Here is a 57,671-nt window from a genome sequence, read left to right as displayed (position 1 = left end):
TTTAGAAATTCCTTGCTGTTTCAGAGCCAGAGCAGTAGCACAACCCGCAGGTCCTCCACCGACAATGGCAACATCATATTCACTAGAAAGTTTCATTTTTATGCGCTCAAAAAATGTCCCTAGGGTATAGATAATCACTCCGGAACTACTCCCTGCTCCCTGCTCCCTGCTCCCTACCACAAGACTTATTCAGCAAGCCCTACCTATTCAGTCGAACCCTCCGAAATGCCTCCAATTGCTCGACACTAGCCCAGCCAGCACGTCGGATATTTAGGGGCAGGGCTAACCGAGCCGTTTCCGAAGCTGCCAATAGAGTTCGCGACTCTACAAAGATTTTTGATGGGATATTAGGATCACTATCCAAGCCGTCGCGGAGTTCGATAATCCCCAGTTGGGCAAAATGCTCAACCATATATAACATCGCCTCCACCGTGTCTGATGGCAACGCACGCAGCCAGGGCTCTCGGGTGTAAAAAGCTTTGAGCTTTTCGTCTTCCCCTGTGTCGCTGACGACAATTTCATAATTTTTTTCTGTGAGAACCTGGTTGGGGACATTAGCTGGCCAGAATGTAGGCAGGTAAGGGTCGTATTCATACTCGTAGCCCGAGCGACAGAAACCTGTATCCGCTTGCCAAGGAATACCCATCCATCGAGTTAAGTCTCCCGGTCCTTGAGTGTAGAGTGGTCCTCCAGGTCGCAGAACAATATCCTGAGTCAGTACCTTACCGTAATCTTGTTTGGTAGGATTTGCAGCATGACGAATTCGGAACGGTGCTGAGTAAATGGTACTGTGACGCATAGGCCATGTCAGCTCGCAGCCCGGATGAAAAGCATCTGCTAAGCAGAAATGGAGAGCCGCTTTGTCCAACATTGCTGGCTGTTCTTGGAGTTCAACATTATCTAGGCAGCTCGGTGGTGTATAGCTATTCCAGTCATTTTCAAACTTGCCCTCAACCCACAACCTCATCAACTCCATCCGCACTTTTGATAAAGCCAGATTGTTCCGGGGTGAGCTGTCAGGGGCACTACCAAAGGCATCACCGTAAATCCATGGCCAGGAACTGCGAGTAGTACTCTCGGTCTCACTTGGACGAAACGTGTTAAATACAATCTGCCGTAGCTCGTGATATAGATCGTCTTCTTCTGATACCGGTTTGTCAGCCAATTTCTGAATCAATTCAGGATCGCTAAAATCCATAGGACACCCTTTACCAAACAAGGTGGCAAACCCTTTATTGACCCACTGTAAATTTGACAGGCGCGACAACACAGGCAAGATATCCTTGGTAAAAGATGCTGTTGTCGGCATGGGCATCCAGCCACATTCTACATAGGTATCGACAAGTAAGTCGTAGAGAGTGCGCCAGCTAACGATACCAGGAGCATAGTTAGGCGGAGCAACAGCCACCCAACTGGACTCCACTGGAATAGGATCCCCATTAATTTTTACCGTGGCTGTGACAGGCCCATCTGAAATATCATCGTACCATTCATTAGGATTGAGAAAGCCAGCAGGATCATCTAGATTGTAGATAGGTGCGCCTGTTGGCGAACCGGAATTACCAAAACCCCCTAAGACCAACAAACGTCCAGCATCATCCGTTCGTAACTCACCTAAGGGCACTGTCCTAGTGACCATAAATTTGCCACTGTCAAACTTGTACTCATCTCCTGATATATCATTGCCCTGAATCGTGCGAGAGCCCGGATCAATCACGAATTGTTCTCGATCTGTTCCTTTTATGTCTGGGTTGCGATGCTCGGAAGGTACATTGTTCCACTCGGGAATATCGAGGGCAACGACAAATTTATACCATTGGGCTTTGCGATTCGCCAGATGTACAGTCCACTTGATCTCTGTATTTGTATCAGTGCATTTAAGTTCTTTAACAACTTCACCGGCAGCATTGTAACCATAAATTCGGAATCGAGCAGCTTGACGTTTAATAGCTCCGCTGTCATCACGGTTATTTACACCCTTTAGATCCGGATCGGTAACTTCTGGTCCAATATAATAGCCTTCTTCACCTTCAGCGGTACTGTTTCCCACGCGGGCAATTCCAATTCCAGGATAAATGGCAGCGCGAACGATTGTTTGATCTGTTACCATACTTAGTTACTCCTTTAGTTTTAGTATTGTTTGTTTCACTGATTAGGTTGACACCCTTGTGACGCTGGCGGCCAAACGGTGTCAGGGCGCACTACTTGTGGTTCTCCAATCGGTTCGCCATTGACATTGCGTCGAAGCTCTGCTGAAGCTTGATAGGCAACCTTCCGAGCCTCTGCAATAGAACCAACAGGTTCGTGTGCTTTCAGGGTGCGCCACGGGTGAAAGGATAGTGTTTCACCATATTCTGCTTGTCCTCGGGCGGTGATATCTTGCTGGGGAAGAACCAGTGTAGCAACGTGAATGGGGGACGATTGTGATTCCTCCCAGCGAACGGTTGCGCGATCAATGGGCATTGTTCCAGGGTTAGTGCGCAACTGAACGAAAAACTTCAGCTTTGCTTCCCCATTCTGAAGTCGCTGCACTAGATCCGCATGTAAATAATTGGAGTCGCCGTAATCGGGATCGGGCCCAGTTGGAACGACCTCTGGCACTAATTTGTACTTGCAAAAATCATTCTCTCCAAAATGAAAGGGCATCGCGCTCCACAAATTGGTTTCGAGGACAGAAGGCACTTCCTTTGCCATTTCTTCAAGAATTTCTGCTGTTTCGGGGTGCTCTTTCAACCATTGTTCGCTTTCACCACTAAAACTAGCTTGTGTAAATTCACACATATCTTTAGCATTATCTACAAAAAAGATATCTATGTTTTGCAACAGCAAGTCCATGGTAGGAGCATGTTCGTCGGGAGTAAGTATTTTTTCTCCCTCAACGTCAAAAACTTTAATCCCGATCCCCACTGTACTTTTCAGGTCGGGTACGCCATCGGGTATATCGCTGGCATAACGAACCCAAACTGGATAGCTTTTTCCGGGGTTGTTAAATAGACCAACCTGCAAGTTTTCGGGTAAGTCAGAAACAACTTCTAAGCTTCCGTGAGCAACGCCATGCAAGCGCAGAAAAACAGGGCGACGGGCGGGACATTGGCCCTCTTCAATCCGTCCCATTTGCACCATGTCAACAAACATCATTTTGAGACATTCGATTGGATTTTCTTCGCAATTGCACGTCGGTGCAGTCTTCACACTATCATAACTAGGGGGTTTACGCATAATGAAACCTCGTTTTGTAACATTACAAGATTATAATCGAGATGCTTATATTTTATGTAACCTAAGTTACGGGTTGCCAATAAAAAAAATAATATTTTAGTAGGTAAAACGCATTTTTTTTATTTTTAACATCTTTTTATTTTGTAAATATAGTGTTTTGTTAATATGCAAATACTATATTTACAAAGTGCATTATCAATAAGCATACTAAGTCTATTTTATTAAGAACTACGCCAGTTTTATTGACAAGATGTCTTACCCATAACTATCTTAGGTGATCTCCTACAATGGTCTTTTTGTTTTACAACTCGTAATTGTCTTCAATAAAGGAAATTTTACTTCCTTTAATATAAAGATTAACTCTAATCACAAGTGTTTGTAAACTTATAAAACTCATATAAAACCTCATATGAAACCTCATATGAAACCTCATATCAAACCTCATATCAAACCTCATAAACCTCATAAACCTCATATCAAACCTCATAAACCTCATATCAAACCTCATAAACCTCATATCAAACCTCATAAACCTCATATCAAACCTCATAAACCTCATATCAAACCTCATATCGGGAGCATGTCACTTTTGCCGAACATTTGTACTAAATCTGGGTAATGGGTAATGGGTAATGGGTAATGGGTAATGGGTAATGGGCATTGGTGACAAGTTAAGCAAAAGAGTAATTTGTCAAGTACTTTCCAGAAATTGCTGTATCCTTTACTAGGTAAATTATTCAGTGCGTACGCTAACCCCAAACTGTGCGTACGCTAACCCCAAACTGTGCGTACGCTAACCCCAAACTGTGCGTACGCTTCGAGCACCAGCATATGCGGCTCGCGAACCCTAGACTAACTGAAGTATCCGTGGTTAAAATTGATAAGACCTACTGATATCTCGATGCCCCATTCCAATAGCTGCTCATGAATCAGCGGTTGCGTGACTCGATTGTGATATTACTCGTGCAAGATATATCCCACCAGTTCTGGCCCATAATGCCCTGTCTTGCGTTACTGTGGTGGTAATTGAGCGCTGATCACCCCACTATCGGGCAACACATATTCGGCTAAATAGAAGCGGATGTTGTTGCGTTCATGGCATTGCTCTTGAACATCATATTCTCGGTATCCATTAAATCTTGCCCCGTCTGGCACTAAATACGGTTCTATTTTCCATTCGGTGTCCACCACGAAGCGAGCTTTCTTACGACCTTTAGCTGAGGCGCGGACGTTTTCGATCTCCGTGCTGTTGCTCCTGCTGCTTGCCTACGCCCACGCTTACTCGCACTTAGTTGGGGCTTTTTATTCAGCTTTTTTTTCCCTCGTAACTCTTCCTCCAATTCACCGATGCGCTTGGTCAACTCTTTATTTTTATTGTCCAGAGCTGCGATCATTTCAGCCTGTTGCCCGACAAGCACACGCAGCTTCTCGACCTCATGAAGGTCGCTGAGTTGGTCATCTTTCACTTGCACGGGGTTTTCAATCATATCTTTTTTGAACCAGATTTATGCACTCTTGACAAGGGGGGCAAGCTCAATACCCATCTGTTTGAACCCACAGCGGTTATTGAGAAGTTACCTCCCCACCAAGCACATTTGAGTCCGACTTTGAAACAGCCCTGGTTAACCAGGGTGTCATTCAGCCCTGGTTTGCGCTATATAAATTTAGGCTATTTAGAATGTCTTTGATTGGTTGTTTGACCAAATCAAATGGCTTCTTAATAAAATAAACGTGAAGTATTGAAGCTACTACTCCAGCAATAGTTTTGCCTTGGCAAAATAAATAGGCTTTACCATTTTCTATTTTGCTATCAAGAGCGTTTACTATTTTTGGTTCGGCATTAACGTCTTTCGCCAGCTTCAAAATTGCTACAGCATGACTTAGATCATGAGTATCTTGAATTTGCAATATTCTGTTCCAATTACTGGGTAATTTATCTGGAAAAGTTATAGCTTTTTCTAAATTTCCAGAAATCAGTAAAGGCAGCTTCTCACGCATTTAGGGCAGGTTCCACAGTTGGTTTCACCACCTTCATTATTAGTACATACCCTCAAATATTTCATAGCGAAAGGGTCTTTGGCTAAAAATTTAGCAATTTTTTCAACCCTTTGGGTCTCTGAGCCGTCATGAACTATATTAGTTTTTTCCGTTGACCATAGGTGGTCGAGTAATGGGCTAGTTCCCCAAGGAAAAACATCTTTATAAGAATCTGTTGAAGGAATTAAAACAGATTCTAAACCTGCTGAAAGAGAAAGTGACACTGAAGCCAAGCCAGCCCCATGATAATAAGGTCCCCATTGTAAGTTAAAATGATTGCGGATATTTGTTTCACCGACAATACAATCTATACTGGCTGCATGGGCAACTTCCATAATCCTTGAGATTACCTTTTTTTCTTGACCATGTTTATAAATGCGTAAAGGTCGCTCAATGCCTTTCATGTAAATTAAATGAGAAAGGGGAAGTGCAAGGTCGCTACGGGTCTTCGTATGTTTAATAAAGGTATAAAACGAATCCACTCCCAAGGAGAAAAATGCCCCAACTTTGCTAAGGGATTTTTGATCATAGTTTGTTGGGGATTCTGCGGTAACTAAAACTTTTTTAAGCTGGGATGGATACCACTGATGAAAGATATCTTGTATGGTAGGTAAATTTCGGAAAAGTTTCGCGGACATCAGCGGTTTTATCTCCAGATTTTCACCTTTCTCCATTGCCGGTAAAAGTAAGGCAGGAACAAAAGCATCGGCGCTTTCACTGACAAAATCAGCGAATCGTTGAGGATATTCAAAATAAATCTCTATTTCTTGGTCAAGGCTATCAACCTGCACGAGACCAACAAGTCTCACTGTGTCATTAGCAATGATTTTTTCAACATGCAGTAGTTTCATAAGATTTATTAGTGTAGTTGAATAAAGGGAAAACTATCTATTGGCAAAAACTTTATCAAGACATTCTTTCGCAGTTTTTGATTCTTGGCAGATAAACTCTTCTGGTCTTTTGTAATTTTTGAAAATGGTTTCTATCCGCTCTAGAGACAAGGGCTCCATAAAATTTACCACTCTTGCTGTCGGTAGCATTTCTGACTTATCAATGTAATGCTTAATTTTTGATTCGGAATTAACAATTCCAATATTGGCAATGCCAAGAAGATCGGCTAGTATAATTGAGTGCAGGCGATTACCTATGTGAAAATCCATATGCCTCAGGATTGCTAGAAACTCTTCCGGATTTTTCCATGAGTTGATTTGGCAATTAGAAGCGGGTAAATATTTCTTCAGTCGTTCGTGGAAGCGATTATCATTTCTTTCATTTCCTAAATGTCCTGGTAGCAAATGAATCATACAATTATACTTCTCAATGAGTGGCATTAACTGTTTGGCATAAAACTCAGCCCTGCCTTCACCCCACCAAAATTTTCCAGAGAAGGATATGTTGGAAATATCACTAGCTTGCTGGGCTGGTTTGACAAACTTTTCATAAATAGTCAAATCTAAGAAAGCCAAATCACCTCCTAAGTCAGGTGATTTAGCAAGTTGAAGCTGTTGCAATGCCATTTCATAGGAATGGTTATCTCTAAGGTATAGCAGATCGGCTTTTTCAAAGATATCAGCTATCTTTTTTTTCTTCTCAGATTTCACGCTTTCTAATCCAACACCGAGGAAGCAGAAACGCTTACCCATTAATTTTGACAAGGCTTGCATCCTTGATAAATTCCTTGGCCTGTCTTGTAGGTTTAAGGTTCCCCCACCCCAGGCTATGCAGTCACTTTTAAAGAGTAATAAAGTTCTTTTTAGTTTTGATAGTTGTGCATTCCTAAAGAACACAACTTTGTGACTCAAACCTTGGTAATAATTAGTTTGGCAACAGATAAATATTTTTTTGACATTTTTTTTTCTAGCAAAATAATCAGTTAACTGCTTCACAAATAAATCGTCGCCAATATTACCATAGCCGTAATAACCAATCAGGAAAATATTCACACTCTGTCCTTAAGATTCTCTCAATTTTATAGTCATTAATTAACAAGCAAAATGGCCTAAAAAACAAGTGAATTCAGCCAATTAGTTAGACAATAAGGGAGCATCTTAATCAGCGAGTACCATCAAGGTAAACATCCAAGCCAAATGTCGTAAGCATGGACGTAAGTACTCAGGATTTAATGAACTAGTTGAATTGGATGGCTGAATTTTATTTTAAAAGCAATTATAGATATAACTTCAGTAAAATTTTCACAATTCCGCAAAACTTGATGAAAACATTAACTAAACCAGTAACTAGATGAAGCTTTGATGAAAAAGACTTGAATAAAATGCCATTAACACCAAGTTAGAACCAACTGCTTGCTTGGCCTGGGAGTGGATCGACCTTGATGACACTAAACAGCTCATGGATTCGGTGAGCAAGGATGAATCCATGGCTACTGACGATCTAGCGTCTTATGATCTTAATAAGTTACATTTCCATCATCGGCTAATAACTCTATTCCGTTATTGGTGTACCACCCAGCAAGCTTCATGAATTCAAAACTTGAGCTATTTGTAGATTGCGACTGGACCATTCGCCAGCCGAGTGGTCAAGGTCGATTTATCGACCACCCTGACCAGCAAAAAGTGATTGAAGGAGCTGATAAAGCTCTGCAATCTTTCAAAAATGAGGGTTATATTATTTTTGGGGTGACCAATCAGGCTGGAGTTGCAGCCCGACATAAAACCCTGAAAAATTGTATTAAAGAGCAACAGAAAACTCTTAAATTACTTCCCCAGCTCAAAGGAATTATTTTTTGTCCTGACTATGGGGCAACCTGTTATTATTGCGAGCGACACTACTGTTCTGAAGTAACCAGTAAAGCATACGCTGGAGAATACCGAAAACCAAAGCCGGGAATGATTTTGCAGTTTAAAACGAACGGCTCTTCAGCTTTGATGGTTGGCGATCGCAACGAAGATGCTGAGGCAGCCGTTGCCGCTGGAATTCCGTTTATGTGGACCTCGGATTGGCTAGCCAAATATGGAAGCTGACAAAACTCTGTTCAGGAACTCAAGCATAGGGAAAGCGTTCGCGTTCGCGCAGCGTCGGCTTTGCCGAAAGCGTGACCGTTCGCGTAGCGTGGCCTTTTGGCCAAGGTCAATCGCATAAGCGCGGAAGCTGAGGCCTTTGGCCACGCTTTGCGAACGCTTCATCGCATCTGTTTCGGGTTGCCAGTTACTCTCCTGCCACTTGTAGAATATCCGCCTAGAGGCGAGGGCTGATTCGGAAACCAGCGATCGCGATCAGATCGTCAATAATGGGCTTAACATCGGTGATAAAATTACTATTTTTTGCTTCCAAAAGAACACCGAGAATGCCAATATACTTGAGGCCCATACTGGCTGCTATTTTTCTACCTCTACGTTCATCTATTATTAGGCGATCTGCATGTAATTCTATCGCTAGCGCAATCGCTTCGGCTTCACCAGGATCCACTTTTTGCCGCAGTGCCTGTACCAAAGCTTGGTTTCTTACCTGCCGCGTTTCTATCCACCCGAATGTCTGGACTTCTTTAGCTCCTGGTACTGCTGGGCCTGCACCAGTCAATTCCAAGGTTACAGCTTGCGGGATTACTATATGCCGGTACAGTTGTTGCAGAAGTTCTAACTGTCTTACAGCAGCCAGACTGGTAATGGGAGAGGTATTGCTGACAATCTTCACAGGCTCTTTAATTCTTCGAGAGTATGCAGGTCTTCTCGAAAATCCTCTACATCATAATGCAGACAAATATTGCGACTGGCAAGGAGTTGTTGAAAATTAATTTGATTCATGCCAGCAAGACGACTAGCATTGCCGAGGGTAAGTTTTTCCTTTTGATACAGCATCACGGCTATCTCCAGCTCTAGCTCGGCTTCTGTCATGCCTGTGGATTGGAAGATATCGTTGGGAATCGTAACGCTCATCGTGCCTCCTCCTAACTTTTGCCTCAATGGTAACACCTACCGATTGACTAGATGGATACCAGGGTATGGTACAAAATCTTTAACCCCATTAAAACCATAGGGGTTAAGCTCAACTATACCGTTGATCATACGTATTGATCATACTTATGAGGTAAAGTCAATTTTATTCCCCCTATTCCCTATTCCCTACTCCCTACTCCCTACTCCCTACTCCCTACTCCCTAAAAACTAGGACGTTTTACCTAACCCAATTTAAAACTGCTAGATGAATCCAACTATTTCTACTATTCCAATTCAGCAACTAACCTCAGGCGATCGCATTTCGCTCCAAGTCTATAAATTCGTTGGCTCCCAACCAGGAAAGAAGGCATATTTACAAGGCAATCTCCATGGTTGTGAAATTGTTGGTAATGCGGTCATTCACCAGTTGATTGACTTTTTGAGCACTCTGGATGACACTCAGCTGACTGGGGAAATCTGGCTGGTTCCTGTTTGTAATCCAGCTAGCACTAATCAGCGTAGTCATTTCTTTGCCACAGGAGGATTCAATCCTTACGATGGTCAAGACTGGAATCGGATCTTTTGGGACTATGAAAAAGAGTGTGATGATTTAGAGGATTTCGCCCAATCTCAACTTAATTTGAACCCTGATGAAATCAGAAATAACTATTTAGCACGGATCCAGTCTAGCTTGAAACAACACTTAGAGGATTGCTACTCCCCTAGGGGATTACCGTTTCGTCACCTTTACCGCTATCAACTGCAATCTTTATGTGTAGATGCTAACTATGTGATTGATATCCATAGTTCTACTAATCAAGGACTTGATTTCTTGTATGGCTTCTACTCTCGGGAAAAAAGCGCCAAAGACTTTCTTCTCGATTATGGAATTGTGATGCATGAGGATGAGTATGATGGGGATGCTTTCGATGAAGCATTTATTAAGCCTTGGCAAGGGTTAGAGAAAGCCTTGGCTAAGTTAGGCAGAACCCTTCAGTTTGATATTGAATCATGGACCCTAGAATTGGGTTCTGGGATGCAAATGAATCCAGAGTCGGTGAAAAGGGGAGTATACGGTATCAAAAACTATTTGTCGAAAAAAGGAATGTTACAGTTGCCGGATTTTCCGATAACTGATCCAGACTCCTACCAAATGAAATTAGCATCTAAAGATAACATCGAGAGATACTATGCTCCGGCTGGAGGAATGATTCAATCGAGAGTTGAGTTAGGGAGTGTTGTCAAAGTAGGAGATAGACTTTATCAGCTACTGAGCTTTAATAAAGAAGGAAATCTACCGAATGTAATTGATATCAAGGCTGAGACAGATGGTTTAGTGTTTGATGTTTCAACAAATTATAGTGCAAATCAAGGGGAATATGTGCTATCAATACGGCAATTTGATAGTAAGCATTCAGCCGTCAGCCGTCAGCCATCAGGCTTGGCCTATGGCTGAGAGCTGATAGCTGAGAGCTGATAGCTGAATGTTGACATTTGATAATTCTGTAGGGGTGGGAAACAGTTAATTCAAACTTGGATTGTAATTAGGACTTGGGTTACTCAACATTTTGGCTTTAATTTTACTAACCTAAACTGTTGTGAATTTAAACTGTATAAGCCCGTGAAATCAACTAAAAAATATATATTCCAGTCCCCTTTATCATGCAGGCCTTTTGCCTTTTGCCTTGCTAAAACGCATTTTAAATTCGTTTTAGCTTACTGACTTTCTAAAGCCAAGTATCTTGTCCTTCTGGGGAATCTGAATTAAACCAACTAGCATCTAAATAATTAATTCGAGCAAAAGGACTCAAGGCTGATAACACATGGCGTCCATAACTGCGGCGGTTTACACGATTATCCAAGATGGCAACACAGCCTTGAGTAGCTCTAACTGGTGCCACTGCTCGTTGTAATTCTCTCAATGCTGTTGGTAACAAATACAAACGAAACCAATCCTGACGTTGCTGCTTGTAGTAAGCGACTCGACCAGCAACTAATGGATTTTCCAAAGAGGGAATTGGTAAGGTAGCAATCATCAACAGTTGGGGAGAAGGGATTTGAGCTTGATACCTATGCCAAAATTCCCAGCCACAAATCAAAATACTTCTGTGACTGAGACTGGTGGTTTCTACCTGCACTCGGGAACCACATTCTGCTGCTAAGACTGCCCCTAGCTGGGCTTTGAGGGGGACATCTCCGACTAAAATAACTACTGGTCTGGTGATGTCAGTACTTAGGTTTAGTAGGGTGCGAATTTCTTGAGTCAGAGCGTTTTGAAATCGCTCTGTATTGGGCATGGGTAGACGATCGGGCAAATACAGTTGAATCTGTCGGTGAGGGGAAAACTTCAAACAGGTTAACTCGCCTAATCCGATCTGCTGACGGTACACAGAGGCAGTTTTCTCTAAATCTAGAGCCCCACCGATTAGCACTACTGGCTGTCTCGACCAAATGGGATTTAAGGCTGTAGCCACTTCTACTGGTGCGCTATATAAGGAAAACTGACCTTGCGATCGCGCAACGGTTGCCCACATTAGCTGACCTGACTGCTGCCAGAAGTGGCAAAACTTTTCCCAGGGTTTTAGCCGATACAGAGATTGTGCTTCAGTGCTGAGGGAACTTAGTCGATCAAATAGCTGTTCCAAGCCATCTTGCTGATCTGCTTCAATCAGGTAGCACTCATAGGGGTTAGCAGGGCGCTGAAATAAGGCTTTGGTTAGCTTTACCCGCACATCCCGAATCAAATCAGCCTGTTGTGGATGGGCTTGCATCAGTGCGTCCCAGTCTTGGGGCTGGATGCAGCCTTTAAGTTGGTTACTGGTCCAAGATTCTAGGTCATCCACACCATCAATCACAGTAGGGATGTGATTAGGAAACCAGCCCTTGTGCTTCAAGCGGTCTGTTAGCCACGATTCTGGTGAAGTAATCAACAGTCCTTGGAAGGGTTGATCGGGAAACCTATCACTGGTATGAATTACCTTATCGCTACCAAACCACTGTTGTAAAAGGGGAATTTCCTTTTGCAGCAACCATTCTTGTATCCATAAGGGTGCTACTACGATCACAGGTCCAGACCAAACCAGGGCTGGTGCCAGGTAACTCAGGCGATAGGAAGACTGTAGAGAGGTTTCCTGCAAGGGTTCTAAACCGGTCTGAATCAAAGCAGAACGCCCTAACCGCAAGGCTCGTGCCACTAGCCTCGCCATAGTCAATTGGTGAGGCCAATTGGGTTGACCCTGCGATCGCAAAAAATCCCGTAACGAGGAATGAACTTTGACTTCAATCAAACTAGCATTCAACGGCTTTGCCTCGTTAAACTGAGCAATGAGCACTAATACTGTGATCTTAAATCATGTGTTGGGCAAAAATCGTGAAAGACTAGACGACTATAAATGGGATTAGGCTGCATCGAAGCCAGGGGTAGTAGCTCAGAATTTTCCTGATTTCCCAGTAACTATTGACATGAGGCGATTACCCTTGCTAGGGTAGTACCAGTAAAAAGAAATTGCCAAACTTTTATAGCTAACGCCCCAAAAAGACATGTTCAGCCCCAGCTATTACTTTTATTTTTGGTTTAGGAAGGTTCACCGGAGGTGAGGATAGTTCCATATGGAACCCCCCGGTGGACCGCAGCAATATAATCTGCGGTCCTTTGTTTTTTTAGGTAAAGCAGCGACAAGAGCAAGACATGACCACCTACCTTTACAACATTTACGGCTTTTACTTTTTTTGGCCCAGAAATCGTTCCGGGTAGTTAGGTCGTGCCAACCTTTCACAGCAACCCGGTTCCTTGAAGGTTCCGGGTTTTTTTTATGTCCATATCTGTAACTAAATCTGTAACTAAGGAGTCCATAACCATGTTGAACGCTAAATTAGCATTAGCTACTAACCCCAATCACCAAACCATCGTTAGACTCTCAGAACAAGTTGTCTTCGGTGGTTCAGAACTGGTGATTATTGGTGGTCCATGTACCGTAGAAAGTCACGCCCAGATGGAAACAGTGGCTACTAAACTTAAAGCTGCCCCGGTACAAGCATTGCGGGGAGGTGCCTTCAAACCGCGCACCTCCCCGTACTCTTTCCAAGGGCTAGGACTAGCAGGACTAGAAATTTTGTCTGATATCGGCAGGCGTCACCAAATCCCAGTAGTGACGGAGGTGATGTCGATTGGGCAAATTGAATCTATTGCTAACCACGCTGATCTGCTTCAGGTAGGTAGTCGCAATATGCAAAACTTTGACTTACTCAAAGCCTTGGGTAAGCAAGACTTGCCGATACTGCTAAAGCGGGGACTAGCTGCTACTGTTGAGGAATTCGTCATGGCAGCGGAATATATCCTCAGTCACGGTAACTCTCAGGTGGTGTTGTGTGAACGAGGTATTCGCAGTTTCGATAACTATACCCGCAATATCTTAGATTTAGGAGCAGTAGTAGCACTCAAGCAGTTGACTCACTTGCCAGTGATTGTAGACCCTTCCCATGCTGTGGGTAAGCGGGAATTAGTGGCACCTCTGGCAAAAGCTGCAGTGGCCGCTGGTGCAGATGGACTGATTATTGAATGTCATCCGGAACCAGAAAAATCTGTTTCTGATGCTAGACAGGCGCTTTCTATCGAAGCAATGGTGGATTTGGTTCATAGCTTAAAGCCGGTGGCAGCAGCAGTGGGACGACAGATTGTAGAACCTGTCACTCTTCCGGAGTTAGCGATTGACCTTGGCCAAAAGGCCACGCTACGCGAACGGTCACGCTACGCGAACGCATCTTAAGCAGAAACGACAATTTTTATTTATAGCGCTACTTGAGGTGGAATAGGGAACTTCGGACAAGGGAACAGGGAATGATTTAGCGTGGTCTTATAGCGCTGCATCGCTCTTTCCTACTGTTACCTGTTCCCTATTCCCTGTTACCTATTCCCATCAATGGTAGTTTCACATCTTAAATGAAAATGCTAGATTAGCCATCATTCTCCTAGCATCTGCAATTTGTATAAACTAGCGTACAATCCGTTTTGCCCTAACAATTCCTCATGGCTTCCCGACTCTACTAACTCTCCTCGCTTTAGTACCAGAATCCGGTCTACATTACGGATAGTGGAGAGTCGGTGGGCAATAATAATTGCAGTCCGCTGTTCTAACAGCCGTTCCAAAGCTTCTTGAATCAGAGCCTCGGTAGCCACATCTAAACTGGCTGTTGCCTCATCCAGCACCAAGATTTGGGGGTTACGAATTGCAGCACGAGCAAATGCTAACAATTGTTTTTGGCCAGCAGACAGATTAGTGCCTCGCTCTCGCAGCTGGGTATCGTAGCTTTGGGGCAGTTTTTCGATAAAGCTAGCCACGTTCGTCACCTCCGCTGAGGTTTTAATTGCCTCAATGGAGTAGGTTTCTCCTAAGGAAATATTACTTTTAACATCACCAGCAAAAAGAAATCCCTCCTGAAGGATGACCCCGATGTGGCGTCGTAGTTCTGCTTGGGGTAAATCCCGAATATCAATCCCATCTACGAGAATTCGCCCTTGGCTTGGTTCATAGAGGCGGCAAAGCAACCGAATAATGGAACTTTTACCTGCACCGGTCGGACCTACTAAAGCAACTTTTTCCCCTGGATGAATGGTAAAGTGCAAGTCTTTGAGAACATATTCATCTTCCTTGTAAGCAAACCAAACGTGTTCAAAGCAAATCTCTCCGTTTAGGGTTGTTCCCGTAGCGTGACCGTTGGTCAAAGGTTGTTCCCGTAGCGTGGCCTTTTGGCCAAGGTTAGACGGTTGTTCGGTATAACCATTGCCCAAGGATAAGTTAGAAGAGTGATGGGCTAGATCACCATTCAAGCTGCTTGGAGGCTTTATCGGTAAATCCCCAGATTGTTTCCGGTCTTGTTTCCCTCCCTCAAACTCTGGAGAACTTGCCACCTGCAACCGTCTGACCTGCAACCCTTCGGGGTCACGAATTTCAATGGTTTCATTCATAATGTCACTGATGCGCTCAATTGCAGTGAAACCAGCTTGGAGCATAGTGAATTTTTCTGAAAACCGACGCAAGGGGTCAAATAGCCGCTGAGCATAGAGGATAAAGGCAGACAAATCACCAAAACTCAGGTGATCTTTGAGGATAAAATGACCACCGCTCCACAACACTGCTGCGATCGCTACCAGGGAAATCCACTCTAGGGTTGCTGAAATCGCTGAATCGTGAAAGATGGTTTTGTCTACTTCAGTGACGTATTTTTGGTTAACCGTGCGAAACATCTCGGCATTGTATTGTTCACGGCGAAACAGTTGCACAATATTAATGCCAGAGATGTTTTCTTGCAGCATAGCGTTTAGGGAGGAAAGTTCTTCCCTAGATTTGTAGTTAGCTTTGCGATATTGTTTCTGGAAGTAAATAATAATAGTAGTCACTGGCAGGAGCATTAGCACTAAGATCGATGCCAGTTGCCATTGCACCAAAAACATGGTGCCAGCAATGACTATCATGGATAGTAAATCACCCACGATGCCAATGGCACCGGTGGAAAAGACATCGCCTAGGGCTTCCACATCGCTAGTGAGCCTGGTAATCAATTTGCCCACTGGTGTGCGGTCAAAAAATCTTACCGCTAGGGAGGTGACGTGCTCAAATAGGTCTTCCCGGATAGCAGCAGTGATTTTCTGACCTATCTTTACCACCACGAATCCCTGAATCCCAACAAAGACTAACCGGATTAGTATGGTTAATAGTAGTATAGAGATCAGAATATTGATGCTCTGTGAGAGAGAGCGCTCTAATAGGAAAGACCAAGTTCGCTCTTCTTGACGAATTAAAGAGATTACCTGACCGACAATTAAGGGTTGAATGGCACTTGCTACGGACAGGGGTATCAATAAAGTAATTGCAATAAATAGCGGGCCTTTACTGCGACGGGCGTAGGGGACTAGGCGTAGGAAAAGTCTCCAGTCGTTCTCTTGCGTTCGCATTTTTGGAGCTCCCTGTTTACCTGGTGATCTGCTGGTCATCTAACACTAAGGGTGTTGATTTAGTTGACAATTTGGTAGGAAAAATAGAATTGAGAGTAGTTTTAGTTAACCACGAAGACCGAAAGAACGGTAACGACTCGGGGGTTAAACGATAGGAGGATTGTCTCGATTGCTCAATTCTGAGGGTGGGCGATCACTACTCCAAGCCCACCATACATAGCCACACTGACATTGATAAAACTCTTGCCACTTCCGGCGGTGGTCTTCACATATCACTGGTGAAGACCGATTAATCCAAACCTTCTCAGCTTCTAGAACAGATGCTCGACAACTAGGACAGCAGAATTCCAAGGCATGGGTGGCTGATTTGGTCCACTGAGGCGGTAAGGGGGCAAAAGCATCCATATATATAGCAATCCTCTGGGGGTCTCGGGGGGTAATAGTTAGCAATAGTTACGTTAATTTGGGATTCTTTATTTCCCTGAAACTATTTTAGGGATTGTACCATCGAGAAATTCCCCTGAATCGGATATTGTTTTAGTTAGCTTGAGGCAGTACCTCTGGCATAGGATCTGGTCGTGCTAGTTCATGGCTGACGATATTGCCTAATTGAAAACACAAGGACCGATGTCTCATCCGTTATATCTCAATCTTATTTCCTTCTGTGGTATTTTTGCCCTATGTTTCATTGCTTGGCTCAGTTCAGAACATCGCCGCCTAATTCCTTGGAAAGTGATCATTTTCGGGATTGGTTTACAACTGGTCATGGGACTGTTAATATTCCTGTTTGCCCCCACCCGCCAATTCATCCTCGGCTTGAATGACGCTCTCAATGCTATCTTGGATGCTTCAGAAGCAGGAGCTAGGTTTATGCTCGGTGGTGGTAATTCTGCCTTTGTTCCTGATCCAGAATTGATGGTTGGTCCTGGTCCAGCGGGACGCTGGATTTACAGAGCAGTGGGAACTCCTTACGTTTCGGTTCCAGGGGATCGCCTCACTCCAGATAATCTGAATTTCGGCTTTATTTTTGCCTTCCGCTCCCTACCCCAGGTGGTTTTCTTTTCCGCCTTGATTGCTCTGTTGTATCGACTGGGTGTGATCCAGCCAGTGGTTCAGGTCTTTGCCAGACTATTCCGGGCAACTATGAGTATTAGTGGTGCTGAATCCCTATCAGGAGCAGCAAATATTTTTGTAGGGATTGAATCAGCGATCGCAGTCAAGCCATTCTTAGCCGATATGACCCGCAGCGAACTGTGTGCTATTCTTACATGCTGCTTTGGTTCGATTGCTTCAACAGTATTAGCTCTCTATACCAGTTTCTTGCGACCCACTTTCCCCACAATTACTGGTCACTTGATGTCCGCTTCTGTGCTAACTATCCCCGCCTGCTTCGTGATGGCGAAACTGATTGTGCCAGAAACCGATGTGCCGAAAACCTTAGGGAAGGTACCAACAGAGGAAGAAGACCCGAATCAGAAAAAACCTAGCCTCATCGATAGTTTAATTGTGGGAGCATCGGATGGAGTGAGGATGGCTGTGGGAATTGCCGCTGTAGTCATTGCAATCCTAGGCTTAGTCGCACTCGTCAATACTTTTTTTGCATATTTGGCTAATTTGACTGCTAGTGACAATCCCCTACTACAGCTAATCGGTAATATCTTTAGTGTGATTACCTTGGATAATATCTTTGGGGTACTATTTTTGCCCTTGACCTTTCTCACTGGTATTTCCCTAAATTGGCAAGAACTGTGGCAAGCCTCTGTCTTAATCGGTCAACGGTTATTACAAACCGAAATTCCTTCCTATCTTAAGTTAGCCCAGCTATCAGCCCAGGGATTAATTAGCGATCGCGCTATTTTGATTATCAGCTATGTCCTCTGTGGCTTTGCTCATATTGCCTCCTTTGGCATTTTTGTTGGTGGTTTAGCAAGTCTGGTTCCCGAACGTCGTGCTGACATTAGCGCCATTGGCTGGAAAGCTCTCTGGGCAGCAACTTTAGCTACATACATGACTGGCTGTATTGCTGGTGTGTTTGATTTCGGCAACCCAGCAATTTTGGGAAAATAGTCTCAAGTCAGCAAATGTGAAGTCTAAATTCTAAATTCTAAATTCTAAATTCTAAATTCTAAATTCTAAATTCTAAATTCTAAATTCTAAATTCTAAATTCTAAATTCTGAAATGGTAAAAATTGTAATTGATATTTCATAATTCCTCCTGCATAATTCCATGAAACGTAACCAACTTTTGCTGATTGGTCTAACTCTGCTAACTACCCTATTACTGATAATTGGGGGACGCACCCCTTGGTCTAAACCTGAACAATTGACTATACCAATACAATCATTACCAGCTCAAGCTCAATTGTCTGCCCTAGCAGCGTTTCCCACTACTGCTGATACCTCAGCCCATACTTTAAGACTTAATCAAGAACCTTATAAAGATCTCACAAAGCGCTTTCAGGTGGGTATACTGGAAGGGTATAAGGTTAGTACCATGGGTGGTTTCCCATTAATTGAAGCACCCGATGGTAACTTAGCCTACACGGTGCTTGTAGAACAAAGAGCGACAGATCGTCCATTAAGCAACCCTTCCCTAGCACAGATTGCTATTGAACAGTTTAGGCGGGGTGAAGGATTTCAAACTGGTAATTTTCAGCCAGTACCAGGAGGGGTGTCTCTTCCTTGGAGAGGTAGCTTAACCCTAGGTGGTCAGACTCAGCCAGTCAGTGGAGTGATCTTAGCGCGTCAGCTGGGTAAAAATGTGGTGGTGATGCTAATTTGCGCCACAGAATCAGCTCAGGGAGACGTTAAAGATGCCATTGCACTTTTGGCTAATACTCTCAAACCTCTTTAAGGTCAATGGCATGCTCCTTACGCTTCAGGGAAGCTGGTAATTGTCCATCGTCTATGGTGCATTAATTTTTATCCACCAAAGCTGCCTTTACTTACCAAATCTAGGCAGTTTTCTGTGCTGCTCACTTCTAGTAACATCGGATTAATTACCTCCTTGGAGGGTGGTTATTACTTGACTATTTAGTAGTTAGTAAAAAAAATAAACTAACCACTAATTAATAACCACCCTTAACAAAATTTTCTCTATAGACCAGGGCACTCAGTTTGACTTTATTGGTTTTTAAAAATAGGCTCAATAATCCGGATTTATTTGATTGAGCTTGTATTGATAATTAAGCTTTCACGCATGTAAATTATGAATCGGTGCTGATTGGGAGATTGGGAGATTGGAAGATTGGGAGATTGGGAGATGGATTGAAGCCTTTTGCACAACTGGATCGATCTTAAAATTTATAGCAACCGAATTATAGTTTAGGACAGAGTATTTTGGTTTAAAGGGAGCAGGGAGCATAAATATGTCTTAAGCTTTACTTCGACTGCTATAAATGCCTATTAGCTTACACCTGATGCTCTATAGCTTTTTTTTATCTATTTTTTAAATTAAATGGATAGGAAAAATTAGCGTTACCTAGTCTTGATATTATTTACTTAATCTTTAAGGATTTCGATAATAAATCAATGGTAGTGTATGCTAATTTTTAAAAAATCACACATTTATACTAAAAATCACTATCATGACAATTAATCAAATGGAATAGTCTATATTAAGGGTATAGTTTTATTTATTAAAAAAAATAACGGTAATTTATAAAAAAATTAATGTTTTTTAGGAAAATTGAGTTAGAATAACGTAATTAATTTCATGCGTTTATTGATTATTCAGTATGCTGGAGATTACCGTGAAGCCTTTGAACGCTTAGCTAACGGTGGACCTGAGACATACTATGCTCAGAAATATTCTGTAGATGCGGTAGCTGAAATTGGCAAACAAATTGGGGAAGTTGCAACTCTCTGTTGTATGACCGAAAAACCCTACAATCAGCTACTGGAAAAAGGAGTTCGTGCCATTGGTGCAGGGTTTAATGGAGAGATTAAGGTTAAAAATTTAATCAAATTGATTGAAGATTACCATCCCACTCATTTAGTTGTTCGCACACCAATTCGGGAAGTTTTTCGTTGGGCAATTCAGAATAATGTTCCAACCCTAGCCCTATTTGCTGAATCTATTCCAACCAGAAAGGTGCGTAACAAGTTTCGTAATTATTTACTAAGCCAATTATTAAATAATGATCGAATCCAATGGATTGGTAGTTATGGGATTGATTCCTCCCGAGTACTCCAGGACATAGGAGTCCAATCTGACAAGATAATTCCTTGGACTTTTATTGTTACTGAAACCCCAGAATCCTTGTCACCAAAAACTCTCCCAGCACAGGCCAAGTCTTGGCAACTGTTTTACATTGGGTCAATGATTGAAGCTAAAGGGGTTGGGGATATATTAGAATCTATCGCTAAATTAAAAGCTAATAAGTTTCCAATAAAATTGAAGATAGCTGGTAACGATAAAACAGGTTTCTTTGTCAATAAAGCTAAGCAGCTACAAATCGAAGACTGTGTAGAGTTTCTGGGAATAGTACCAAATAATACCGTAGTTCCTCTGATGAGAGAATCTGATCTTGTATTAGTTCCTAGTCGCCACGAATTTCCAGAGGGTTTCCCACTAGCAATTACTCATGCCCTTTGCGCTCGAACTCCAATCATTGCTTCAGATCACCCAATGTTTATTAATAAACTAAAAGATGGCATCAGTGCGAAAATTTTTCCTGCTGGCAACTCTGTTGCTTTAGCAGAATCTATTCAAAAGCTGCTTTCCGATTCAGATCTTTACCATAATCTGTCTATAGCCTCTTACGAAACCTGGAAGAGTTTGCAGCTTCCAGTAAAATTTGCTGACCTAATTAAGCGATGGCTACATGACTCACCAGAAAATGAACAGTGGTTAATTCAGCATCGGTTAAGTTCAGGGCGCTACAACTAAACATCTCCCTAATAAAAATTTACTAATTATTAGGATTACTAGCAATAACCAGCCAGAGCAAGAAGTCAGAATCTATAGGATTTCAGGTGCATTGTAAAAATTAATCGGATTAATACCAAGTAGAAACTAATAATTGCTAACTAAAAATGGAAGTTACTTTGTCAACTATACCTTTTAACCGCCCTGTTACTGTCGGAACGGAATTTGAGTATATCCAACAGACCATCAAGAACATGGATCTTTCCGGTGATGGTGCTATTACCAAACAATGTCATGCTCTACTCGAACAAATATTGTCAATTCCAAAGGTTCTGCTAACCACTTCCTGCACCCATGCTCTGGAAATGGCGGCACTACTATTAAACATCCAACCAGGGGATGAAGTCATTGTTCCCTCCTTCACCTTTGTCTCTACCATTAATGCCTTCATCTTACGAGGTGCTCAACCTGTCTTTATCGACATCCGCCCGGATACCCTCAATTTAAATGAAGAGAAATTAGAATCACTGATTACCCCTCGCACCAAAGCCATTGTCCCTGTACATTACGCCGGTGTAGCATGCGAGATGGATGCTATTTTGGAGATTGCTGGGCGCTACGGTATACCAGTTGTTGAGGACAATGCTCATGGACTATTTGCTAAGTATAAAGGCAAGTATCTAGGTACATTTGGTTGTCTAGCTACCCAGAGTTTTCACGAGACTAAGAACTTTACCTGTGGAGAAGGTGGCGCACTGTTGATCAACGACCCGCAGTATATCGAACGTGCTGAGATTATCCGGGAGAAAGGAACTAATCGCACTCGCTTCTATCGCGGTCAAATTGATAAGTACACCTGGGTAGACATTGGTTCGAGTTATCTCCCCTCAGGCATACTCGCAGCTTTCTTGTATGCTCAGCTAGAAAGTCGCCAACAGATTCAGAGCAAACGACAGCAAATTTGGGAGTACTACTACGAAAATCTCAAGGATTGGGCACCGGAGTACGGTATCCGCTTGCCAATTGTGCCAGAGTACTGTGACCAGGCATACCATATGTTCTACGTACTCTTACCGTCCCTAGAGAAGCGCCAAGCCTTGATTGCTCACTTAAAAGCTCAAGGCATCTACAGCGTTTTTCACTATCTGCCATTGCACTTGTCTGATATGGGACGAGAGTTTGGGGGCAAAGAAGGAGACTGCTTGGTGACTGAGGATGTAAGCGATCGCTTACTTCGTCTGCCCTTTTACAACGATATGACTGAGGCTGACCAAGCAAGGGTTGTGGCATCAATTAAGAAATTTTTCTGAACTTTACCAGAACTTTAAGACATACAGGACTTACGCAAAATTGGGTAACAAACACTAGAAATAGTAGGGTGAGACCCTACAAGTAGAGTTACTGCGTAAGTCGTGAAATAAATAGATAGGTGAAAATCAGCCCAGCTATCTAAATCGATAAATCCAATACTCAAGCGTTCGCGTAGCGTGACCTTTCGGGCAAAGCCCGACGCTGCGCGAACGGTCAATCGCATTTTTCCCTTCTTGATGCAATAGCGAGTGGGGGAAACCACGGCAATAGCGAGTGGGGGAGACCCCCAAGACCGCGCTGCCTCCCCTGTTCCGAAGCTGCATCGCTTTGTTGATGTTTCCAGGTAAGCGATTGACCGTAGGTCACGCTACGCGAACGCTTACTTTGTATTCTCTTTGGTCAAGATTAATCAAGCAATTCACTAGGGCATTTCTAATACTTAGGGTCACAAAAATTAATTATAGGAGTAGTCAATGAGCCTATCAATTACCAAAACCTATCTCGCTAATTCTGAAGAATGGGACAAAATTTGGCAACAATGCAATTATTCAACTTATTTTCATTCAAGAGAATGGGCTGAAATCTGGAATACCTATACTCAAGGAGAATTTCGTCCAAACCCTCTAATTATCCTATTCTCAGATCAAAAAAGAGCTTTGATTGCCCTTTCCTATAAACTTGGAAATCAGAAATTTATCAAGAAATACTCATCCTCACCAGACGGAACCTTTGGAGGATGGATTTCCGCAGACGAACTTACCATTGACCATGCCATTTTACTAGTTAAATTTCTCGATAAAAATTTTTGGGGTAAATTAAGTTGGCGAGTAAATCCTTACAATGAACTAGCTAGTAAAGCTGTAGCCCTAAGTTGTGTCAGTGAACAAGAGGAGGATACCACTCACGCCATTAACTTAGACGTGGGTTTTGAAACAATTTCCAAAACTTGGAAAAAGGGCGGTAGTTCTATGGCTCGAAAAGTCCGAAAAGCTATCAAGGAAGGAGTTTCAGTAACTACAGCATCTACCCTAGACCAATGGTGGGAATATTATCAAGTTTATCAAGATTCATTACGACGATGGGGAGATAATAGTCTTGGTAGCTATAATTGGGAACTTTTTAAAACAATTTTTCAACTTAAGTCACCTAACGTTAAGCTTTGGCTAGCCCACTATCAAGACCAAATTATCAGCGGAGCACTATGCTTCTACGCCAAGAAACATGTGGTGTATTGGCATGGCTCATCCTTAGAAAAATACTTGAATCTAAGACCAGTTAACTTAGTTATGTATGAAATTGTTAAAGATTCTTGTGAACAAGGATATTCTTGGTTTGATTTTAATCCTAGTGGTGGATTGCCAGGAGTTATAGCATTTAAGAAAAGTTTTGGAGCCGAGCCTCTTGACTGTTATATGATCTATGTTGATAATAAGTTGAGGCGTATGGTGAAACCCCTGAAACCTTTAAAGAAAATCCTAATGCCGTGTTAACCTAGAGCTAACTAAGCAATTTTGCTTAGTTTTTTTAAAAAATCCCTAAAAATGATTACATTAAAAAGTAAACTACTGGGGAGCAATAAATTATCAATCAATTTAATAATACTGCTGGTTTAACATCAAATACTTTACTAATAGGGAGCTATAATTGAAGCGGTACATTTTGATGGCAAGATTCAACCTTCGTAAAACCGATGATGCAGCCCTTGAGAGTTGGTTTTTTCTCTTCTCAGAATTATTTAGATAAAAATACTTTTTCTGGCACCCTTTATTATATGCATAGGTCTCTGGCATCAAGAGACCTTCAGTTGATTAATCTCGGCAATCCCAAAAAAGTATCCTATTGGCATAAGCTAGTCAAGCCTATCCAATTAATCCATTCATTTTTAGGTTTCAAGTCTTCTGATCACAATGAACAGCTCAATCGATTCATACTGACAGTTCAAAGACAGTTCAAAGAAACCCCATGTGATTTACTATTTTGCCCCGTTGCATCAGGAGAATTAAGTTTAATTGACACTAGTATTCCTATTATTTTTTTATCCGATGCCACTCCGAAGCTAATCAACAATGAATACTATAAAATTTACCGAAATATAGAAGAATTTGAACTAGGAGAAAAACAGGAATTTACTGTATTATCAAAATCTCATAAACTAGTTTATTCTTCAGACTGGGCTGCCAAATCTGCCATTAGCGACTATCAGGCAGATCCAGAGAAAGTTGAAGTAATTCCCTTTGGAGCAAATTTAGATGATATCCCCTCAGTATATCAACTATTTTCCAAGTGTAATGCTTCCCGTTGCCGTTTATTGTTTATTGGTAAAGATTGGCAGAGAAAAGGTGGAAATATTGCCTTTGAAACTCTGATATCTCTGCTCAACATGGGAATTGACGCTGAGCTAGTTATGCTTGGTTGTGTGCCACCGGATGACATTAAGCATGAGCGGCTCAACGTCATTCCTTTTTTGAATAAAAATAATCCTAAGCAACGAGAGGAACTTAATCAATTATTTTTGCAATCCCATTTTTTGATGTTTCCCACCCGTGCTGATTGTTCACCAATTGTGATTTGTGAGGCTAATGCATTTGGTCTCCCTGTAATCACAACTGATGTCGGAGGAATTCCGACAATTATTAAAAATGGCAAAAATGGTTATATGTTACCGTTATCTGCCTCAAGTGATCAGTATGCTAGTGTGATAGCAAATAACTTTGGTGATCGGGCAGTCTATGAACAGTTAGTAAAGTCTTCTAGAGAAGAATACGATCAGTCTCTAAATTGGGATAAATGGGCAGAACGTATACATCGTGTGATGATAAGCATGTTCAATTGATTCCTGTCGGATTTGTGAGATTTGGAATAAAATGAAGAGGGGAAAGAGGAGTAAAAATATCCTCATCCCCTCTTTACCTTATCCCTCATTTCTAATTTACAAAGACTTAACTATGAGGGCAATGTTTCTGACCACACTCTAAGCCGGTAAGCATATTAACCGTTGACAAGCTCTTTTGCTAGCAATGGTAGTGGCTTACCTTCAAAGTATTCAGGAATTGGTGCACCCATCAATTCCAAAATTGTGGGGGGAAGATCAAGAGCATGACCGCCTCCGAAATCAACACCGGACGCAATATCTGGACCTGCGGCGATGATAAATCCCTCAGGGCGATGGCTGCCAGCACGATAATGGGGTACAGGACCAATACGTCCAACATCAGGACTTTCCACCACATCTGTGGCATACTCATCTTGCCAGACAAGTACCAAGTCGGCATCAGACAGCTTACAATTTCGCTCAGTGGGCGACTTCCGTGTCCTGATGATCTCCTTGACCATGGGTACACCTTTTCGGGCATCTTTAAGAGCGTAAAGCTTTTGGATCAGTTCATCACAGAAAGCATCATACTCCGATTCCGGTACCAATCCTTGGGGTTCTCGTCCCTGAAGATTGATACGGATATACCCTTCTGAAAAGCTTGGTAGGGCAAACGCTTTCATCTTGTGCCAGACCGGTGCATACCAAGCGGCTGGTTGGAAAGGTACTACATCGGTTTCCTTCGCTAGCCTGAATGGGGAGATCAGATCGGGTTCTTGAGAAGAATCTAACCATGGCTCGATTAGTTTGAAAAGCTTGGTGGGAGTTTCTCGTCTCAAAAACCTTTTAATGGGATTAGGATCATACTTGGTACCCCACAGATGTCGCTCCCAATAGTTCCATTTCATTTTGGTAATTATCGGTTCAGGGGGTGTTCCCAACTCAGTACCATTAGCCAGGGCAAATTTCCCAGGGAAACTAAGGCGATATAAAAACTCAGGCAGGAAGGTGGTGCTGGGGGCATCCATGGTGTTAGGACCCATGCCATGAGCGGAGAAAATGACGACATGAGCATCCTTTGGTGCTTTGGCTAAAATCTTGCCGATTGCCCGATCAATGGCTTGAAAGCCTTCGAGCATGGGATCACCTGAAACACGGGAACTAAAATGCTCATAGAGAGGATGTTCCGGTTGACTCAACTGCCAGAAATTGTGACCCAGTGCATGGGCTTCGCCAAACACTGTTAAAAACAAGTCCCAAGACTCTCGTTCCAAGAGATCTTGACAAATAGTAGCGCGACGGGAGATCCCTGTCTCCAGAAGTTTCCGAAGTCGAAGTGTTCCCTTTAAATCAACACACACAGCATAGTCCTTATGGAGTCCTGGATGTTCTCCATGTTTGTCAACCAGTTCTTGGAACAGTGAAGCCGGTAAAGAGCCACTAGCTACTTGAGGAGAATGGGCTCCCCAAGCTAAAACCTGGGGACCATTTACCTCCTCACAGAGCCGAGTTTGAGGCATGTCAAAGACTGCCACTCGATAATCTTCACCCAGGGCATAAAATGGAGGATACTCACTATAGTCATAGGCGGCCTTGGTGTAGCACTCATAGCTACCTTCTCGGAATCCCAAGGGAGACCAGTACCCAGTTGTGTGAGGCGAGCAGCCAGTCAAAAATGTTGTCCAAGGCGTTTCTGCACTAAACGCTTCAAAATTTTTCAGGCGTCCATAGGTTCCCTGGTCGCGCAAACGACGCATAGTCTGGAGATGTCCCTGAGACATCCATTTCTCAAGGACAGAGGGCTGAGCTGCATCTAGTCCAATGACAATAACAGGCTTGTTCATTTCTCTAAAAGTAAATGTTAATACTGGAGATGCAACCTGCAACTTAACCAGGGGCATTTGTGAATCTTGGCAAGTCTTAGAGTGACATTAAACTCGATTTGGTCTATGTTATACAACAGCTAAGTTTACCGTTATACCCCTGCTTTGATCTTTACCTATGGATTTCTAAAAATCCTTCTCGTTATTATAACTTTATAACAAGATTAACTTAAATTAATATATAGCGTAAGCTTTTGATAAAAATCTCTAGAGCAAAAATCCGGATAGCTGTTTTTTATTAAGTATATATTAGTGGTGATAATTACCAGCCATGTAAGCAGTAAGCTAATGGGCGTGCGTCACAGGCTATAAGCCTGTGCCACGAACGCTACTTGAGTGAAGTCAGCTTACCAATAACTTCCAATTATCAAGTCAGTTTTGCTAGCCCTGATAGTTAAAATTAGTGTACAGTATAGTTTTTAATAAATTCCAAATAATTACATTATTTTTTTTGAGTTTTTGTCTAACTTTATTCATTGCGCTTCATCCAACATATCCTGAACAATTTTATCAAAAACTTAATATTATTTTAAGTAAATCAACGGTTCAAAACTCTCCGTTTACAACTCCTAAATTAGGAACTAACCTGAATGGAATTGCTGATTGGTCAACTGAACTTCCTTTCTTAGATGCCTTCAAATCGTCGAGACCATGGATTACTCAATGTGTCTCTGGAGAAACAGGCTGTAGTGGTTCGTGGGATACTGAGGAATACGATAAACTGGATTTAGACGAACAGGGCTGGGTTAAGTCTTTACCTGCTCCAGAAGCTCCTCCTGAATATACTCGTGTGGCTACACTACTTTTTACAGGGATGAAAAATTATCCAGCTGGAAAGTATGTGGTTTTATACGATGGAGAAGGCACTATAGAATATAAGTTTGATGCCACCAAAGATGAGGTAGCGTCAAGGCCAGGAAGAGATGTAATTAATGTAACGCCATCCGGGGCTAGTATCTATTTAATAATTACCGCTACGGATCCTAATAACACGGGTAATTATATTCGCAACATTCGTGTTGTTCAAGCTAAGTATGAAGATACTTACGAGTCTGAACTTTTTAATCCGGAATTCATCAATAAAATTAAAAAATTTAAAGCCATCCGTTTTATGGACTGGATGGAAACCAATCATTCTAAGCAAAGGGAATGGGCAAATATACCAAAAGTAGATGATGCCTCCTACGCTTACGGTAAAGGTGTACCTGTAGAAATCATGGTTAAACTGGCCAATCGAATTGGTGCTGATCCATGGTTTAATATGCCCCATCAAGCTACAGATGACTATATCACTAATTTTGCCCAAATAGTTAAAGATACCTTAGATCCAAATCTAAGGGTTTATGTGGAACTGTCTAATGAAGTGTGGAATTGGCAATTCCAACAAGCTAACTATGCGTTAGCTCAAGGTCAAGCTAGGTGGGGCAAGGATAAAGGAGATGCATACATGCAATGGTATGGAATGCGTACTGCTCAAATGTCTGATATTTGGAAAAATGTATTTGGTAGTGACAGCAATCAAGTGGTGTCTGTTATGGCTACCCATACCGTATGGCTTGGTTTGGAAAATGCTGCTTTGGATTGTCCTCTGTGGGTAGCAGAGGGTAATGCCCCTTGTTATCAACATAGTATTGATGCTTTTGCGATCGCGGGATATTTTAATGGCAGCTTAAACGCGGAAGAAAACGAAAGCACCATAGAATCTTGGTTGAATGAACCCGATGGGGGAGTGTCAAAAGCGTTTAAGCAGATCAAATCCGGGGGGTTACTTCCCAAAGAAGAAGACTATGAGAGTTTAAGTGATATTGATCAAATTTTTAACTATCATCACAAAGTAGCAGATAAGAGAAAACTACAGTTAGTGGTTTACGAAGGTGGTCAACATCTTGTCAAGTCCGATAATCAAAAACTAACTGAGTTTTTCATTGAGCTTAATAGACATCCAAAAATGTATAAAATTTATACACAACTCCTGAATGAATGGAAGAATCAGGGCGGTGGCTTATTTATGCACTTTTCTGATATCAAGAAGCCCAGTAAATGGGGGAGCTGGGGGGCTTTAGAACATGTATACCAAAAGAGTTCACCCAAGTATGATGCCTTAATAGACTTTATCGATCAAAATTCCTGATCCTGTAAACTTCCCTAGAAAGCTATACAAGGGTGAATCTGTTACAGTTTAATCTGGCTAAAATTTTTCACCAACAACGATAGCGTTAGGGAAACAGCGTTTCAGTGCTACCTCTGCGTTTCAATTCCTTGCCTAGTGCAAGAAAAGAGCTAAATTTTCAAGGCAGTTAAACGATGAACACTCTCTCAGCTGTAGAATACAAAGCCCAAGGTTTGAAGCAAATTGGATTAGTTGTGATTGGACGCAATGAAGGTGAACGCCTACGCCAGTGTTTACTGTCTGTGATTAAAAACGTGGCTCGTGTGGTTTATGTCGATTCTGGCTCCACAGATGACAGTGTGGAAATCGCTCATTCTTTAGGGGTAGAGGTGATTGGACTCGACCTATCTAAACCCTTTACTGCAGCTCGTGCTAGAAATGCGGGATATATCTATCTCAAACATTTAGAGCCAAATCTTAAGTTTGTCCAATTCGTGGATGGGGATTGTGAGGTAGTAGGGGGATGGCTCAACTATGCTCAAAAGGAACTGGAAGCCAACCCTAATGTCGCTGTAGTCTGTGGTCGCCGACGAGAGCGCTTCCCTGAAACATCTATATATAACCGATTGTGTGACATGGAGTGGGATACACCAGTGGGTGAAGCTTCCGCTTGTGGTGGTGATGCAATGATGCGCACAGAAGCTTTTGAACAAGTCGGAGGGTTTAATCCTACTCTAATTGCTGGTGAAGAACCGGAATTGTGCTTGCGGCTGCGCCAGAAGGGTTGGAAGATTTTTCGCCTAGATGCTGAAATGACTTTGCATGATGCCCAAATGACACGTTTTAGTCAGTGCTGGAAGCGGTTCTTGAGAGCAGGTCATGGTTACGCTGAGGGAGCCTGGTTACACGGTCACACTCCAGAACGCCATTGGGTCAAAGAAAGCCGGAGCATTTGGTTCTGGGGATTACTCTTACCTATATTAGTATTTGCGATCGCATGGCTCACCCATGGCTTGAGCTTATTGCTGTTGTTGGGTTATCCTCTGATGACTTACCGGATCTATCGTCATAAGTCCCAGACAGGTTTGAGCTCAACAGATGCTTTACTTTATAGTCTGTCTTGCATGATCGGCAAGTTTCCTCAGGTCCAAGGTCAGATTCAATTTCACCTAAATCGATTGCTCGGACAGCGTAGTAACTTGGTTGAGTACAAAACTGTACTTAATACTAACAGTTAGATAGCGTTTGTATTTGAGTTGTAAACAAAGGATTGATAGCAAAAGGTAATAGTAAACAGGTAATAGTAAACAGGTAATAGGTAACCTTAAACATTATCAAATAAATCTGATTTTATTGTTTTTTATTTAAATTTTATTAGATAATATCTGGATATGTATCATTTATCTCTAGGTTTGTTTTAGACTTTAACGATTATTTATTGGCTCTATATAATATATATTTTTTTGTTAATACTTATCAAAAAAGATAAATAAAGTTTTTTTTGTTGACTAAAACCTCTGATCTGTTCCCTAATCACTATTCCCTAATCACTATTCCCTAATCACTATTCCCTAATCACTATTCCCTGTTCCCTGTTCCCTAATCACTATTCCCTGTTCCCTGTTCCCTAAAAAAATAACTTATTTTAAGCTTTAAGGATGTTGAATTGTGTTAGCTAATCAGCCATTCATCTCATTGATTGATATTCCATTCTTGGTAATAGCATTTGCCCTTATCGTTCCAATTACAGTTCTTTTTATTGAATGTAGTGCAGCAATTTTGCCTAATGGCTCTGAGCCATGGTCGGATGCTAGCAAACCCCGACCAACGGTGGCTGTTTTAGTTCCAGCTCACAATGAAGCCTCTGATATCAGTGCCACCCTGGAAACATTACTACCTCAGCTTACGGAGCAAGACCGACTAATAGTCATTGCTGATAATTGCACTGATGACACTGCAGCAGTGGCTCGGAAATCTGGCGCTATTGTAATTGAACGACAAGATCATGAGCGCAGAGGTAAGGGATATGCCTTAGACTTCGGTATGGGGTTTATTGAGCCTAATCCACCGGATGTCGTGGTGGTGGTTGATGCAGACTGTATTGTTGCTCAAGGAACGATTTCACGGATTTCCCGCCTTGCGATCGCTACACAACGACCGGTTCAGTCAACTTACTTAATGACACAACCAGACAACCCGGTACTAAAGGATTTGATCTCTACCCTGGCGGTTAAATTCAAAAATACAGTCCGTCCGAGTGGGTTACATCGACTGGGCTTGCCTTGTTTGTTAACAGGTTCAGGAATGGCTTTCCCCTGGTCAGTGATTCGCAAAATCTCTTTGGCTGGCAGTAAAACAGTTGATGATATGCAGTTGGCTTTGGATTTAGCGATCATCGGACATTCCCCAATATATTGCCAGGAAGCAGGAGTCACAGGTCGTCTGATGAAACAGGGTTCAGCAAAGAGTCAAAGGTCACGCTGGGAGCATGGTCATATCGAGACTTTGCTAAACCAAGTTCCTGAGTTGCTCAAAGAGTCTATTCGTCAAAGACGAATAGACCTATTAGCGATCGCATTAGACTTATGTGTGCCACCATTGTCCCTATTGGTTCTAATTTGGGTGGCTGCTACAGGGGGAGCTTTACTCGGGGGAGCATTGGGAGCATCATGGATAAGTACTATTGTGTTACTCATAGAAGGGGTGCTGCTGTTAATTGCGATTGTTGAAGGTTGGGCTAAGTTTTGCCGAGCAGACTTTCCGCTCCTGATGCTCTTAGCTGTCCCGATTTACATTCTGTGGAAAATTCCCCTCTATCTGGCTTTTCTGGTGGAACCTCAGACCAAGTGGATTCGCACAGAACGGGATGCAGTCGATACCCCATCATCCTAATCAACTGGGGTGCATCTCATATTTGTAAAAAAGAAGGGAAGTGTGGGGAGGGTGGGAAGTGTGGGGCTGACAAGGGTAGGTTTTTTACTTTGGAGATAGGTAATAGGTAATAGGTAATAGGGAATGGGGAATGGGGAATGGGGAATGGGGAATGGGGAATGGGGAATGGGGAATGGGGAATGGGGAATGGGGAATGGGGAATGGGGAATGGGGAATGGCTAATCGGAACCCACCCCTAACCCCGACCAGGAGGGGAAGAGCGGGAGATGGGTCGGTAATCGGTGGAAATTCTGGGAGATTTTCCGACATATTTTGAGAAATTTATTCCCAATGCCAGTACGTACTCGCCCAAATGTAAAAAACCTACCCAAGTGAGGAGATAGGAACCCACCCCTAACCCCGACCAGGAGGGGAATATAGGGAGATGGGGGAGATTTTTATTAAGGGTAATTGTCATAACATGATATTAGCCTTCTATTGCCGAAGAGTGTTTTTGCATGCATTGAGATGCAGCCATCAACTGATTCTACTAGGAGAGATCATTCTCTGGTCCTAGGTATAGAATTGTTATAGCTATAGGATTGCTAATTAATTGTTTCATAATCAGGGTTAATTAAATTTTTAATGCCATAATTTAGCCCACGGAATTATCCTTGGGCTTACCGATTTTGGATCTAACTATTTTAGAGTTTGCCCACAAATCCTATCAAAGATGGTAGCATCATAAGTGTATTATCAAAGAAGTGTATTATCAAAGATAATTAAACCGGCGGCGGATAAGACCAAGTAGTTAAAGTAGGACTACATATCCAGATTAGGAGATGGTAAGATTAAATTTATCTGTAGCCGTAATTTCCAGAATTGGTATAAAATTGATTTACATTTATTAAGATAAATCAAGTTTGACATGACAAAAGTATTGTGAAAAAAATACTATAAATAACCCAAGCCAAAGGAGTTGATAGCACTCCGGAATATTGATAAGTTTTGCTTCTACATCGATCAACTATAGCATCGATGTGAAAAGGGTTATAAACCTGGACAATCCGGATTATTGCCCTGAGAGTTGGTAATTATTAGTGTCTCCCTGCAAAAATTAGCATCCTCTTGGATATACAACAGGGGGCTGAAACCTTATCAACTAGTAAAAGGGGCAGACAATTGCAACAACTAACATTAAACGAGCAAGATGAGTTAAATACTCCTCAAAAAGGATTAAATCTAGGTCCGCTTTTGAGGATTGCCCGACGCCAAGCCATGGTGGTTGCAGGGATTGCAGGTTTAGTGACTGTTGCTGCTACCTTTTTGAGTAGCAAATCTCCCTCTATATATTCAGGTAATTTTCAGCTGTTAGTCGAACCAGTCACATCTGCTGCAGCAATATCCACTGAACCAATGACACTTACTCGGGGTCAGGGAAGAATACCTGGTGAGAGAAATTTTGAACTGGACTATGCAACTCAGATTAAAATCCTAACCAGTCCTGAAGTCTTATCTAAAATCGTCAATAAAATTAAATTCCAGTATCCAGAGTTTAAGCTTGGGCTACTTCAGTATTATTTAACAGTTGAACGTCTCGAAGAAGAAAGTCAAGGTGAAAATACTAAAATCCTATCAGTTACTTATAGTGGGACAGATCCCAAACTAGTAGAGTTGGTCTTAAAGACAACAGCTGAAGAATATGAAAAGTATAGTTTAGAAGACCGAAAAACTCGCATTGGCCAAGGGGTTAAATTTATTAATGAGCAACTTCCTAAATTACAGGATAGAGTTAATATTATCCAAGGAAATTTGCAAAACCTGCAACAGCAGTATCAGCTAATTGAACCTCAATTTGATGGGGGACAATTATCAAACAAAGTTAGTAAAATTGGCGACCAAAAAAGAGATACAACCAGGCAGCTACAAGAGCTAATTAAATTAAAAAACAGCTTACAAAGACAATTAAAACTATCGCCAAATGAAGCTTTAGCTTCTTCTGCCTTGAGTGAAGATCCTAACTATCAGAAGTTACTGGCGGATCTTAAAGAAATAGAAAGTAGAATTGCGATAGAATCCGCCCGCTTTCAGCCAGAGAGCCCTAATATTCAAACCCTACTAGAGCAACGGCAAAACCTAGAAACTCTTCTCAATCGGGAAGTACAACGGATTCTGGGTCAGAACTTAGGAGGTCAACCGATTAACCCCCGAGTGCGAACCCTTCAAAATCCAATTCGTTTACAACTGATTCAACAATTGGTTGATACCACCAACCAAATTGAGGTACTACAGGTTCGTAATCAGGCTCTGATACAAACCAAAAACACTGTTGATCGCGAAGTCCAAGAATTCCCGATTTTTGTCCGTAAGTATAATGATCTACAGCGGCAGTTACAAATTGCTACTCAAACTCTCAACCAACTAGAAACTCAGAAAGAGACCTTGCAGGTGGAGAAAGCTCAACGGGAAGTGCCTTGGGAGATAGTTTCTCAACCTCAGCTTTACCGCGATCCGACCGGTGCACCGATCGGAAAATCTAGTCAGAATAAGTTGATCTTGATGGGAGTTATGGGCGGTTTAGCTTTAGGGATGGGGACAGTTATCCTTTATGATAAGTATCGGAATATCTTCTATGAAATCAAGGATATTGAAGAAGGCCATAATTTACCTGTTTTAGGAGAAATACCATTTAGTAAAAATCCTGAACCATTCAATAATTTTAGTGTAGATTTTGACAACGATGAGGACAGAATTTCTGAGGATAATCGATTTAAAAAAGCATTCGAATCTCTCTACACTAACATGCATTTCCGCTTCTGTAATCCACCCCTTCGCTCCATCGCCATTTGCTCGGCTATGGCTGGGGATGGTAAGTCTAGTGTCGCCTTAAACCTAGCTCACATGGCAGCCTCCAGAGGTCAGCGAGTTCTATTAGTAGATGGTAATCTCCATTCACCTCAACTTCACACCAATTTGAATTTACAGAACTTGCCAGGACTGAGCGACTTGCTATCAAACGACCTAGAGGTTGTGATGGAGCGATCGCCTTTCTCAGATAATCTTTTTGTGTTGACTTCTGGGCAAGCCTTAGTAGAATCTGCTCCAGATCTGGCCTCTCCTCGCATGGAAAAGATTATGGGGCATTTTCAGGAAAAATTTGACTTGGTTATCTATGACACTCCTAATCTACTGAACTATACAGACGCCAATTTCCTAGCTGCCCATACAGATGGAATCTTGATGGTGGTCGGATTCAGAGGAACTAAGAAATCTCAATTCAAGCAAGTCCTCGATCAAATAGACAGGTTTGGCTTAACCTGTCTGGGCGTAGTAGTTAATCGTGTCCAACCATCTTCCCTGACTGTCTCACCCTAGAACATCGGTTCTTAAAGGTTATTCGGTTGTTCGCCATTTTTGAATTAAGAATGTAGAATTAAGAATTTAGAATTCCAAATTCTACATTCTACATTCTACATTCTGCATTCTGACAGACAACCTTGGCCTTTAGGCCACCCTACGCGAATAACCTGCCACCGAAACTTATTCTGCCGGATACGATATTACCTATCCTCCATGGGATCGCAATCCGGATTCTGAGTTCACAGTTAGTAAGAACAATTAATAACATACTGTCACCAAAGTTGCTTTAGTCTAAGGAGGCGGCAAAATTGGTACGGACAATGGAGCCTAATCAGGTGATGTTAATGAAGGCGTTACATCCCTTGAAACATTTGAAGATTTTTCTCGATCTATTCCATCTCTTAGATAAGGTGTCAATCTACGAACTACGAAAAATTCATAGAAACAGACATACCGTTGCCCCGAGTTCACGATGACAATTGCCTATCTAGTTAATCAGTATCCTAAGGTAAGTCACAGCTTTATCCGGCGAGAGATTGCAGGTCTTGAGGCTTGCGATATTCAAGTCAAACGTTTTTCTATCCGTTCCTGCGCCTCTGAACTAGTTGATCAAGCCGATCAACTAGAGCTACAGAAGACTCGATTTGTCTTAGGAGTTGGCATCGTGGGCTTGTGTTTTAGCCTATTACGCACTGCCTTAACCAGACCGATACGTCTTTTGAAGACCTTAGAGCTGACCCTCAAAATCGGCTGGGGTTCAGACCGAGGAGTTTTGAATCATCTAGCGTACTTAGCTGAGGCTTGCCTTCTGCTGGGTTGGTTTTCCGAGTCAGATATTGAGAAGGTTCACGCCCACTTCGGAACAAACTCAACTACAGTAGCGATGTTATGTCATGCTCTCGGTGGACCATCTTACAGCTTCACAGTTCATGGTCCAGAAGAGTTTGATAAATCCCAACTTCTCGCTTTAAGAGAAAAAATCAACCGAGCTGCTTTTGTGGTCGCGGTTAGCTCCTTTGGCAAAAGCCAGCTTTATCGATGGTGCAGCCACAAACAGTGGTCAAAAATCCATGTGATCCACTGTGGTGTGGATGAGATGTTTTTGAGTAAAACCCACACCCCGATACCAGAGGTGCCACGCTTAGTTTGCGTTGGTCGCCTCAGTGAACAAAAAGGACATCTACTCTTGATTGAAGCGGCCCATCAGTTAGCCGCTGAGGGCTTGCAGTTCAAGTTGGTACTAGTGGGTGATGGACCGTTGCGTACGCAAATTGAAGCAACTATTGCCCAGTTGGGTTTGCAAGACCACATTGAGATTACTGGCTGGGCTAGTAATACTGAGGTTCAGCAACAAATTTTAGCAGCACGGGCTCTCGTACTGCCCAGCTTTGCGGAAGGATTACCAGTCGTGCTCATGGAAGCTTTAGCCCTGGGTCGTCCAGTGATTACTACTTATGTTGCTGGGATACCGGAGTTGGTGGGTGATGGCAGCTGTGGTTGGCTGGTGCCACCCGGTTCTGTTGAAGCTTTAACCGCAGCAATGGCTGAAGCCTTAAACTCCCCGGTGGAAACCCTGGAGGAAATGGGTAAAGCTGGGGCGGAGCGGGTGGCTAGGCGGCATGATGTCGCAACAGAAGCCAAGAAATTGTCAGCCCTATTTTTGTCTAATCCTGAACTACCTCCAAAGCAAGCTCCGATTGAGGCACCACCAAGGAGTGCTAAGCTCTCACGTATTTAAATTGTGAATCAAATTGTGAATCGGGGCAACAGATGAGCATTTTCGGCGTTGCTGAATTGAAGTATGAATTTATTTGTCTTGTTTCAGTAACGCCCCCGTGGGTCCCCCAAAATTGGGGGACTTGAAATTATCTTTCTCCCCCAGAATTGGGGGTTGGGGGGCAAAATCATACCTGTAATTAGCAACGCCCCATTTTGAATAATTTCCCTTATTTGTAACAGTTAGCTGATGCGTTTTGTATTTTTGCTTTCAGACTTTTCAACAAGCACCACTTGGCAGGGAATATACCGTGTCCTTCGCCGTCCTAAGCTAAAGCCAATTCAGAGTTGGGTCAGGCGTAGGTGGCTTTATAAATCCGAAGTAAACGGCGGAGACCTGAATATCATGCGTCACTGCTTGGCAGCTCGGGAATCTGGGGCTGATGCAGTAATTGCCACCATGACTGGTCGTAACACCTTTGGTAATACTTGGGGGATTCACGATCTACCCTTTATCCGTTGGGCAGATCGTCGTCCCGATGATGTATGCATTATTCCTGATTGGCTCACACTATTGATCAATGATGTCAAAGGACCAGCGATCGCTTATCTCCAGGTTCCAATTTTGGTTAAAGCGGATTTTGACTATCGAGATAGCCGTGTGGCTCTTTGGACAGACTCTCCCTTCATGAAGGAAATATGCGAAGCCACTTATCCTGGCAAAGACATTGAGATCGTTCCCAATGTAGTTGACAACAAGGCATTTCCATTTATTCCTCAAGCAGAAAGAGAAGCAGGTTTGGTCTTCGCCTTTCCCAGAAAAGGTCCTGAGTTCATCACCGAGACTGAGGAATGGTATCAAAAGTTAGGTGGTACATACTGGAGATTTGAGCGTGTGGATGGACTTCCCTTTCACGAACTAGCAAAGCAGTTTAGACGACCACAAGTCTTCCTGGCATCTGCAGAGGTTGAGGGTTGTGCCCTTCCTCCCCAAGAATCCATGGCAGCAGGAATTGTGGTAGTGGGCAAGACTGCCCGTGGGGCAAATTTCTGCATGGAACACCGTAAGACTGCTATGGCTGCCGAGACTCCTGAGGCGGCAGCACGATGTCTTTTGGAACTAGAGCATGCAGAACTTCGTGACAATATTTCACGCAATGCTCACGACTATATTAGTCGTTATTTCTCATCTCAAGAGCCAGCCCGTTTCTGGCAAAAGACCGTTCGCGAGTATTCATCTGGTGCTCAACAACTATTATCTACCTAGCTGTAACTTAAAACCTACATTACACAACATGCTCAGATATCAGCTGTAGAGCCAATCTTTAAAACTAACTAAATTATCTGATGCCTTTAAGTCTGCAACCCCACCCATCCCGTCTACCTACTCGGAAATCTAACCATGTCCTCATCACTTAAAAAACAACTCCTCCGTGGGGCTATTTGGACAGTAGCTGGTTATGGAACAAGTCAGTTTCTGAGACTGGCAAGTAATCTTGTTCTGACCCGCCTGCTTGCACCAGAGTTTTTCGGCTTAATGGCTCTAGCCAACGTTTTCATCATTGGCTTACGGTTATTCTCCGATGTCGGTATTGGTGCAAGCATCATCCAGAATAAACGTGGGGATGACCCAGTTTTTCTGAATACTATCTGGACTATTCAGGTTTTGCGGGGCCTTTTGCTGTGGGTGGCTTGTCTTATAATTACTTGGCCAGTTGCCCACTTCTATAATAACCCGCAGCTGTTATGGCTGATGCCAGTAATTGGTGTGATTCCACTGATTGAGGGATTCAACTCCACTGCTGTGTGGAGCCTCAACCGCCAGATGGCATTTGGCAAGATCATGATGTTTGAGCTGGTGGGGCAATTGTCCGGCCTGATCTTGATGGTCACTTGGGCTTTTGTCAATCGGACAATCTGGGCTCTTGCTATTGGAAATGTGCTGACGGCATTGGTCAAAATGGTAATGAGTCATTGGTTAATTCCTGGAAAATCAAACCGCTTTACCTGGGAGAAAGAGGCAGCTAACAGCATTTTTTCCTTCGGGAAATGGATATTTATTTCAACGGCCCTTACCTTTCTCGCGACCCAAGCCGACCGACTAATTCTAGGCAAATTGTTTTCATTTGAGCTATTGGGAATTTATGGTGTTGCCTTTAATTTAGCGTACCTACCTTCCCAGGTAATCTCGGCAATTAGTTCCAAGGTGCTTTTGCCAACGTTTTCTCAGCTGGCTGATTTGCCTCGGGAAACCTTTCGGATCAAGATTTGGTACAATCGGCAACTTATCCTAGTGGTTGCAGCATTGATGTTGACAGTCAGTACTGCTTTTGGAGATGTTGCGATTTTTATCTTATATGATGAGAGGTTTTATGAGGCGGCTTGGATGTTACCAATCCTGACCCTAGGCATCTGGCCTGCATTATTAATTGATACCGTTCAGCAAGCCCTGATGGCTCTTGGCAAGCCAAACTATAACGCTTACAGTCAATTGGTCAAGAGTCTTAAGGTTTGTATTGGCATACCCCTAGGATTTTATCTGATGGAAAAGTTGGGAAATGGAGCACTCGGAGCAGTAGTCGTGATTGCTTTCAATGACATTCTCCCTTATCTAGTAATAACTTATGGTCTCTGTCGTGAAGGGCTTTCCTTTATTAAGCAAGACCTCTGGGCTACTGCACTACTGTTGACATTACTGATGTGGGTGATTTGGGCTCGATATATGTTGGGTTTTGGATATCCCATCAGTGGACTTTTTTAAAACAGGGAACAGGGCACAGGGAACAGGTAACAAAAATTATTACAATCTATTTAGGATTGCTATTATTTAATAAAACTAAAATTAATTAAAAAAACTAATGGATGATAAAATGTATTCCAAATTAAACTATTGCCTAGAGCCAGAAAAATTAACTAAATTTGCGAATGATAATTGTGAAATATACGCCCAGTCTGAGCCATTTCCACACATTATCATGGATAACTTTTTTCCAGAAGATGTCCTAGATAAGATTCTGAATGAGTTTCCTAAAGCTGATGCAATTGATTGGCAAAAGTTTGATGCTGCACCAGAAAAAAAACTGGCCTCAAAATCGGAAATACAAATGGGAGAGTACACCCGATTTTTTCTGTATCAGCTCAATTCATCAACTTTCCTTAACTTTTTAGAAACCTTAACTGGCATTGATGGAATAATCCCTGATCCTCATTTTGTTGGTGGTGGCTTACATCAGATCGAAAAAGGTGGTTACTTAAAAATCCATGCTGATTTCAATCGCCATACAAAATTGCGCCTTGACCGCCGCTTAAATCTTCTGATCTATCTCAACAAAGATTGGCAAGAAGACTATGGTGGTTATTTTGAAATGTGGGATAAAGAGATGACAAAGTCTCAGAAAAAAATTCTCCCCGTCTTCAACCGATGTGTCATATTTAATACTACCGATTTTTCCTATCACGGACATCCTGAGCCATTAACTTGTCCAGAAGGACGGACTCGGAAATCCTTGGCACTTTACTACTACAGCAATGGCAGACCAGCTGAAGAGCTTTCTAATAGTGGCGACCATTCTACATTATTTAAGGCTCGACCAGGAGAAAAAATACAACTTAAAAAATCTCCAGTAACCAAAGTCAAGAAATTTATTAAGAAGTTAATTATTGAGTAAGAATTCAGCGGTCAGTGGTCAGCGGTCAGCGGTCAGCGGTCAGCCGTTGGCCTTTGGCACCTCAAGTAGCGTGGAACAGGCTTCTGGGAGCATGTCACCTTTGTAATTAGGTACATAGATCCCCCCTAGCCCCCCTTAAAAAAGGGGGGAATTAGATTTAAAAGTCCCCCTTATTAAGGGAAACGGGGGATCTGAACAGGGATTAACAAAATTGACATGCTCCCCAGGGTTCGACGCTGTGACCTAACCCATAAGCTGATCACTGATAGCTGATAGCTAATACCTGATAGCTGATAGCTGATAGCTGATAGCTGATAGCTGATAGCTGATAATTACTCAAACAACTCTGTTCACGTTCATGCCCAAAAAAGCCAATGAGTTTTTTAGTCCCCATCGTCATGTTCGGCTGGATTCCAGTTGTTCTTTATCTCTTCATGAGAATTCCAGCTCAGCGGGCAGTCATTGTGAGTTTCATCGTAGCATGGCTATTCTTACCTGTGGCAGAATATGCTTTGCCTGGTCTACCTGACTATACTAAGATGTCGGCAACTTGCTACGGTATTTTGTTGGCTACTTTTATATACGATGTTGGGCGTATTAGCTCCTTTAAATTCAGCTGGATTGACTTGCCCATCCTGATTTGGTGCCTATGTCCATTGGCTTCATCTATTACGAATGGCTTGGGGGCTTACGATGGTTTCTCTACTGTTTTGACGCAAACCTTGACCTGGGGAGTACCCTATTTTCTCGGTCGGATCTATCTCAATAACTTGAGTGGATTACGTGACTTGGCAATTGGGATTTTCATGGGGGGGTTGGTATATGTTCCCCTATGTTTGTACGAAATTCGTTTTAGTCCCCAGCTCCATAGGATATTGTACGGCTTCCATGCTCATCCTGACTTTGGCCAAACAATGCGTTACGGGGGATGGAGACCGACAGTATTTATGATCCACGGTTTGCCAGTGGGTATGTGGATGATGGCAGCTAGTTTAGTGGGAATTTGGCTATGGCACACTGGGGTGATCAAACAACTCTGGAATATTCCCATGAAGTGGCTGGTAGCTGCGTTGTTGATCACATTTATATTGTGCAAATCCACTGGTGCCTATTTTTTACTACTCTTGGGAGTTGGCATCTTGTTTGTGGGCAAGCAATTTCGTACTGCTTTGCCAGTCTTTATCCTAATTGGGCTTATTTGTTCTTACTTATACATTAACTCACAGACTGAAACCTACGTTAGTGATCAGATTATCTCAAATGTATCGAGTGTGGTTCCTGCAGACCGTATCCAATCCTTACAGTTTAGATTTGATAATGAAGAGCTACTTGTAGATAAAGCACGGGAACGGATCGTGTTTGGCTGGGGAGGATGGGGAAGAAGTCTGATCTTTAATGACAAGGGTGAGCAAGTTACAGTTCCAGATAGTTTGTGGATTATTGCGTTTGGTGAAACTGGTACCGTTGGACTAGCCAGCCTGACCACATCCTTACTAATGCCGGTGTTGACTATGTTTTGGTTCCGTTGTCCAGCCGAGTTGTGGCCAAAGCGGCAAGCGTCACCAGTGGCGGTGCTGACCGTGGCCGTAGCGTTATACATGGTGGAATTTATGCTCAATGCCCATGGTAATCCAGTCTTTGTATTGGCTTGTGGAGGACTATCAGGATTGGTGATCCAAGAACCTACAACCAATAAGGTTAAAAAAGTCCCGGCATTGGCAGCCCAGCGTTATCGTAATCAAAATCGTAATCAAAATCGTAATCAACGAAGACAAGTTCAACGGAATTAGGGATGATATAGCAGGGAGTAGGGAGTAGGGAGTAGGGAGTAGGGAGTAGGGTAAAAAATCTGTGTAAATTATTACGATCAACAACAGGATTTTGTTACTAAAAAAATATAAATTAACTAACAAATAATAATTATTTAGCTAAGGAAAAAAAACGCCAAATTTAGTTATGTCTAATGAACTAAAAAACAATCCCGTAAATTCTTTACTTATAGTAATTGTTAACTACAAAACCCCTAGTTTAACTATTGATTGCTTACGCTCTCTAGCGGATGAAATCCCAGGTTTATCGAATACTCAGGTGGTAGTGGCAGATAATGCGTCTGGGGATGGATCGGCTGTTGCCATTAAAAATGCGATCGCAAACGAAAACTGGGGTAGTTGGGCATCGGTGATGGCACTAGAGCACAATGGTGGATTTGCCTTTGGCAATAACGCTGTGATCCGCCCAGCCCTGAAGTCTAATCAGCCACCGGATTATGTGTTGTTGCTCAATCCAGACACCATTGTTCGTCCTAGGGCGATCAAAACCCTGGTGGAGTTTATGAGTGACCATCCCCAGGTGGGTATTGCTGGCTCTCGCCTGGAAGAGCCTGACAGTACCCCTCAGTGTTCAGCATTTCGGTTTCATACCGTCCTCAGTGAGCTAGATTCTGGTTTGCGTCTCGGTATCGTATCGACATTATTATCGGAGTGGGTAGTTTGGCCACCGATTCCTGACCAACCCTGTCCAACGGATTGGGTAGCTGGGGCAAGTATGATTATTCGCCGGGAAGTGTTTGAGCAGGTTGGCCTGATCGATGAAGCGTATTTCATGTATTACGAAGAAATGGACTTTTGCCTGCAAGCCCAGAGAGCTGGCTGGGAATGCTGGTATGTCCCTGAAAGTCGCGTAGTCCACTTAGTTGGACAAAGTTCAGGTGTTACCGACACCAAGCGTCCACCCAAACGCCGACCCCAGTATGTGTTTGATTCTCGACGACGGTATTTTCTTAAAAACTATGGTTGGTTTTACGCTGCTCTAGCGGATCACACCTGGGCTTCTAGTTATTTATTGTGGCAATTGCGCCGAATGGTTCAAGGTAAGCCCGATAATGACCCACCCCAGTTACTTACTGATTTTCTGCGCAATAGTGTGTTTTGTAAAGGAGGTGCTTTTAGTAGTCCGAAGATTTCGTGATTAGGTTTCAGCTATCAGCTATCAGCTTTCAGTTATCAGCTTTCAGCTATTAGCTATCAGCTATCAGTTATCAGCTATCAGCTTTCAGCTATTAGCTTTCAGCTATTAGCTATCAGCTATCAGTTATCAGCTTTTAGCTTTTGAATAAAACAGGTAAGCATTGGTTTAATCTGAGTTACGTCAGCTGACCGCTGACCGCTGACCGCTGACCGCTGACCGCTTACAATTCCCGATTCCCGATTCCCGATTCCCGATTCTAAATTCTAAATTCTAAATTCTTCATTCTAAATTCTACATTCTAAAAACAGATTATGGTGATGCCAACAGATTTAACGGCAAATTCTACCCAGCCAAAAACCGATAATTTGGGACTTTGGCAACAAATTAAAGAAGATTGGAAAGCCCATGGTTGTGATTGGACTAAGCCGGGATTTCGGGCTGTAGCGGTGCAGCGGTTTGGAGTTTGGAGAATGAACATAGAGCCGAAGTTACTACGGGCTCCGTTTAGTATTCTCTACCGAGCATTATATCGTAAAGTTCGTAATACCTATGGGATTGAATTACCTTACACCGTAAAGCTTGGTCGCCGAGTAATTATTGAGCATCAAAGTGGGATTGTGATTCATGGGGATTGCACCATTGGTGATGATACTATCCTCCGTCAAGGAGTAACTTTGGGGAATCGTTACTTAGATCGTCCTTTGGATGCCCCCATTTTAGGAAAAAGTGTCAATGTTGGGGCTGGTGCCAAGATTTTTGGCAAGGTTACTATCGGTAATGGGGCAAATATTGGTGCTAATGCTGTAGTTTTATCTGATGTACCTGCTGGCGCAACGGTAGTGGGAATTCCTGCTAAAGTTATTAAGATGCGTTCTTTCGACGAGAATGGCTCTAGTTGAGATGTAAACAAGGGAATCGGGAATCGGGAATCGGGAATCGGGAATCGGGAATCGGGAATCGGGAATCGGGAATCGGGAATCGGGAATCGGGAATCGGGAATCGGGAATCGGGAATCGGGAATCGGGAATCGGCTTGTCTATTGCTAGCATGCCTATTGCTAGCATGCCTATTGCCTCTTGCCTCTTGCCTCTTGCCTGTTACCGACTGCCGACTCCCTTTATTATATACTAATAGAGTCACTGTCTTGAAATTGTCATGATTGCTGATCCAAGCCCCAATTACATTTCAAACGAAGAGTATCTATCCTACGAAGAAGATAGTGCCATCAAACACGAGTATATTGATGGAGAAGTCTATGCCATGGCTGGCGCGAGTGATGCCCATGTTACTATTGCCGGTAACTTATTTGCTCTGTTAAGAAATCATGTCAGGGGCACTGGCTGTCGGGTTTATATGGCAGATATGAAAGCTTATGTCGAAGCATCCAATAGTTATTATTATCCTGATGTTTTCGTGACTTGCGATGCCAGAGACCGAGAATTGAGCAATTATAAAAAATATCCCTGTTTAATTGTAGAAGTTTTATCTCCAAAAACTGAAGCCTTTGACCGGGGTGATAAATTTTATGATTATCGAAAACTAGACACCTTGGTGGAATATGTTTTAATTAGCCAAAACCGTCAACGCTTAGATTGCTTTCGCCGGAATTCCGAGGGAATTTGGACATTGCAATTTTATGATCCGGGCAGTGAGATTCATCTAGAAACTGTGGATTTTAGGACTAGTATTGAAGCTTTGTATGAAGATGTATAGCGCAAGGCAATAGGCATGCTAGCAATAGGCAATAGGCATGCTAGCAATAGGCAATAGCGATGCAGCGCTGCTCCCTGCTCCCTGCTCCCTAAAACCCAGATATTTGTACCTCACAAGTCGTAAAATTGCTATAATAGGTTAATGCTTACTTTTAGGCTAATTTAATGCTACCTCTAGTATCTTTGGAGTTGGTAACTCTTTATTAACTTGGCTATAGGCGTACACCAAATCCTCTAAAACTTCCTTAGCATTCTCAAGAGCTTCCTCATAGGTGTCACCGTGGGTACGAGCATAGTTACCCCATTCGGGTAAACTAGCCACATAAGAGTTATCTTCCTCTGACCATTGAATTAAAATGCTATATTTCATGATTCATCCTCCTGTTCTAATTGTGCCAGTTCTTTGAGTACTTCTATTACTTCTTTTTCTTGATAAGGCTTGGAATCGTTACTATCTTTACCAGACAGAACTACAGGATTTGTGATTAGTGGATGAACCCAATAAGAATGACTACCTTTTCCCCGCTTAGGCAAGAGTTGAAATCCTGCTTTCTGCAACATTTGCTTTAATTGTCTTATTTTTTTCGGCATGCCAATAACTATAACATACTTCCTAAGACTTATGGGTGACCTAGAACAACTGACCAAAGATATTCAAGAACTACCAGAAGACGCTCAAAAAATTATTGCCGATATCATTGAGGTGTTCAAAAAACAGTATGTAACAGAAAAAACCGGCATCTCTTAATCCTCTGGAATTAGAGGATCAACCTTTTATTGGTATGGGTCGTGATCGACAAGATACTCAAAATAGTAGCGAATGGGTGAGAAGAATTCGACAACAGCATTGCCAATGATTTAACGTGATTGAGTGATTTTAGTCATCCGCCAATTCTAAAGCTATCATATAGCTTGTGTCTAAAAACAAGCAATTCATTATTAATAGTTATATAAATACTGATCAATAGATGTAGAAGCATCACTGACTCCACCTACAACTGGATTCTCTCCGAGTCCCCAAATCGGATCATCTACACTATTGTTATTTTCTGGTAGCTGTTGATTGTTTTGCTGTAATTGTTTAAGTTTAACAATTTCATGATGCAATGCTAATACAACTAATTCCTCAAGATTATTGACTAGTCCTGTTTGAATTAGCTGTTCTGTAGTTTTTAGCAAATCTGTGGGTAAATTTAAAGTGATTTGATTGACGTTTTCCATGGATAGTATTGTTTTGAGGAGATGAGAGGCTTACTTATTATTAATTTAGGTTATATATAGTCTAGCTTAGTTAGCAAAACGAAACTTGCCCATGATTAAGCTAACATTAGCTTAGCGCAATTATTCCCCATGGCACAGGCATCAACTGAATCCTAACATTGGTTAACTTCACAGCCAGTAAGAGGTTGTCTGAGAAGTCTCATTGTCTCATTTGCTACATCCAAGCCCCCTAAATCCCCCAATTTTGGGGGACTTTTAGCAACAAATGGATTCTTTTTCCCCCCAGAATTGGGGGGCTAGGGGGGCAAAATTCAGTATAAAAAACTTTTCAGATATCCTCTAAAGCTAATAATAATTCCTCTATCCTTGATTAACTCTTATCTCTTCCCGATTCCCGATTCCCGATTCCCGATTCCCGATTCCCTATTTCCACCATCGACTAACATCATCAACCGCTGCCACCGTTTCTATTAGGGCTTCAATACCCCCAAACTTGATGATTAAAGGAGCTAATTCAGGAAGAGCTTTAAGAAAATTGGGACGGGTTAGACTAGCTAAACCATCAAGAATTTGTTGCCAAAAAGGAAAATCAACTGACGAAGGAGTTAATCTCTTAATTAAGCCCTGTAAGGCACTGGCTCGGTTGGATTCAGACCCAATTGCTCTGGCGCAATCTAAGGCTTCTGGCAACAGATCCGGTAAGTGGGGGGCTAAGGCGACTAAGGCATCGGCTCGGTCTTTTTCATCGGAAATCCCTCTGGCGCAATCTAAGGCTTTGGGTAACAACACATCGGGTAAGTGGGGGGCTAAGGCGACTAAGGCATGAGCTCGTTCTTTTTCAGACTTAATCCCTCTGGCGCAATCTAAGGCTTGAGGTAACACATCCGGTAAATGGGGGGCTAAGGCGACTAAGGCTCTGGCTCGGAAGTATTTATCCCGAATACCTCTGGCGCAATCTAAGGCTTCCGATAACACATCGGGTAACTGGGGGGCTAAGGCGACTAAGGCTTCGGCTCGGTGGTATTGATCCGAAATCCCTCTGGCGCAATCTAAGGCTTCCGGTAACAGATCGGGTAAGTGGGGGACTAAGGCGACTAAGGCATAACCTCGGAAGCATTCATGGGAAATCCCTCTGGCGCAATCTAAGGCTTCCGATAACACATCGGGTAACTGGGGGGCTAAGGCGACTAAGGCTTCGGCTCGGTGGTATTGATCCGAAATCCCTCTGGCGCAATCTAAGGCTTCCGGTAACAGATCGGGTAAGTGGGGGACTAAGGCGACTAAGGCATCGGCTCGGGAGTATTCATGTCCAATCCCTCTGGCGCAGTCTAAAGCTTCTGGTAACACATCGGGTAAGTGGGGGACTAAGGCGACTAAGGCTAATGCTCGGGAGTTTTCATCGGAAATCCGTCTGGCACAATCTAAGGCTTCTGGTAACACATCGGGTAAGTGGGGGACTAAGGCGACTAAGGCATCGGCTCGGGAGTTTTCAAACTCAATCCCTCTGGCGCAATCTAAAGCTTCTGGTAACACATCGGGTAAGTGGGGGGCTAAGGCGATTAAGGCTAATGCTCGGGAGGATTCAAACGAAATCCCTCTGGCGCAATCTAAGGCTTCCGATAACACATCGGGTAAGTGGGGAGCTAAGTGTCCTAAGGCTAATGCTCGGTAGTATTTATCGGAAATCCTTCTGGCGCAATCTAAGGCTTCCGATAACACATCGGGTAAGTGGGAGGCTAAGGCGACTAAGGCATTGGCTCGGTGGTATTGATCCCAAATCCCTCTGGCGCAATCTAAAGCTTCCGGTAACACATCGGGTAAGTAGGGGGCTAAGTCTCCTAAGGCTAATGCTCGGTGGTGTTGATCCGAAATCCTTCTGGCGCAATCTAAGGCTTGGGGTAACACATCCGGTAAGTCGGGGGCTAAGGCCACTAAGGCTCTGGCTCGGGAGTATTCATCGGAAATCCCTCTGGCGCAATCTAAGGCTTGGGGTAACAACACATCGGGTAAGTGAGGGGCTAAGCCGATTAAGGCTAATGCTCGCTGGTATTCATACTTAATCTCTCTAGCGCAATCTAAGGCTTGGGATAACACATCCGGTAAGTGGGGGGCTAAGGCTCTTAAGGCTAATGCTCGGGAGGATTCATCCGAAATCCCTCTGGCGACTTCTAAGGCTTGGTGTAACAACACTTCCGATAAGTGGGGGGCTAAGGCTCTTAAGGTATTGGCTCGGTCTTCTTCATGCGAAATCCCTCTGGCGCAATCTAAGGCTTCCGGTAATAAAGAAGGGGGAAGATACTCAATAATTGCCTCCAAACCCTGTGCTTGCCTACTAGAATCTTTATTCTGTCGCACATAAGCTAGTGCCTGGGCTGGCATCCAAATTTTGTTCTTAAGTAATGCTGCCATTAACTCTGGAGGAATATTTCTAGCCAAGCTATTGAGGGATGTGGTAATCAGAGCATACCGACACTGTAGACTAATCGATTCTTTCTGATTTTCTGTAAAATTGGCTGCTGCTATTGCCCAAGCTCTCGATACATCTTTAACAAAATTGGCAGTTTTTCCCTGTCTATCACACTGCCAATACCAGCCGTTATCTCCTTCTGGAGTTTCTTCTTTCAGGAGTTGATGAATGTCATTTATCTTTTCAGCTTTCTCTAGGTGCCAGGTTAAGTGGTTATAAATATAACCATCATCGGATAAGGTATGCCATAATTCCAAATCTGTCTTTTTTTGATAGGCTAGCAACTTAAAGCGAAATACATTATATAGTAATACTTGCAGCCTCTGGACGATTGAGCTAATCATGCTCGGCATTTTATCCCGGTTTGCGCTGGTAGCCTTTTGATAACGTTCTAATAATTGCTGATGAGCTTCTGGGATTGATAATCCTAGCCCTGGTAATTGAGAGGCTTGTTCTGGTGTAGCAGACCTAGTCAGCAGATTAAGGGCTAAATCATGTAACAGGTCATGGAGGCGATAGTTAGTTTTTTCGGTACTAGAAACACCAGGTAGTAATAAGGCTTTTTGTCTTAAGTATTTTAAATTATCTTTTGCTTCAACTGAATTACATTCCCATAAGGTAGTCGCCATGGTTTCAGTAATAGTGACATCCTCCGGCAGTACCCCTAACCAAGCAAATTTTTGCAATCTCTCGGGGGATAATCGCTTTAAACTTAGATTAAACGAAGCCACAAGACTGTAGTTTTTGCGCTTAGCGTCACTTGGCTCTTCCTCTGCTTCCCATCGATCCAAAGCTTCCAAGTCAGCAATTTCTGCTTGTAACTCATCCAGTAACTCTTCCCAAGAGAATCCATCCCTAACTTGGGCAGCAGCTAATTCTAATGCTAGGGGTAAGTAGCCCACAGTTTTCGCTAAAATTTTAGCATAGTCGAGTTCTTGATTAGTTAACTCATTGTTGAAACAAGCGGTTAATAACTCCAAGGATTGATTTAGAGTCATCACATCTAAATCATAGCGAATCGCACCCTTAACTGGAGCTTCTCGTGTAGTTACTAACACCCGACAGCCACTCCCTGCTACTCGAAAGGGGTCAACATGGTCAGGATGCCAAACATCATCCACGACTAGCAACGCTTTTTTATCGGATAATAGTGTTCTTAGTTGTAAAGAAGCGCTATGAATGTTAATCGGTTTAAAGTCATAATCTCCTAATTGCTGTATCCACGTACTTAGAAACGATAAAATATCAGGTTGCTGACCTAAGGTTGCCCAAAAAATACCATCGGTAAAATGGGATTGAACCTCCTCGTCATGGGCTAAGGCTGCAGTAATGGTGGATTTACCAATTCCTCCTAAGCCATAGATCGCACTAACCACTAAAGTGCCAGCTCTAGCAGTTTCTTGGGATAACAGAATTTGTTTTAGTTCTTGGCTTACTTCCCGGCGTTCGACATAATACGGAGGTAGTGGGGGTGCTTGATTTGGTCGAGTTTGGTTAACCTGACTCCCAGGCGACGGCAGTCAAGTATTATTATAAGTAATAGTTTGGTCGCCTTTAATAATATTTTGGCTTCCTCCAATATTAGTATTATCTTTATGAATACTCTCTCCTTGGACGAAGTTACCCTGGTTATCTACTTTCTCAATGTTGTAATTGTCACGCTTAGCTTTGTGGGATTCCAAGGCTTTGTTAATGTCTTGAATAATTTCCTCTAAATTAGGCAAAGCTTCAGCATCAACAGTAGTCACCAAACGCTCCATGGCTTGGGCAACTTCGGGATTTTGCTTCGCTGCTGTTTCTAGCTGCAATACCACTTCGGCATAATCGAGGGGTTGCTCTGGAGCTTGCTCGATCGCCATTACTGTATCTGGAGACTCTTTTCTGAAGGATTCCAGAAACAACCGCTTAGGTGTATCCCAGATAACTTGCCCGACATTTTCCCCAGTTTTTTCTAAGGCTTTAGTGGCGAGCACAGTAGAAATAGCGACAACGGCAGCGGCTAATGGTTCCATAGTTGAAGGAGATTATTCAGAGTCTTGGTTTATTATAGTATTTTTAAATTGGGTGAGTTAGTTAGTAGTTAGTAGGGTGGGCAGTGCCTACTAATGCTATCGCCAGATGCTCTTATCTATCTTTGGCACTGCCCACCCTACATCAATATTCTATTGTGATTAATTCTTTGGTGGGCAGTGCCTACTAATGCGATCGCCAGCTGCTGTTATCTATCTTTGGCACTGCCCACCCTACATCAATATTCTATTGTGATTAATTCTTTGGTGGGCAGTGCCTAGTCATCCTATCTCTAGCTGCTGTTATCTATCTTTGGCACTGCCCACCCTACATCAATATTCTCTATTGTGATTAATTCGCGCGGTGGGCAGTGCCTACTAATGCGATCGCCAGCTGCTGTTATCTATCTTTGGCACTGCCCACCCTACATTAATATTCTTGATGCTCTATCAGTTAAACAGATTTTTTGATATTTCCTATTCCCTGTTCCCTGCTCGATCAAAATAGAATACCATAAAAAAATCCTGTACAAATTAAACATAATTTAGTACATCAATGGCTATCAATACTATTTGTAAATAAATGTAAAAGATTTTAATTAAGCCTTGCATTTTTTCGAGGAGTTATGTATAGTATAGAAGGTGACGACTGAAACTAATAGCCGCGCTGGCAATACCTGTTAACCACGACCAGCGCGGCTTTCCTCCCTCCTAAATAGGAGTTACTTCCATCATGCAAAAAAAAATCACGATCATCAATCCTGGTTATCGACTCTTGGGTGCATCTCATTTTTGCGGTTTGACCCGGTAGGTGCCATGGGCATCTTGGTGCCATGGGCATCTTGGTGGAACAGGCATCTTACTGGCATGGGTATCTTGCTGGCATGGGCATCTTGGTGGAACGGGCATCTTGGTGCCATGGGCATCTTGGTGGAACGGGCATCTTGCCCGTTTCCTGCCGCAACTGTAAGCATTCAGCTAATCCGCTACTTGAGGTGCTACTTGAGGTGCCAAAGGCCAACGGCTGACAGCTGACGGCTGACAGCTGACTGCTGAATAATTACATTTTATGAGAGTAAAAAAACAGGAATATATTTCGACGAATAAAAAAAGAAAAAGGGTAATGCTAGCATACAATAGTGAAAATATCGTCTACTCTAAGAGTAAGATAGTGCTTAACTGTTCCTGGAAAAACACTATCAAGTGCCCGGGGAGTTAATAGTTATAGTTACTCATAGAATCAAGGGAACTAGTGTAAGGATAAGCCAAGTCAATGGTCACTCATGACTTAGGCTGATTTAAGATTAGGGTGTTATCTACGCCAACATTTTATCTACGCCAAAAGAGTTTTCACTAGTAGCCCAAGGCCAAAAAAAATTAATTAATTCAGTTGTCTACTAGGTTATTTGTACTAATTCATAATGATCACAGATAACCGAGATTGTAGGTATCCATCGACAGGATTTGGAATCAATTATTTGACCATGATTCCCATACCACTGTCGATTACCACGTAAGCTGACAGCTGAATGCTTACAAGTATTGATTTTTATTCTAAGCACTAAACCTTTGATTACTAATGTCTAAACAAAAGCGCAAAAGGTTAAGGTGCATCAGCGCTTGGAGGCTGCAAAGCTGGAAAGTTTGCTTGCCCTTAATCCCAATAATTATTCTGTTGTGTGCCGAGGTAGCAGTAGCCCAGAATCCACCTTTTAAGACTACCCTTGAATCGCTCCAAATCACCGTGAATACTATCTGGGTGATATTCACTGGTTGTTTAGTATTCTTCATGAACGCGGGCTTTGGGATGTTGGAGGTTGGTCTTTGCCGCCAAAAGAATGCCGCCAACATTTTGACTAAAAACCTGATTGTGTTTGCCCTGTCTACAGCCGCTTACTGGGCAGTTGGCTTTGCTTTCATGTTTGGTGATGGCAACCCTGTTTTAGGTTTCAATGGCTTTTTCCTTTCGGGATCAGATAATAGTCCAGCCATAGGAGAAGCCTACAACGGTGTCTTCTATTCACTAAAAGATATTGGTATACCCCTCAACGCCAAATTCTTTTTTCAACTGGTTTTTGCTGGAACTGCTGCCACTATTGTCTCTGGAGCAGTGGCCGAGCGCATCAAATTTTCTGCCTTTTGTCTGTTCAGCCTTCTACTTGTCGGCATCATTTACCCAATCACGGGTCACTGGATTTGGGGAGGAGGCTGGCTAGGAGGAGGCTGGCTACAAGGGCTGAAATTTTGGGACTTTGCTGGTTCAACGGTAGTTCACTCCGTAGGCGGTTGCTGTGCCTTAGTAGGTGCTTACCTTCTCGGACCACGCAAGGGCAAATATATAGATGGCGTTTCCTATGGGCTGCCCGGACACAATCTCAGCCTGGCGATTCTAGGTTGCTTGATTTTATGGCTGGGCTGGTTTGGTTTTAACCCCGGCTCAACGATTTTTAATCCCGGAACGACGAATTTAGATCCCAACGCAATTAGCCATATTGTCCTCACCACTAATACAGCAGCTTGTGCAGGGGGTATTGCCGCAGCTCTAACTACCTGGCTTGACCCAAGGGATCCTGACAGTAAGCCTGACCCCACTATGATTATTAACGGAGTACTGTCGGGTTTGGTAGCCATTACCGCATCCTGTCGATTCGTTACCATTGGTAGCGCTATCACCATAGGTCTGCTGGCAGGAATAATAGTGGTCTTTTCAGTAGACTTCTGGGACAGGATGAAAATTGATGATCCAGTAGGTGCTATTTCTGTCCATCTTGTCGGTGGAGTCTGGGGAACACTGGCTTTAGGTCTTTTCAGTGAAGGACCTGGTGATTTGTATAGTATTGGTAACGGTCCAGTAGCCGGACTATTCTGTGGTGGCGGGATAGATAGTATCCGGCAGCTTTTTATTCAACTACTCGGCATTGTTGCTGTAGATGTGTCAACGGTTTTCCTGAGCTGGCTAGCTTGGTTATTAGTTAAACGTATACTTTCCTCAAGTCTAAGGGTTACAGAAAAAGCAGAAATTGAAGGTCTAGATTTCCACGAACACCGTATGAATGCCTACAGTGGCTTTTTGTTTAAGGGAGATCTCAAGCAATCACCGCTGAGGGATCAGCAAAGACAAAATTAACACACTGTTCTGTAGATACAAGCAAACCCATTAAATTCTAGGATTCAGCCGGTTATGAAGGTAATCAATAACAGTATTTTCCAGCAAATAAGTTTAATTTGATACAGACAAACTAAGCCAAAGGATTATGATCATAAATGAAATTAGTTTAGGAATAGTGTGATCATAGTTTTATTGGATACCGATCAAGACTATCAATATAGCAATCCGTGTAGCAATTGATATAATTTTGATGCCATATTCCCTACTCCCTGTTCCCTGTTCCCTGTTCCCTGTTCCCTGTTCCCTTTGCTAGAGTAGTTTAATCAAAATTAATCCCATGAACATAATCAATATGTCAAAAAACACACAAGATTACGATAGCATTGTTAGGGATTTAGTAGCTGATAATGATGACATTTTAGGTGCAGTTATCCTCTATAAACAGTTGCCAATTACTCAGTTAATAGGTAAATTAAATAAAACTGAAATTCTAAAAATAGCCGATAAAATAATCGAGTTTCACCAATCGATTAACCGCTTACCTAGTCTGGTAAACAACGAAAAAATATTCATGGAATCTAGAGATACTTTGCTGATTGTTGTTTTTTACCCTAATCAGTGTTTGTTGCTAGTTAAAGCTAAGCAAACTGATATCGTTGGCAGGATTCTACATGCTATTGAAGAAACATCACAAAAGATTCAGTCTTTACTTGACCCTAGAGGAGCTTATCGAAATAGTTATCAGTTATTGTCTCAGGCAAAGGATAATGAAATAAAATACAGGAAGAAACCCCTAAGTCCTGAATTTTAGGACGTTCCCAAATGTCAATACAACTGGGGCACAAAGAATTGCTCATACAGAGGTGGGCGCACATAGTTATTGGGAGCCTTCTTGCGTGGGGGTAATTCTAGAGGTTCCGGTGTCATATCAATGTAGGGAATCTTGCTGAGAATATGACTGATGCAATTAAGACGAGCCCGCTTTTTGTCATCAGCTTCCACCGTGAACCAGGGGGCTTCGGGAATATTGGTGTGAGCCAACATGTTGTCTTTTGCTTGGGAATATTCCACCCAGCGATCGCGAGATTCTAGATCCATCGGGCTGAGCTTCCAGCGACGAGCGGGATCGGTGGTGCGAGATTGGAAGCGTCGCTCTTGTTCTTCATCGCTAACTGAAAACCAATACTTCAGCAAAATTATGCCGGATCTGACCAACATCCGCTCAAATTCTGGGCAGGTTTGCATGAATTCCTGATACTGTGCATCGGTACAAAAACCCATCACATGCTCCACCCCAGCGCGATTGTACCAACTGCGGTCAAAACAGACAATTTCACCGGCTGCGGGCAGATGAGCGACATAGCGCTGGAAATACCATTGGGTCTTTTCCCGATCACTCGGTGTACCCAATGCCACAATTCGGCAGCCACGTGGATTTAGGGGTTCGGTAATCCGTTTAATAGTGCCCCCCTTACCAGCTGCATCACGTCCTTCAAACACAATCACAATGCGGGTACCAGTATGCTTAGTCCAGTATTGCATTTTCACCAGTTCCAATTGTAGACGGGCAAGCTCCTTTTCATAAATTTTCCTGGGAAGTTTAGAGCTGCCTTCTGCCTCAGAAATGTGGTAGAACACTTTTCGTTCTGAATTTGGGAGATTGGCCTTCTTTTGTTTCTTAAGTTTTTTCTTATTTAATTTTTTCTTATTTAATTTTTTCTTATCTTTCTTTTTACTATCTGCTGCTAGTAGATGCTTCTTTTTGCTCGCCCGTTGGGACTGATCCCCATTCATAGATTTATTTTTCATTGCTATACAACCCTGTATTTGTATTGAGCTTGATGTAGGGTGGGCAGTGGATCAGGCAGATTAACCAAGCTGGTCATCAGGTGGCTAGGCACTGCCCACCCTAGGATTAATATGCTGGATAAACTTAGTGCGATCGCAACTCTAGTTGATGTAGATGTAGGGTGGGCAGTGGATTAGGCAGATTCACTAAGCTGGCCATCAGGTGGCTAGGCACTGCCCACCCTAGGATTAATATGCTGGATAAACTTAGTGCGATCGCAACTCTAGTTGATGTAGATGTAAGGTGGGCAGTGGATTAGGCAGATTCACCAAGTTGCCCATCAGGTGGCTAGGCACTGCCCACCTTACTGAGATGTAGTTGGTAAGATGTAGGGTGGGCAGTGGATCAGGCAGATTCACGAAGCTGCCCATAGGGTTGGTAGGCACTGCCCACCCTACGATTAATCACTTTTTTACAAATATAAGATACACCCAATTAGTGCGATCGCAACTCTAGATCGCCTTGGCAAAGTTCGCTGGATCTTGGTCACGTCGGTGACGGATGGGAATAGCAGAACCTTGACCATTTCCTACTAAAGAGGCAGTTTTTTCCAGAGACTCTCTGAGCCTCTTAGCAGCATAGATAGACATATCCCGAGGAACACTAATTCTATCGCGCAAATATCGCAGAGCAGGATCTGAACCCAAGGGTGGCATACAGGTTTCCCCGGTAATCATGTGTGTCAAGGCACAACGCAGGGCTGGATCAAACAAGGTCTCGTCGGCGGGGTTAACTCGAATGATATTGGTGCGGTGTTTAAGCACTCGTTGGAGAGCTTCAGTACGGGAAGTTTCCGGTTCTGGGTAAGTTACATCCGGTAGCCCTTCCCAAGGACCATTGTCCACCCGTGCCTGATTGATTAACGTCTGGGGTTTATCGTTTGGCCAGCAGCCCCCCATCTGGGGAGGCAAATCATGGACATGGGTGTGGAAGTCGCTCTGGGTGCCACGATAGGTAGGTCGGGTTTCCATGGCCTCAAACCAAGCTGCCAATCGAGGATTTTCTTCCCTCAAAGAATAGCCTTTGTAGTAATAAAGACTGGCATTCATGCGTTCGACATAAGGCATGAAAATCACATCAACAGTACCGAACTGATCCAAACAGTAAGGACCCGGAGTGGAGCTTAGGGCATTTTCCACCATCTCCACCACTTTAACAAATTGGTCTTGGTGATTTTGTTCTTCTTTAGATGAACGTGTAGGATAGCACAACCAAGTACACCAAGCTCTAAACAGAAGTCTCTCCAACTGCCGTAGGTTGATGACAGCGGGGTCTTTCATGCTTTGTTCTAAGGGTTTAAAAACCCGTTCTAATCCGATTAAAATGTCATCACTTTCGGTAATCAAGTTACCATCTAGATCTAGAGCTGGTAGCATCCCCGATGGCACTTTCTGCTTGTACCAACTTTCTTTCTTACCATAACAAAACATGGTAACTTTTTTGATACGATAAGGAATCTGTTTTTCTTCCAACCATAGCCAAGTTTTCTGGCAGTAAGGGCACCAAGCGTGGTTATCGCGGTATAGGGTAACCCGAATATCAGATTCAGTAAAACCAAATAGGCGCAAACAGGATTGAGCGTTAGTAGCTCCATTAACAGTATCTATTTGAAAATCCGTCAGAGCTTCTAGTTCT

51 protein-coding genes (2 of these 51 cut by a window edge) are annotated in these 57,671 nt (G+C 42.9%); 25 read left to right on the top strand and 26 right to left on the bottom strand.

Annotated features, from left to right (window positions below; genetic code table 11):
- The 8 genes from LYNGBM3L_RS22240 to LYNGBM3L_RS22210 form a co-directional block, all read right to left on the bottom strand.
- Positions 1-96 carry the start of an FAD-dependent oxidoreductase gene (locus LYNGBM3L_RS22240; protein WP_044494350.1) on the bottom strand. It extends 1,086 nt beyond the left edge of the window, so the window shows 96 of its 1,182 coding nt (coding positions 1-96); its start codon is at positions 94-96; the stop codon falls past the left edge of the window.
- 103 nt (positions 97-199) lie between these two features.
- Entirely contained in the window at positions 200-2,110 is a 1,911-nt protein-coding gene (locus LYNGBM3L_RS46620; protein ID WP_009149006.1) for a LodA/GoxA family CTQ-dependent oxidase, read from the bottom strand.
- Between the two features lie 35 nt (positions 2,111-2,145).
- Positions 2,146-3,138: a catalase family protein gene (locus tag LYNGBM3L_RS46615; RefSeq protein WP_202799236.1), complete on the bottom strand. Its 993-nt coding sequence runs from the start codon at positions 3,136-3,138 to the stop codon at positions 2,146-2,148.
- Between the two features lie 1,092 nt (positions 3,139-4,230).
- Positions 4,231-4,410, bottom strand: a complete 180-nt coding sequence (locus LYNGBM3L_RS41455) for a hypothetical protein (RefSeq protein WP_131827113.1) — start codon at positions 4,408-4,410, stop codon at positions 4,231-4,233.
- Positions 4,386-4,706: a hypothetical protein gene (locus LYNGBM3L_RS22225; protein WP_009149003.1), complete on the bottom strand. Its 321-nt coding sequence runs from the start codon at positions 4,704-4,706 to the stop codon at positions 4,386-4,388. The genes LYNGBM3L_RS41455 and LYNGBM3L_RS22225 overlap by 25 nt, the downstream gene beginning before the upstream one ends.
- A 151-nt stretch (positions 4,707-4,857) precedes the next feature.
- Positions 4,858-5,217, bottom strand: a complete 360-nt coding sequence (locus LYNGBM3L_RS22220; RefSeq protein ID WP_044494318.1) for a hypothetical protein — start codon at positions 5,215-5,217, stop codon at positions 4,858-4,860.
- Positions 5,193-6,107, bottom strand: a complete 915-nt coding sequence (locus LYNGBM3L_RS22215; protein WP_009149001.1) for a hypothetical protein — start codon at positions 6,105-6,107, stop codon at positions 5,193-5,195. The genes LYNGBM3L_RS22220 and LYNGBM3L_RS22215 overlap by 25 nt, the downstream gene beginning before the upstream one ends.
- Positions 6,108-6,140: 33 nt before the next feature.
- Positions 6,141-7,199 carry a polysaccharide pyruvyl transferase family protein gene (locus tag LYNGBM3L_RS22210; RefSeq protein ID WP_009148999.1) on the bottom strand — a complete coding sequence of 353 codons (1,059 nt, stop codon included), beginning with the start codon at positions 7,197-7,199 and terminating at the stop codon, positions 6,141-6,143.
- A 534-nt stretch (positions 7,200-7,733) separates the two neighbouring features.
- Between LYNGBM3L_RS22210 and LYNGBM3L_RS22205 the strand changes: the two genes are divergently transcribed.
- Positions 7,734-8,237 carry an HAD-IIIA family hydrolase gene (locus tag LYNGBM3L_RS22205; RefSeq protein ID WP_009148997.1) on the top strand — a complete coding sequence of 168 codons (504 nt, stop codon included), beginning with the start codon at positions 7,734-7,736 and terminating at the stop codon, positions 8,235-8,237.
- Positions 8,238-8,451: 214 nt separating this feature from the next.
- On the opposite strand, the gene LYNGBM3L_RS22200 is transcribed toward LYNGBM3L_RS22205, so the two are convergent.
- Positions 8,452-8,907 carry a PIN domain-containing protein gene (locus LYNGBM3L_RS22200; protein ID WP_009148996.1) on the bottom strand — a complete coding sequence of 152 codons (456 nt, stop codon included), beginning with the start codon at positions 8,905-8,907 and terminating at the stop codon, positions 8,452-8,454.
- Positions 8,904-9,149 carry a UPF0175 family protein gene (locus LYNGBM3L_RS22195; RefSeq protein ID WP_009148995.1) on the bottom strand — a complete coding sequence of 82 codons (246 nt, stop codon included), beginning with the start codon at positions 9,147-9,149 and terminating at the stop codon, positions 8,904-8,906. Before LYNGBM3L_RS22195 ends, LYNGBM3L_RS22200 begins: the two co-directional genes overlap by 4 nt.
- Positions 9,150-9,414: 265 nt before the next feature.
- Here LYNGBM3L_RS22195 and LYNGBM3L_RS22190 point away from each other — a divergent pair, with 265 nt between their 5' ends.
- Positions 9,415-10,605: a succinylglutamate desuccinylase/aspartoacylase family protein gene (locus tag LYNGBM3L_RS22190; protein WP_009148994.1), complete on the top strand. Its 1,191-nt coding sequence runs from the start codon at positions 9,415-9,417 to the stop codon at positions 10,603-10,605.
- A gap of 271 nt (positions 10,606-10,876) precedes the next feature.
- Here the strand turns inward: LYNGBM3L_RS22190 and LYNGBM3L_RS22185 are convergent, their stop codons facing one another.
- Complete coding sequence (locus LYNGBM3L_RS22185; protein WP_009148984.1) at positions 10,877-12,481, bottom strand: helicase C-terminal domain-containing protein; 1,605 nt, start codon at positions 12,479-12,481, stop codon at positions 10,877-10,879.
- 480 nt (positions 12,482-12,961) lie between these two features.
- Between LYNGBM3L_RS22185 and aroF the strand changes: the two genes are divergently transcribed.
- On the top strand, positions 12,962-13,915 hold the full coding sequence (gene aroF, locus LYNGBM3L_RS22180) for a 3-deoxy-7-phosphoheptulonate synthase (RefSeq protein ID WP_071986924.1): 954 nt from the start codon (positions 12,962-12,964) through the stop codon (positions 13,913-13,915).
- 194 nt (positions 13,916-14,109) lie between these two features.
- Here aroF and LYNGBM3L_RS22175 read toward each other — a convergent pair whose 3' ends face one another.
- Both LYNGBM3L_RS22175 and LYNGBM3L_RS22170 read right to left on the bottom strand, forming a co-directional pair.
- A complete protein-coding gene (locus tag LYNGBM3L_RS22175) occupies positions 14,110-16,140 on the bottom strand; it encodes an ABC transporter ATP-binding protein (protein WP_009148981.1) in 2,031 nt (676 codons plus the stop codon).
- 105 nt (positions 16,141-16,245) lie between these two features.
- On the bottom strand, positions 16,246-16,506 hold the full coding sequence (locus tag LYNGBM3L_RS22170; RefSeq protein WP_009148978.1) for a hypothetical protein: 261 nt from the start codon (positions 16,504-16,506) through the stop codon (positions 16,246-16,248).
- A gap of 222 nt (positions 16,507-16,728) precedes the next feature.
- On the opposite strand from LYNGBM3L_RS22170, the gene LYNGBM3L_RS22165 reads away from it, so the two are divergent.
- From LYNGBM3L_RS22165 to rffA, 4 genes are all read left to right on the top strand, one after another.
- Positions 16,729-18,168 carry a NupC/NupG family nucleoside CNT transporter gene (locus LYNGBM3L_RS22165; RefSeq protein ID WP_009148975.1) on the top strand — a complete coding sequence of 480 codons (1,440 nt, stop codon included), beginning with the start codon at positions 16,729-16,731 and terminating at the stop codon, positions 18,166-18,168.
- Between the two features lie 160 nt (positions 18,169-18,328).
- Positions 18,329-18,955, top strand: coding sequence for a hypothetical protein (locus tag LYNGBM3L_RS22160; protein WP_009148974.1), 627 nt, complete (start codon positions 18,329-18,331; stop codon positions 18,953-18,955).
- 861 nt (positions 18,956-19,816) lie between these two features.
- Positions 19,817-20,992 (top strand): glycosyltransferase, encoded by a 1,176-nt coding sequence (locus LYNGBM3L_RS22155; protein ID WP_009148973.1) that lies wholly within the window; start codon positions 19,817-19,819, stop codon positions 20,990-20,992.
- Positions 20,993-21,138: 146 nt separating this feature from the next.
- Positions 21,139-22,281: a dTDP-4-amino-4,6-dideoxygalactose transaminase gene (rffA, locus tag LYNGBM3L_RS22150; RefSeq protein ID WP_009148972.1), complete on the top strand. Its 1,143-nt coding sequence runs from the start codon at positions 21,139-21,141 to the stop codon at positions 22,279-22,281.
- Positions 22,282-22,416: 135 nt separating this feature from the next.
- Here the strand turns inward: rffA and LYNGBM3L_RS41450 are convergent, their stop codons facing one another.
- Positions 22,417-22,605 carry a hypothetical protein gene (locus LYNGBM3L_RS41450; protein ID WP_131827115.1) on the bottom strand — a complete coding sequence of 63 codons (189 nt, stop codon included), beginning with the start codon at positions 22,603-22,605 and terminating at the stop codon, positions 22,417-22,419.
- A gap of 150 nt (positions 22,606-22,755) precedes the next feature.
- Here LYNGBM3L_RS41450 and LYNGBM3L_RS22145 point away from each other — a divergent pair, with 150 nt between their 5' ends.
- Positions 22,756-23,772 carry a lipid II:glycine glycyltransferase FemX gene (locus LYNGBM3L_RS22145; protein ID WP_009148971.1) on the top strand — a complete coding sequence of 339 codons (1,017 nt, stop codon included), beginning with the start codon at positions 22,756-22,758 and terminating at the stop codon, positions 23,770-23,772.
- 200 nt (positions 23,773-23,972) lie between these two features.
- Positions 23,973-25,115 carry a glycosyltransferase family 4 protein gene (locus LYNGBM3L_RS22140; RefSeq protein WP_229414650.1) on the top strand — a complete coding sequence of 381 codons (1,143 nt, stop codon included), beginning with the start codon at positions 23,973-23,975 and terminating at the stop codon, positions 25,113-25,115.
- A gap of 155 nt (positions 25,116-25,270) precedes the next feature.
- Here the strand turns inward: LYNGBM3L_RS22140 and LYNGBM3L_RS22135 are convergent, their stop codons facing one another.
- On the bottom strand, positions 25,271-26,938 hold the full coding sequence (locus LYNGBM3L_RS22135) for an alkaline phosphatase family protein (protein ID WP_044494346.1): 1,668 nt from the start codon (positions 26,936-26,938) through the stop codon (positions 25,271-25,273).
- A 442-nt stretch (positions 26,939-27,380) separates the two neighbouring features.
- Between LYNGBM3L_RS22135 and LYNGBM3L_RS22130 the strand changes: the two genes are divergently transcribed.
- The 3 genes from LYNGBM3L_RS22130 (at position 27,381) to LYNGBM3L_RS22120 (ending at position 31,979) form a co-directional block, all read left to right on the top strand.
- Complete coding sequence (locus LYNGBM3L_RS22130; protein ID WP_131827116.1) at positions 27,381-29,108, top strand: cellulose-binding protein; 1,728 nt, start codon at positions 27,381-27,383, stop codon at positions 29,106-29,108.
- Positions 29,109-29,281: 173 nt separating this feature from the next.
- Positions 29,282-30,325, top strand: coding sequence for a glycosyltransferase family 2 protein (locus LYNGBM3L_RS22125; protein ID WP_009148962.1), 1,044 nt, complete (start codon positions 29,282-29,284; stop codon positions 30,323-30,325).
- A 430-nt stretch (positions 30,326-30,755) separates the two neighbouring features.
- Complete coding sequence (locus LYNGBM3L_RS22120; protein ID WP_009148951.1) at positions 30,756-31,979, top strand: glycosyltransferase family 2 protein; 1,224 nt, start codon at positions 30,756-30,758, stop codon at positions 31,977-31,979.
- A gap of 84 nt (positions 31,980-32,063) precedes the next feature.
- On the opposite strand, the gene LYNGBM3L_RS44095 is transcribed toward LYNGBM3L_RS22120, so the two are convergent.
- Positions 32,064-32,288, bottom strand: coding sequence for a hypothetical protein (locus LYNGBM3L_RS44095; protein WP_154659878.1), 225 nt, complete (start codon positions 32,286-32,288; stop codon positions 32,064-32,066).
- An 852-nt stretch (positions 32,289-33,140) separates the two neighbouring features.
- On the opposite strand from LYNGBM3L_RS44095, the gene LYNGBM3L_RS22115 reads away from it, so the two are divergent.
- From LYNGBM3L_RS22115 to LYNGBM3L_RS22080, 8 genes are all read left to right on the top strand, one after another.
- Positions 33,141-35,333, top strand: coding sequence for a GumC family protein (locus LYNGBM3L_RS22115; protein WP_063747945.1), 2,193 nt, complete (start codon positions 33,141-33,143; stop codon positions 35,331-35,333).
- Positions 35,334-35,790: 457 nt separating this feature from the next.
- Positions 35,791-37,056, top strand: a complete 1,266-nt coding sequence (locus LYNGBM3L_RS22110; RefSeq protein ID WP_009148942.1) for a glycosyltransferase family 4 protein — start codon at positions 35,791-35,793, stop codon at positions 37,054-37,056.
- A gap of 228 nt (positions 37,057-37,284) precedes the next feature.
- Positions 37,285-38,301: a glycosyltransferase family protein gene (locus LYNGBM3L_RS22105; RefSeq protein WP_044494313.1), complete on the top strand. Its 1,017-nt coding sequence runs from the start codon at positions 37,285-37,287 to the stop codon at positions 38,299-38,301.
- Positions 38,302-38,436: 135 nt separating this feature from the next.
- Positions 38,437-39,795, top strand: coding sequence for an oligosaccharide flippase family protein (locus LYNGBM3L_RS22100; RefSeq protein WP_009148936.1), 1,359 nt, complete (start codon positions 38,437-38,439; stop codon positions 39,793-39,795).
- A 109-nt stretch (positions 39,796-39,904) separates the two neighbouring features.
- A complete protein-coding gene (locus LYNGBM3L_RS22095; RefSeq protein ID WP_131827390.1) occupies positions 39,905-40,702 on the top strand; it encodes a 2OG-Fe(II) oxygenase in 798 nt (265 codons plus the stop codon).
- A 374-nt stretch (positions 40,703-41,076) separates the two neighbouring features.
- Positions 41,077-42,492, top strand: a complete 1,416-nt coding sequence (locus tag LYNGBM3L_RS22090; RefSeq protein WP_044494311.1) for a hypothetical protein — start codon at positions 41,077-41,079, stop codon at positions 42,490-42,492.
- Between the two features lie 166 nt (positions 42,493-42,658).
- Positions 42,659-43,669: a glycosyltransferase family 2 protein gene (locus LYNGBM3L_RS22085; protein WP_009148925.1), complete on the top strand. Its 1,011-nt coding sequence runs from the start codon at positions 42,659-42,661 to the stop codon at positions 43,667-43,669.
- 311 nt (positions 43,670-43,980) lie between these two features.
- A complete protein-coding gene (locus tag LYNGBM3L_RS22080) occupies positions 43,981-44,568 on the top strand; it encodes a serine O-acetyltransferase (RefSeq protein ID WP_009148922.1) in 588 nt (195 codons plus the stop codon).
- Here LYNGBM3L_RS22080 and LYNGBM3L_RS41445 read toward each other — a convergent pair.
- Positions 44,561-44,809, bottom strand: a complete 249-nt coding sequence (locus LYNGBM3L_RS41445; protein ID WP_131827117.1) for a hypothetical protein — start codon at positions 44,807-44,809, stop codon at positions 44,561-44,563. The two genes, LYNGBM3L_RS22080 and LYNGBM3L_RS41445, sit on opposite strands and share 8 nt — an antisense overlap.
- A gap of 15 nt (positions 44,810-44,824) precedes the next feature.
- Here LYNGBM3L_RS41445 and LYNGBM3L_RS22075 point away from each other — a divergent pair, with 15 nt between their 5' ends.
- Complete coding sequence (locus tag LYNGBM3L_RS22075) at positions 44,825-45,382, top strand: Uma2 family endonuclease (RefSeq protein ID WP_009148920.1); 558 nt, start codon at positions 44,825-44,827, stop codon at positions 45,380-45,382.
- Between the two features lie 156 nt (positions 45,383-45,538).
- Here the strand turns inward: LYNGBM3L_RS22075 and LYNGBM3L_RS22070 are convergent, their stop codons facing one another.
- Both LYNGBM3L_RS22070 and LYNGBM3L_RS22065 read right to left on the bottom strand, forming a co-directional pair.
- Complete coding sequence (locus LYNGBM3L_RS22070; protein ID WP_009148918.1) at positions 45,539-45,751, bottom strand: type II toxin-antitoxin system HicB family antitoxin; 213 nt, start codon at positions 45,749-45,751, stop codon at positions 45,539-45,541.
- On the bottom strand, positions 45,748-45,972 hold the full coding sequence (locus LYNGBM3L_RS22065) for a type II toxin-antitoxin system HicA family toxin (protein ID WP_044494309.1): 225 nt from the start codon (positions 45,970-45,972) through the stop codon (positions 45,748-45,750). Before LYNGBM3L_RS22065 ends, LYNGBM3L_RS22070 begins: the two co-directional genes overlap by 4 nt.
- Before the next feature lie 31 nt (positions 45,973-46,003).
- Here LYNGBM3L_RS22065 and LYNGBM3L_RS48875 point away from each other — a divergent pair, with 31 nt between their 5' ends.
- The gene (locus LYNGBM3L_RS48875) at positions 46,004-46,129 is read left to right on the top strand and encodes a hypothetical protein (protein WP_009148913.1); all 126 of its coding nucleotides are present in this window, start codon (positions 46,004-46,006) and stop codon (positions 46,127-46,129) included.
- A 191-nt stretch (positions 46,130-46,320) separates the two neighbouring features.
- Here the strand turns inward: LYNGBM3L_RS48875 and LYNGBM3L_RS22060 are convergent, their stop codons facing one another.
- From LYNGBM3L_RS22060 to LYNGBM3L_RS22045, 4 genes are all read right to left on the bottom strand, one after another.
- Positions 46,321-46,602, bottom strand: a complete 282-nt coding sequence (locus LYNGBM3L_RS22060; protein ID WP_009148911.1) for a hypothetical protein — start codon at positions 46,600-46,602, stop codon at positions 46,321-46,323.
- Positions 46,603-47,025: 423 nt separating this feature from the next.
- Positions 47,026-50,589 (bottom strand): NB-ARC domain-containing protein, encoded by a 3,564-nt coding sequence (locus LYNGBM3L_RS22055; RefSeq protein WP_044494307.1) that lies wholly within the window; start codon positions 50,587-50,589, stop codon positions 47,026-47,028.
- Positions 50,590-51,081 carry a hypothetical protein gene (locus LYNGBM3L_RS22050; RefSeq protein WP_009148907.1) on the bottom strand — a complete coding sequence of 164 codons (492 nt, stop codon included), beginning with the start codon at positions 51,079-51,081 and terminating at the stop codon, positions 50,590-50,592.
- 752 nt (positions 51,082-51,833) lie between these two features.
- Positions 51,834-52,052, bottom strand: a complete 219-nt coding sequence (locus LYNGBM3L_RS22045) for a hypothetical protein (RefSeq protein ID WP_009148905.1) — start codon at positions 52,050-52,052, stop codon at positions 51,834-51,836.
- A gap of 605 nt (positions 52,053-52,657) precedes the next feature.
- Here LYNGBM3L_RS22045 and LYNGBM3L_RS22040 point away from each other — a divergent pair.
- Positions 52,658-54,205 carry an ammonium transporter gene (locus LYNGBM3L_RS22040; RefSeq protein WP_044494306.1) on the top strand — a complete coding sequence of 516 codons (1,548 nt, stop codon included), beginning with the start codon at positions 52,658-52,660 and terminating at the stop codon, positions 54,203-54,205.
- Positions 54,206-54,539: 334 nt separating this feature from the next.
- Positions 54,540-54,998: a hypothetical protein gene (locus tag LYNGBM3L_RS22035; protein WP_009148899.1), complete on the top strand. Its 459-nt coding sequence runs from the start codon at positions 54,540-54,542 to the stop codon at positions 54,996-54,998.
- Between the two features lie 14 nt (positions 54,999-55,012).
- Here the strand turns inward: LYNGBM3L_RS22035 and ppk2 are convergent, their stop codons facing one another.
- Positions 55,013-55,996 carry a polyphosphate kinase 2 gene (gene ppk2, locus LYNGBM3L_RS22030; RefSeq protein ID WP_009148897.1) on the bottom strand — a complete coding sequence of 328 codons (984 nt, stop codon included), beginning with the start codon at positions 55,994-55,996 and terminating at the stop codon, positions 55,013-55,015.
- 39 nt (positions 55,997-56,035) lie between these two features.
- On the opposite strand from ppk2, the gene LYNGBM3L_RS44090 reads away from it, so the two are divergent.
- Entirely contained in the window at positions 56,036-56,173 is a 138-nt protein-coding gene (locus LYNGBM3L_RS44090; RefSeq protein ID WP_009148895.1) for a hypothetical protein, read from the top strand.
- Positions 56,174-56,242: 69 nt separating this feature from the next.
- Here the strand turns inward: LYNGBM3L_RS44090 and LYNGBM3L_RS41440 are convergent, their stop codons facing one another.
- The gene (locus LYNGBM3L_RS41440; protein WP_131827118.1) at positions 56,243-56,422 is read right to left on the bottom strand and encodes a hypothetical protein; all 180 of its coding nucleotides are present in this window, start codon (positions 56,420-56,422) and stop codon (positions 56,243-56,245) included.
- 66 nt (positions 56,423-56,488) lie between these two features.
- Positions 56,489-57,671, bottom strand: the 3' portion of a protein-coding gene (locus LYNGBM3L_RS22025) for a glutathione S-transferase family protein (RefSeq protein ID WP_009148893.1). The gene runs 26 nt beyond the window's last position; only the last 1,183 of its 1,209 coding nucleotides appear in the window; its start codon lies off the right edge, out of view — the gene reads right to left on this strand; the stop codon is at positions 56,489-56,491.

It is taken from the genome of Moorena producens 3L (genome assembly GCF_000211815.1).
Lineage (GTDB): Bacteria > Cyanobacteriota > Cyanobacteriia > Cyanobacteriales > Coleofasciculaceae > Moorena > Moorena producens.
The sequence above is the reverse complement of the archived record's forward strand: the minus strand, read 5'-3'. Positions and strand labels throughout refer to the sequence as shown.

What these genes read in the sequence shown, in the direction of transcription:
- LYNGBM3L_RS46620 (WP_009149006.1), bottom strand. Translation starts at nt 2,110, where the DNA reads ATGGTAACAGATCAAACAATCGTTCGCGCTGCCATTTATCCTGGAATT.
- LYNGBM3L_RS46615 (WP_202799236.1), bottom strand. Translation starts at nt 3,138, where the DNA reads ATGATGTTTGTTGACATGGTGCAAATGGGACGGATTGAAGAGGGCCAA.
- LYNGBM3L_RS22225 (WP_009149003.1), bottom strand. Translation starts at nt 4,706, where the DNA reads ATGATTGAAAACCCCGTGCAAGTGAAAGATGACCAACTCAGCGACCTT.
- LYNGBM3L_RS22220 (WP_044494318.1), bottom strand. Translation starts at nt 5,217, where the DNA reads ATGCGTGAGAAGCTGCCTTTACTGATTTCTGGAAATTTAGAAAAAGCT.
- LYNGBM3L_RS22215 (WP_009149001.1), bottom strand. Translation starts at nt 6,107, where the DNA reads ATGAAACTACTGCATGTTGAAAAAATCATTGCTAATGACACAGTGAGA.
- LYNGBM3L_RS22205 (WP_009148997.1), top strand. Translation starts at nt 7,734, where the DNA reads ATGAATTCAAAACTTGAGCTATTTGTAGATTGCGACTGGACCATTCGC.
- LYNGBM3L_RS22195 (WP_009148995.1), bottom strand. Translation starts at nt 9,149, where the DNA reads ATGAGCGTTACGATTCCCAACGATATCTTCCAATCCACAGGCATGACA.
- LYNGBM3L_RS22190 (WP_009148994.1), top strand. Translation starts at nt 9,415, where the DNA reads ATGAATCCAACTATTTCTACTATTCCAATTCAGCAACTAACCTCAGGC.
- aroF (WP_071986924.1), top strand. Translation starts at nt 12,962, where the DNA reads ATGTCCATATCTGTAACTAAATCTGTAACTAAGGAGTCCATAACCATG.
- LYNGBM3L_RS22175 (WP_009148981.1), bottom strand. Translation starts at nt 16,140, where the DNA reads ATGACCAGCAGATCACCAGGTAAACAGGGAGCTCCAAAAATGCGAACG.
- LYNGBM3L_RS22170 (WP_009148978.1), bottom strand. Translation starts at nt 16,506, where the DNA reads ATGGATGCTTTTGCCCCCTTACCGCCTCAGTGGACCAAATCAGCCACC.
- LYNGBM3L_RS22165 (WP_009148975.1), top strand. Translation starts at nt 16,729, where the DNA reads ATGTCTCATCCGTTATATCTCAATCTTATTTCCTTCTGTGGTATTTTT.
- LYNGBM3L_RS22160 (WP_009148974.1), top strand. Translation starts at nt 18,329, where the DNA reads ATGAAACGTAACCAACTTTTGCTGATTGGTCTAACTCTGCTAACTACC.
- LYNGBM3L_RS22155 (WP_009148973.1), top strand. Translation starts at nt 19,817, where the DNA reads ATGCGTTTATTGATTATTCAGTATGCTGGAGATTACCGTGAAGCCTTT.
- rffA (WP_009148972.1), top strand. Translation starts at nt 21,139, where the DNA reads ATGGAAGTTACTTTGTCAACTATACCTTTTAACCGCCCTGTTACTGTC.
- LYNGBM3L_RS41450 (WP_131827115.1), bottom strand. Translation starts at nt 22,605, where the DNA reads ATGCAGCTTCGGAACAGGGGAGGCAGCGCGGTCTTGGGGGTCTCCCCC.
- LYNGBM3L_RS22145 (WP_009148971.1), top strand. Translation starts at nt 22,756, where the DNA reads ATGAGCCTATCAATTACCAAAACCTATCTCGCTAATTCTGAAGAATGG.
- LYNGBM3L_RS22140 (WP_229414650.1), top strand. Translation starts at nt 23,973, where the DNA reads ATGATGCAGCCCTTGAGAGTTGGTTTTTTCTCTTCTCAGAATTATTTA.
- LYNGBM3L_RS22135 (WP_044494346.1), bottom strand. Translation starts at nt 26,938, where the DNA reads ATGAACAAGCCTGTTATTGTCATTGGACTAGATGCAGCTCAGCCCTCT.
- LYNGBM3L_RS22125 (WP_009148962.1), top strand. Translation starts at nt 29,282, where the DNA reads ATGAACACTCTCTCAGCTGTAGAATACAAAGCCCAAGGTTTGAAGCAA.
- LYNGBM3L_RS44095 (WP_154659878.1), bottom strand. Translation starts at nt 32,288, where the DNA reads ATGTCGGAAAATCTCCCAGAATTTCCACCGATTACCGACCCATCTCCC.
- LYNGBM3L_RS22110 (WP_009148942.1), top strand. Translation starts at nt 35,791, where the DNA reads ATGACAATTGCCTATCTAGTTAATCAGTATCCTAAGGTAAGTCACAGC.
- LYNGBM3L_RS22105 (WP_044494313.1), top strand. Translation starts at nt 37,285, where the DNA reads ATGCGTTTTGTATTTTTGCTTTCAGACTTTTCAACAAGCACCACTTGG.
- LYNGBM3L_RS22100 (WP_009148936.1), top strand. Translation starts at nt 38,437, where the DNA reads ATGTCCTCATCACTTAAAAAACAACTCCTCCGTGGGGCTATTTGGACA.
- LYNGBM3L_RS22095 (WP_131827390.1), top strand. Translation starts at nt 39,905, where the DNA reads ATGTATTCCAAATTAAACTATTGCCTAGAGCCAGAAAAATTAACTAAA.
- LYNGBM3L_RS22090 (WP_044494311.1), top strand. Translation starts at nt 41,077, where the DNA reads ATGAGTTTTTTAGTCCCCATCGTCATGTTCGGCTGGATTCCAGTTGTT.
- LYNGBM3L_RS22085 (WP_009148925.1), top strand. Translation starts at nt 42,659, where the DNA reads ATGTCTAATGAACTAAAAAACAATCCCGTAAATTCTTTACTTATAGTA.
- LYNGBM3L_RS22080 (WP_009148922.1), top strand. Translation starts at nt 43,981, where the DNA reads ATGGTGATGCCAACAGATTTAACGGCAAATTCTACCCAGCCAAAAACC.
- LYNGBM3L_RS22075 (WP_009148920.1), top strand. Translation starts at nt 44,825, where the DNA reads ATGATTGCTGATCCAAGCCCCAATTACATTTCAAACGAAGAGTATCTA.
- LYNGBM3L_RS22070 (WP_009148918.1), bottom strand. Translation starts at nt 45,751, where the DNA reads ATGAAATATAGCATTTTAATTCAATGGTCAGAGGAAGATAACTCTTAT.
- LYNGBM3L_RS22065 (WP_044494309.1), bottom strand. Translation starts at nt 45,972, where the DNA reads ATGCCGAAAAAAATAAGACAATTAAAGCAAATGTTGCAGAAAGCAGGA.
- LYNGBM3L_RS48875 (WP_009148913.1), top strand. Translation starts at nt 46,004, where the DNA reads ATGGGTGACCTAGAACAACTGACCAAAGATATTCAAGAACTACCAGAA.
- LYNGBM3L_RS22060 (WP_009148911.1), bottom strand. Translation starts at nt 46,602, where the DNA reads ATGGAAAACGTCAATCAAATCACTTTAAATTTACCCACAGATTTGCTA.
- LYNGBM3L_RS22050 (WP_009148907.1), bottom strand. Translation starts at nt 51,081, where the DNA reads ATGGAACCATTAGCCGCTGCCGTTGTCGCTATTTCTACTGTGCTCGCC.
- LYNGBM3L_RS22045 (WP_009148905.1), bottom strand. Translation starts at nt 52,052, where the DNA reads ATGCTTACAGTTGCGGCAGGAAACGGGCAAGATGCCCGTTCCACCAAG.
- LYNGBM3L_RS22040 (WP_044494306.1), top strand. Translation starts at nt 52,658, where the DNA reads ATGTCTAAACAAAAGCGCAAAAGGTTAAGGTGCATCAGCGCTTGGAGG.
- LYNGBM3L_RS22035 (WP_009148899.1), top strand. Translation starts at nt 54,540, where the DNA reads ATGTCAAAAAACACACAAGATTACGATAGCATTGTTAGGGATTTAGTA.
- ppk2 (WP_009148897.1), bottom strand. Translation starts at nt 55,996, where the DNA reads ATGAAAAATAAATCTATGAATGGGGATCAGTCCCAACGGGCGAGCAAA.